At 52.6% G+C, this 50,024-nt stretch carries 35 protein-coding genes; 9 read left to right on the top strand and 26 right to left on the bottom strand.

Annotated elements, in window-relative coordinates; translation table 11 throughout:
- Positions 1-82: 82 nt before the first annotated feature.
- The 9 genes from ACFSUS_RS21255 to ACFSUS_RS21215 all read right to left on the bottom strand — a co-directional run bounded on the left by ACFSUS_RS21255 (position 83) and on the right by ACFSUS_RS21215 (position 11,683).
- On the bottom strand, positions 83-409 hold the full coding sequence (locus ACFSUS_RS21255; RefSeq protein WP_381525762.1) for a GNAT family N-acetyltransferase: 327 nt from the start codon (positions 407-409) through the stop codon (positions 83-85).
- Positions 410-462: 53 nt separating this feature from the next.
- The gene (locus ACFSUS_RS21250; protein WP_381525761.1) at positions 463-1,224 is read right to left on the bottom strand and encodes a LytR/AlgR family response regulator transcription factor; all 762 of its coding nucleotides are present in this window, start codon (positions 1,222-1,224) and stop codon (positions 463-465) included.
- On the bottom strand, positions 1,221-2,363 hold the full coding sequence (locus ACFSUS_RS21245) for a sensor histidine kinase (RefSeq protein WP_381525760.1): 1,143 nt from the start codon (positions 2,361-2,363) through the stop codon (positions 1,221-1,223). Before ACFSUS_RS21245 ends, ACFSUS_RS21250 begins: the two co-directional genes overlap by 4 nt.
- Complete coding sequence (locus tag ACFSUS_RS21240; protein WP_381525759.1) at positions 2,329-2,991, bottom strand: DUF5367 family protein; 663 nt, start codon at positions 2,989-2,991, stop codon at positions 2,329-2,331. The genes ACFSUS_RS21245 and ACFSUS_RS21240 overlap by 35 nt, the downstream gene beginning before the upstream one ends.
- 1 nt (position 2,992) lies before the next feature.
- Positions 2,993-3,724 (bottom strand): porin family protein, encoded by a 732-nt coding sequence (locus tag ACFSUS_RS21235; RefSeq protein WP_381525758.1) that lies wholly within the window; start codon positions 3,722-3,724, stop codon positions 2,993-2,995.
- Between the two features lie 10 nt (positions 3,725-3,734).
- Positions 3,735-8,297, bottom strand: coding sequence for an efflux RND transporter permease subunit (locus tag ACFSUS_RS21230; RefSeq protein ID WP_381525757.1), 4,563 nt, complete (start codon positions 8,295-8,297; stop codon positions 3,735-3,737).
- A gap of 78 nt (positions 8,298-8,375) precedes the next feature.
- On the bottom strand, positions 8,376-9,506 hold the full coding sequence (locus ACFSUS_RS21225; protein ID WP_381525756.1) for an efflux RND transporter periplasmic adaptor subunit: 1,131 nt from the start codon (positions 9,504-9,506) through the stop codon (positions 8,376-8,378).
- Positions 9,507-9,685: 179 nt separating this feature from the next.
- Positions 9,686-11,326 carry a chaperonin GroEL gene (gene groL, locus ACFSUS_RS21220; protein WP_381525755.1) on the bottom strand — a complete coding sequence of 547 codons (1,641 nt, stop codon included), beginning with the start codon at positions 11,324-11,326 and terminating at the stop codon, positions 9,686-9,688.
- A gap of 60 nt (positions 11,327-11,386) precedes the next feature.
- A complete protein-coding gene (locus ACFSUS_RS21215; protein ID WP_012925587.1) occupies positions 11,387-11,683 on the bottom strand; it encodes a co-chaperone GroES in 297 nt (98 codons plus the stop codon).
- 249 nt (positions 11,684-11,932) lie between these two features.
- Between ACFSUS_RS21215 and ACFSUS_RS21210 the strand changes: the two genes are divergently transcribed.
- Positions 11,933-12,640, top strand: coding sequence for a hypothetical protein (locus ACFSUS_RS21210; RefSeq protein WP_381525754.1), 708 nt, complete (start codon positions 11,933-11,935; stop codon positions 12,638-12,640).
- 72 nt (positions 12,641-12,712) lie between these two features.
- Here ACFSUS_RS21210 and secG read toward each other — a convergent pair whose 3' ends face one another.
- The 6 genes from secG to tamL all read right to left on the bottom strand — a co-directional run bounded on the left by secG (position 12,713) and on the right by tamL (position 20,481).
- On the bottom strand, positions 12,713-13,132 hold the full coding sequence (gene secG, locus ACFSUS_RS21205) for a preprotein translocase subunit SecG (RefSeq protein WP_381525753.1): 420 nt from the start codon (positions 13,130-13,132) through the stop codon (positions 12,713-12,715).
- A 56-nt stretch (positions 13,133-13,188) separates the two neighbouring features.
- Complete coding sequence (locus tag ACFSUS_RS21200) at positions 13,189-14,019, bottom strand: hypothetical protein (protein WP_381525752.1); 831 nt, start codon at positions 14,017-14,019, stop codon at positions 13,189-13,191.
- A 119-nt stretch (positions 14,020-14,138) separates the two neighbouring features.
- Positions 14,139-14,633, bottom strand: a complete 495-nt coding sequence (gene lptE, locus ACFSUS_RS21195) for an LPS assembly lipoprotein LptE (RefSeq protein ID WP_381525765.1) — start codon at positions 14,631-14,633, stop codon at positions 14,139-14,141.
- A gap of 79 nt (positions 14,634-14,712) precedes the next feature.
- Positions 14,713-16,074, bottom strand: coding sequence for a sigma 54-interacting transcriptional regulator (locus tag ACFSUS_RS21190; RefSeq protein ID WP_381525751.1), 1,362 nt, complete (start codon positions 16,072-16,074; stop codon positions 14,713-14,715).
- Between the two features lie 79 nt (positions 16,075-16,153).
- A complete protein-coding gene (locus ACFSUS_RS21185; protein ID WP_381525750.1) occupies positions 16,154-17,638 on the bottom strand; it encodes a MiaB/RimO family radical SAM methylthiotransferase in 1,485 nt (494 codons plus the stop codon).
- A 191-nt stretch (positions 17,639-17,829) separates the two neighbouring features.
- A complete protein-coding gene (gene tamL / locus ACFSUS_RS21180; protein WP_381525749.1) occupies positions 17,830-20,481 on the bottom strand; it encodes a translocation and assembly module lipoprotein TamL in 2,652 nt (883 codons plus the stop codon).
- On the opposite strand from tamL, the gene ACFSUS_RS21175 reads away from it, so the two are divergent.
- Positions 20,480-21,229 carry a TrmH family RNA methyltransferase gene (locus ACFSUS_RS21175; RefSeq protein ID WP_381525748.1) on the top strand — a complete coding sequence of 250 codons (750 nt, stop codon included), beginning with the start codon at positions 20,480-20,482 and terminating at the stop codon, positions 21,227-21,229. The genes tamL and ACFSUS_RS21175 overlap by 2 nt on opposite strands.
- Here ACFSUS_RS21175 and ACFSUS_RS21170 read toward each other — a convergent pair.
- Positions 21,222-22,013: a queuosine precursor transporter gene (locus ACFSUS_RS21170; RefSeq protein ID WP_381525747.1), complete on the bottom strand. Its 792-nt coding sequence runs from the start codon at positions 22,011-22,013 to the stop codon at positions 21,222-21,224. The genes ACFSUS_RS21175 and ACFSUS_RS21170 overlap by 8 nt on opposite strands.
- Before the next feature lie 45 nt (positions 22,014-22,058).
- Positions 22,059-23,483, bottom strand: a complete 1,425-nt coding sequence (locus ACFSUS_RS21165) for a hypothetical protein (protein ID WP_381525746.1) — start codon at positions 23,481-23,483, stop codon at positions 22,059-22,061.
- Positions 23,484-23,765: 282 nt separating this feature from the next.
- On the opposite strand from ACFSUS_RS21165, the gene rbfA reads away from it, so the two are divergent.
- Both rbfA and ACFSUS_RS21155 read left to right on the top strand, forming a co-directional pair.
- On the top strand, positions 23,766-24,146 hold the full coding sequence (gene rbfA / locus ACFSUS_RS21160) for a 30S ribosome-binding factor RbfA (RefSeq protein WP_381525745.1): 381 nt from the start codon (positions 23,766-23,768) through the stop codon (positions 24,144-24,146).
- 111 nt (positions 24,147-24,257) lie between these two features.
- On the top strand, positions 24,258-25,475 hold the full coding sequence (locus tag ACFSUS_RS21155) for an ABC transporter permease (protein WP_381525744.1): 1,218 nt from the start codon (positions 24,258-24,260) through the stop codon (positions 25,473-25,475).
- A gap of 32 nt (positions 25,476-25,507) precedes the next feature.
- Here ACFSUS_RS21155 and ACFSUS_RS21150 read toward each other — a convergent pair whose 3' ends face one another.
- The 8 genes from ACFSUS_RS21150 to ACFSUS_RS21115 all read right to left on the bottom strand — a co-directional run bounded on the left by ACFSUS_RS21150 (position 25,508) and on the right by ACFSUS_RS21115 (position 37,461).
- Entirely contained in the window at positions 25,508-26,575 is a 1,068-nt protein-coding gene (locus tag ACFSUS_RS21150; protein ID WP_381525743.1) for a mevalonate kinase family protein, read from the bottom strand.
- Positions 26,576-26,587: 12 nt separating this feature from the next.
- Positions 26,588-27,811 (bottom strand): sugar MFS transporter, encoded by a 1,224-nt coding sequence (locus ACFSUS_RS21145; RefSeq protein ID WP_381525742.1) that lies wholly within the window; start codon positions 27,809-27,811, stop codon positions 26,588-26,590.
- 100 nt (positions 27,812-27,911) lie between these two features.
- A complete protein-coding gene (locus tag ACFSUS_RS21140; RefSeq protein WP_381525741.1) occupies positions 27,912-29,288 on the bottom strand; it encodes a Gfo/Idh/MocA family protein in 1,377 nt (458 codons plus the stop codon).
- 113 nt (positions 29,289-29,401) lie between these two features.
- On the bottom strand, positions 29,402-30,151 hold the full coding sequence (locus ACFSUS_RS21135) for a head GIN domain-containing protein (RefSeq protein WP_381525740.1): 750 nt from the start codon (positions 30,149-30,151) through the stop codon (positions 29,402-29,404).
- Between the two features lie 40 nt (positions 30,152-30,191).
- Entirely contained in the window at positions 30,192-31,622 is a 1,431-nt protein-coding gene (locus tag ACFSUS_RS21130) for a S41 family peptidase (RefSeq protein WP_381525739.1), read from the bottom strand.
- Positions 31,623-31,673: 51 nt separating this feature from the next.
- Positions 31,674-34,109 (bottom strand): outer membrane beta-barrel protein, encoded by a 2,436-nt coding sequence (locus ACFSUS_RS21125; protein ID WP_381525738.1) that lies wholly within the window; start codon positions 34,107-34,109, stop codon positions 31,674-31,676.
- A gap of 287 nt (positions 34,110-34,396) precedes the next feature.
- Positions 34,397-36,793, bottom strand: a complete 2,397-nt coding sequence (locus ACFSUS_RS21120; protein ID WP_381525737.1) for an ABC transporter permease — start codon at positions 36,791-36,793, stop codon at positions 34,397-34,399.
- Between the two features lie 8 nt (positions 36,794-36,801).
- Positions 36,802-37,461, bottom strand: a complete 660-nt coding sequence (locus tag ACFSUS_RS21115; RefSeq protein ID WP_381525736.1) for an ABC transporter ATP-binding protein — start codon at positions 37,459-37,461, stop codon at positions 36,802-36,804.
- A gap of 204 nt (positions 37,462-37,665) precedes the next feature.
- Here ACFSUS_RS21115 and ACFSUS_RS21110 point away from each other — a divergent pair, with 204 nt between their 5' ends.
- Both ACFSUS_RS21110 and ACFSUS_RS21105 read left to right on the top strand, forming a co-directional pair.
- On the top strand, positions 37,666-39,030 hold the full coding sequence (locus ACFSUS_RS21110) for a sigma-54-dependent transcriptional regulator (RefSeq protein ID WP_381525735.1): 1,365 nt from the start codon (positions 37,666-37,668) through the stop codon (positions 39,028-39,030).
- 3 nt (positions 39,031-39,033) lie between these two features.
- On the top strand, positions 39,034-40,341 hold the full coding sequence (locus tag ACFSUS_RS21105; RefSeq protein ID WP_381525734.1) for a sensor histidine kinase: 1,308 nt from the start codon (positions 39,034-39,036) through the stop codon (positions 40,339-40,341).
- A gap of 19 nt (positions 40,342-40,360) precedes the next feature.
- On the opposite strand, the gene ACFSUS_RS21100 is transcribed toward ACFSUS_RS21105, so the two are convergent.
- Positions 40,361-43,510, bottom strand: a complete 3,150-nt coding sequence (locus tag ACFSUS_RS21100; RefSeq protein ID WP_381525733.1) for an ATP-binding protein — start codon at positions 43,508-43,510, stop codon at positions 40,361-40,363.
- Positions 43,511-43,926: 416 nt separating this feature from the next.
- Here ACFSUS_RS21100 and ACFSUS_RS21095 point away from each other — a divergent pair, with 416 nt between their 5' ends.
- The 3 genes from ACFSUS_RS21095 to ACFSUS_RS21085 all read left to right on the top strand — a co-directional run.
- Positions 43,927-47,283 carry an immunoglobulin domain-containing protein gene (locus tag ACFSUS_RS21095; protein WP_381525732.1) on the top strand — a complete coding sequence of 1,119 codons (3,357 nt, stop codon included), beginning with the start codon at positions 43,927-43,929 and terminating at the stop codon, positions 47,281-47,283.
- 227 nt (positions 47,284-47,510) lie between these two features.
- Positions 47,511-48,083 (top strand): type VI secretion system tube protein Hcp, encoded by a 573-nt coding sequence (locus tag ACFSUS_RS21090; protein ID WP_381525731.1) that lies wholly within the window; start codon positions 47,511-47,513, stop codon positions 48,081-48,083.
- Positions 48,084-48,118: 35 nt separating this feature from the next.
- Positions 48,119-50,024, top strand: a 1,906-nt coding sequence (locus ACFSUS_RS21085; protein WP_381525730.1) for a putative Ig domain-containing protein, incomplete at its 3' end; no start/stop codon positions are given.

Below are 50,024 nucleotides of genomic sequence, written 5' to 3'. Positions count from 1 at the left end.
CGTTTTTTCGTCAAGGCATCACCTGTTTGCGTGGGCACGTTCAGTCTTTAACTATGTTCGTCCGTTACTTGGAATCCATTGCTCAAACACTTTTGACACCCCAATGGATGTATGTCCAGTAATCTGCAATTTCGCCCAGAGCCGCCCGCCCGTATCCATTGCCCTTCGCTTGAACGACGATGCGCTTGAGCAGGATTGAGTCGTCGGGGTTTTGTAGGTCGTAGAGAATACAGTGCCCAACGGGTTTCTCATTGACTATTAGGACAAAACATTGGTAATTAGAATCTGTTAGGGCGGTACGGTATTGGTCCGGCGTCCATTGCCCAACGAAGCGCCGGTTATCGGGATGTTGTTCTAACTGAATAGCAAATTCAATGTGAGCTTCGGTAAGTGGTTGCAGGGTTAACATAATGATGGTAGGCGAGTTTCAAAACTACAAAAACCGCCCGAATTGGCAGGCTTTTACTGATTTAACCACGCTTTAAGTTCCTCAGCTCGCTCGCGGCTGACAAACACCTCTTCCGGCGCGGCCGGCGTCAATTCGAGCTTCAGGCGACCGTTGAAATGTTTATGAATGGCCATAATGCTGTCCACACTGATGATGCATTGGCGGTTGGCCCGGAAGAACAGGCGCGGGTCGAGCTGATCAGTCAATTCTTCGAGTGTTTCCGGTATGGGAAACCATTTGGTATCCGGGCAGACCAGCCGGGTAATCTTGCTCTCGGAATAAAAGTACGCCACTTCGCGAGTCGAAATAGCTCGATAGGTATCGCGGTAGCTAATCAAGAACCGCTGTCGATACGTCCGCTGCGACTGGTTCAGCGCCTGTACCAACTGGCCAAAATCCAGCGCCGACGGTGCAGGCGGAGCGGTCGTTCGCTTAAATTTCATCAGGGCGGCTTCTAACTCACGCGAAACAATAGGTTTGAGTAGATAATCCAGCGAATTGAGCTTGAAGGCCTGTACCGCGTACTCGTCGTAAGCGGTAGTGAAGATGATCGGGCAGCGCGGCTCAACTTGCCGAAACACCTCAAAGCTGAGCCCGTCGGAAAGTTGAATATCGCTGAACAGCAGGTCCGGGTGGGAATTGGTGCGTAAGTACGTAACGGAATCGGACACACTTTCGAGCACGGGGCCAATCTGAATCGTCGGATCAGAATCGGACAGCAGGCGGGCCAGTCGCCGGGCGGCCGGTTGCTCGTCTTCGATGATTAGTGCGGTCATGGCATCAATAAAGCTAGTTGGACGGTGAAGTACTGATCTGTCTCGGTGACAAGGGGCGGTTGTTGACCCAGTAGACGGTAGCGATTTTGAATGTTGCGCAAACCGACACCGGAAGGACTACTTGGGGGCGCAGTAGTATGACTGTCATCGGCCGGTGGCAGGTTGATGTCAGCATGGACGGCCGTCTGCATCGCTAATCGCTTCTGTCTGTTATTAACCACAATCAATTCGCCGGGATCGTTTACCGTTAACCGGATATGCAACGGGCGGCTACTGTTGACAATGTTGTGCTTGACGGCGTTTTCGAGCAGTAGCTGGAGCGTCATGGGCGGTAGTCGCCAGGACCGGTACTTGGCCGGAATCGTTATCTCGGCTCGGATGTTGTCACCAAATCGCTTCTCGAGCAGGTACAGATAGGCGTTCGCCAGATCAAGCTCTTCGTCGAGCGTTACGAGTGTCTGATTTCGTTTTTGCAAGATGTAGCGGTAGACCAGCGATAAGTTTTCGATGAAGTCGACCGCCTGCCGTGGACTTTCTTCGACGATGGCCGTGAGTGTATTGAGGTTATTGAACAAAAAATGCGGGTCTAACTGACTCTTCAACGCTTCGTACCGGGCTTCGACGGATTCACGTTTGAGACGTTCGGCTTCGAGCATCGAGGCCTGCCACCGCCCGAAAAAGTAAGCACCTGTATGAATGGCGTTTAGAAACAGGGCCATCAAACTACCAAACACGACGGTTTGACGAATGCTTAGCCAATCAGTTTCCGTAAACTGATAGTTTGGGTCTTCCAGTAGAATTAGCAACCAGATTAGTACGCCTATCGTCAGGACGCTATCAAAGACGAGGGCAAAGAACTGCGTAATAAACCGCAGCATCGGTTTCTTCTCCCAGGGCATCAACCAATCCAGCCCGCGAGTCGTCCACAAGCTACTCTCCGACAGCAGATAAGCACCGAATAGCGCCGTGCAAATGTCAATGCAGTAGGTCTGCCAGGCATTAGGACCGTGGTAGCTGGGTTCATTGAATGATTGAGGATCAATGTAATAAATGATTAAGTAAAGCAGTAAGCCGAACAAGGGCGTACCGACCAACCGGAACCATCTATTGAAGGACGTTATGACGTTGGTTTGGCTCATTGGGTCCTTTAGGAGTGATCACTCCAGTTAACAATACAATACTATACCCCCAGAATAGCCAGGCCGCAAACAGCGAACTGGCTTGGGCTGGCATATTCGGAAATACATTGGTAAAAAAGAAGACAGTCCCGGCATCGAGCAACATGCCCGGCACCGCAAACAATACGGCGGCCTCCAGTCGCTGGGAACCCCATACGCCTTTGATGCGGTAAAGAACGGTCATTAATCCAGCCATCAAAACGGCGACACCAACAAAGGCCCCGATGGTCAGATATGGGCTGTTTGGAACGAATAGGTACTGACCAGCCAGTCGTATCAGTAGTGTTGCGATCAGCCAGACGACAAGCCCCATAATCGCAAAGAAACCGGCAAAGGGAGCCGTTGGTAGCGACACGAACGACTTGATTTTGGCCATAAACTCGGACCCTAACAAGCCTAAGGAAGCCGCAAACGCTACTTCGCCCGACACGGCTAACACCGTGATAAGGCCCGCTTTCATGGGGCCGGAGATGGGCAGCGACACAAACGGCAGCGTAATGGCCAGAAGGGGTGCAACGCACCCGATAACGAACAGAACTATGCCCGTTCGTCTGGCTGCTTTTGGAGGTAATCGCTTCAGGATCTGCATATCAGAAAACAAATCTAGTTAGAAAACCGGCGGTTGCGATGGTCTTGTTGCGTGGAGTACGTACCGACGAGTCGATGCCAAGGAAGCCGCCAAACAGCAGGGCTCCCAGCAGATTATTGGCTTTCGTCAATCGCCCGCTAAATACCTGACCATTGGCTCCAGCTGCCAGTTCGAGTAAAACAACTGGTTGTCTCACCGATGAAATCAGATTGTCCCGGCGGGTCAGTCCGTTTGTGCGGTAGCGAGAAGTGACGGCGACCGGAAAATTGAAGCTGGCTCCTACGTCAACAAACAGGCGTTTGGTCGCGTTGCGGGCGAAATAATACCGAACCATTACCGGAATACTGATCATTTCGAAGCGCAACAAGGAATACTTAATACTATCGGGGGCAGGTTGAGCCGTAATCCGTTTATGGATTCCATTGGCCGATACGGTGGGCACGAAGCGAGCATCGGCGACCAGGCTTTGCAACCGATATTCGCCCCCTACAAGTAGTGAAACACGCCGTCGCCAGTAATATTCTTGCGTTACGCCCACCTGTAGATTGATACCCGCCTGTCGAAAAATAGTGTTCGGTAATCCCAGCGGTACAAGCAGGCCAGTTCCTCCGCCGAGCCGCCAAACAGACCGTTTGTCCGGCAATGAATCAACGGCGGGCGTGGACTGTGCCTGCAAGGCCACGGCAACCACTAGAATCAAGACACCAATCAGAATGCTTACGCGTATAATCATAAGGTAGGGGTTAATCGTTACCAAGTGCTTTATCCAGCTCCACATTCGCTACCAACACATCGTATACGGCCTGAACCCGGTTGGTTAGGGCTTGTCGTAGGGCCAGCTCGGCATCGGCGACTTCGCTCCACTTGGCGAGACCTTGCCGGTACCGGCTCCGAACGAGGGTGTAACTACGCTCGGCGGCTGCGATGGTCCGGCTCTGAGCCGCCAGTCGGTCGCGGGCTTCGTCAACGGCATATTGTCCGTACGTCACTTCGTTGGTAATCAAGGCGCGGTTATAAGCCAGCTGCCCCTGGGCCTGGAAATAAGCCAGACGCGCCTGCCGCAGTTTCGGGCTGACGGTCGGGTTCCAGATCGGGACTGTCAGTTGTAGGCCGAGGTAAGCCGTGGTAGGCCACTGCGACCCCTTAAAGTCGAAATTGTTGAGCTGCGCCTGTGTGCTGAATTGACCAAACAAACTCAGCGTCGGCTGGCGACGGATTCGTTCGAGGTCGGTTTGACGTTGGGTTTGTTCTAAGCTCAGAGACAGTAGCCGAAGCTCAGGACGACGGGTCATTGCCTGCGCAATCTGGTCGGTCTCGGTTGGACCGGTCCGCCGGTGCAGTTCGGTAGGAGCGGAGTTCGGCAACGTCAGCGAGTCCGTTAGCACGAGTGGTGTAGTGGCAGGAAGGTCAAGCAAAGTAGCCAGCGAACTGGTCAGCCGCCGAACGGTTCGCTCCAGTTTTGATAATTCGGGGCGTTGGTTTTCGCGCTCGACAAACGCCCGCAGCGTGTCGGCGTCGGTCGCTAACTGCACCCGGAGCAGGTTGCGGGTTTCGCGCAGGGCCTCGTCGGCGCGGGCCATGCTCTGCCGGACCAACTGCTGCTGAGTCTGAGCGAGCAACGCGGCCAAATACAGCTTTTTGACCTCGGCTACCTGCCGATTGGCAACGACCCGTACGTTCTCGCGGGCCTGCTGCTGCCCATTAGCGGCTAACTGGCGATTAACACGCAGATCGGGTTGAATTAGTGGCATGCCCAGGTTAACGGCCCCGCTATAGGCGTTCGGCAACGCAGCCGCAACGGGTGTCAGGCGGTTGTTGTCGAACGAAAATGACCCTGTCGCCGGATCAATGTTAAAGGCCGGAAAGAAGAATACGGGTGGTTTGATATTGTACTGATATTGTCCGGCTGCGTTGAGTGTCGGCCAGGCCGCCCGCTGAACTTCCTCGCGCCGGGCGTCGGCTTTATCAACGTCTAACTGAGCAACCACCACTTCCCCATTGGCCTGCCGAACTCGATCCACTGCATCGCGCAGGGAGAGGGCGTAGGGTTGGGAGTTGAAGGATTGGGGCGAAGGGCTTTGGGCGGGGAACTGAGCGTGAGCAGCCTGAATGGTGAATGTCAGCGCCAGCATGGCGGCTACTTCAACAGCGCTTTTGCCCTTTGCTCCACCCCCTTTGCCCCACGCTCGTTGCCCCAGGCCCTTCGCCCAGTCGCTCAGCCGTGTTACGTCAAAGTAAACGGTGGGTACGAATACCAGCGTCAAAAACATCGAACTCGACAAACCACCGATCAAGGTCCAGGCCAGGCCGGTTTTCAGTTCGGCACCGGGGCCAGAAGCGAGGGCAATGGGTAGCATACCGATGACCATGGCCAGCGTCGTCATCAGAATAGGCCGCAGTCGGGTTTGACCCGCGTCGAGCAGGGAATCGGTCAGGTTCATACCTGCATCCCGGTTTTCGTTAGCCCGCTCGACCAGCAAAATGGCGTTTTTGGCCACCAGGCCGAGCATCATGATCATGCCCAGCAGGCTAAACACATTGAGCGAATTCATCGTCAGCGCCAGGGCAAGCAGAGCACCCACCACGGCCACCGGGATTGAAAACAGCACTACAAACGGATACAGCCAGGAGTTGTAGAGTGCGACCATAATCAGGTACATGAACAGAATGGCCGCGCCGAAAACCAGGCCTAACTTGCCGAACGAATCATCCTGTAGTTCGAGGTCTCCGCCGTAGGTGATGCGCACAGCGGGCGGTACGTTCAGGCGGGTAACGGCTTGTTTGACGTCTTCGCCGATGGCGCCGACTGGTCGGCCAATAGCCTGCGAATAGATGGTTACGGCATTGCTACGGTCTTTCCGTTCCAATACGGCGGGCATAAACGATTCCCGGACGTCGGCTACCTGATGTAGCGCAACGGGCTGACCCAATGGGTTGATAAGCGTTAGTCGGCGCAGTTCGGCGGTGCGGTTGCGGTCTTTCTCCAGCAGACGTACCCGAACCGTCACCGAAACGTCGTTCTGTTGAATCTTCAGGTCGTCGTATCCGGCCAGCGCGGTCCGAACAGCTCCGCCCACGTCTTCGGTGGTCAAACCGTAGCGGGATAGTTTTTCGCGGTCAACCGAAAGCTGCACTTCGGGCTTCAGGCTCTCGCCCGATAGCCGGATATCGGCCGTACCGGGAATCGCTCGCATCGATTCGGCAATTCGGCGGGCCTGCTGTTGCACCTGCGACCGGTCGGCTCCGTTGACGATCACGATGATGGGTTGGGAGGCATCCGAGCCGAGTAACCCAATCGGCGAAACGCGCATCCGCACGCCCGGTTCCTGGGCAATGATTTCTTTGACCTGCCTCGACAGTTGGGCTAAACTGCGGTCGCGTTCTTCACGAGGTTTGAAGGTCAGGTTCAGCTCAACGGTATTGGTTGTGGGTACGCCTGCGAAGCCGTCCGGATTGGCACCAACGTTCGTGAACACCTTAGTCACCTCGGGCCGGGCCGCGCTTGGCATCTGGCGCAGGGCGGTTTCGAGCCGTTTCGCCAGGGCGTCGGTCTGCTCCAGTTTTGAGCCGTCGGGCAACTGTGCAATGACCTGCACCTCGCCTTTGTCGGCCGGGGCGGTAAACTCGGTGCCGACGAAGCCCAAGATGGGCAGCGACATGGCTCCGGCAAACAAGGCTACGATGATTACGGCGACGGTTTTGCGGTGCTCTAACGCCCAGGCCAGTACATCACGATACCAGTTGCTAAGGCCATCGTATCGCTTCTCGAACCACAGCCCAAATCGACCCATCAGGGTGTCGCGGGTCAGGTGTTCGAGCCGCCCAAAGCGTGACGCAATCATGGGCGTGAGCGTAAATGACACCAGCAAACTGAATAGGGTTGAAATAACAACGACCAGCGCAAACTCACGCATCAGATCGCCGATCAGACCCGGTGCCAGCGATAACGGAACGAACACAACTACGTCGACAAGCGTAATGGCGACGGCCGCAAAACCAATCTCGTTCCGGCCGTCCAGTGCGGCCTGACGTTTGTCTTTGCCGTGTTCCAACTGCTTGTAGATATTTTCTAGCACGACAATCGAGTCATCGACCAGAATACCGACTACCAGCGAGAGAGCCAGTAACGTCAACAAATTGAGCGAGAAGCCCAGCAGGTTCATGAACACGAACGTGGAGAGCAGTGAGGCCGGAATGGCAACCATTACGATCAGCGACGACCGTAGGCTGTGCAGGAACACGAACATCACCAGCGCCACCAGGCCAATCGCCAGAAACAGGTCGTGGTTAACGGCTTCGGCCGCGGCTAAGGTAAATTCAGAGCCATCCTGCGCAACGTCAAACCGAAGACCTTGTGCTGAAAACTCGGCCTGGAGTTTCTGCATCTCGGCCCTGACTCGCTCGCTAACCTCAACATTGTTTGCACCCGATTGCTTAGTTACCAACAGGCCAACCGACGACCGGCCGTTGTAACGGTTTATATTCTCGGGGTCTTTAGCACCGGTCCGAATCGTGGCAATTTCACCTAGTCGAATCGTTTGGCCAGGTCGAGTCTGGCCGTTTGATCCAGTCGACACAATAATATCACGCAGGCGGCTCAAATCGTCGGTTTTGCCTATAACACGTACCGAGTACAACGCGTCGCGGTCTTTGACGCTACCGGCTGGTACGTTGAGATTAGCCTGTCGGATCGCATTCGTTACCTGAAGCACCGACAACCGACGTTCCTCCAGCCGACGGGCGTCCAGTTCGATAGCCACTTCAGTCTCCGCCAGGCCGACAAAGTTGACCTGCCCAACGCCCGGTACCTGCGCCAGTCGGGGTTTAATCTGATTTTTGAGCAGCATCCCCAGTTCGAGCGGTGGAATCTGGCTCGTGATGGCCACGCGCAGGACGGGTAGGTCGGCCAGCGAATATTTGCTGACTTGTGGCGTTTTACTACCTGCAGGCAGCGTCGCCAAGATGTCATTTACCCGGCGTTGGCTTTCCTGCAGGGCTTTGTCAGCGTCGGCCCCCTGCCGAAACTCGATGGTTACAATCGAAATATTTTCCAGCGATTGCGCTGTAATACGTTTGACCTTGTCGGCGGTTGAAACGGCTTCTTCGATGGGGCGCGTGATGGACGTTTCCAGCTCGCTTGGCGAGGCCCCCGGCCAAACCGTGGAGACGGTCACGTAGGGTGTGGCGATGTTGGGCAGCAGTTCGTAGCGCAGTTGCGTGTACGAGAACAGGCCCAGAATGCCCAGCACCAAAAACAGGACAATGATCAGAATGGGCCGGGATATGGAGAGTTGGGTGAGGTTCATCATTAAAGAGCGAAAGAGTGAATAAGCGAAAGAATGAAAGAGCGAGAGAATGAAGGAGCGAATACCGTCCGTGGTTTATCACTCTTTCATTCTTTCGCTCATTCGCTCTTTAACATGTAGTCCATCCCGAAGTCCGTTTCCTCCGCTGACAACGACCCGTTCACCGGCTTGCAAACCTTGTTGTACAATGAGATCCGTACCTATCTGACCGCTCGTCTGAATGGGACGTAGTCGAACCTGTTGCCCTTGCAGGACATAGACGGCAGTTGTACCATCGTTCTGAATGAGGGCCGTCCGAGGAATGGTTAGTGCAGATGCCGCCGACCTACTTTTGCGGCTAACGTGGGCCGTCATACCCAACCGCAATGGATATTGCCGCAACGGAGCATCGGCGCGGCTGTTAGCCACCCGAATTTCGACCGGAAAACGGCCAGGAGTCGATGTTCCCGGAGCGGAAGTTCCGGCTGTAGAGTTAGCGTCTCCGCCTTTCAGCCCGATGTGATGCACCGTTCCCCGAAACGATACGCTCGGATACGCTTCAAACTCGACCGGTACTGTGCGGCCAATTGACCAATCAGTAAGCTCCGTTTCGGGAACACTGATGGTTACTTTAACCGCCGATACGTCGGTGATTGTGGCTAAGGGTGTACCCGGTGCAATATACATACCCCGCTCGATGGGCTTTTCGGTGATGGCACCCCCGATCGGCGCTTTGATGAGCGCATCGCTAACCTGCTTACGAATAGACGTCAGCTGAAACTCTGCATTGCGAACCTGTAAACGGGCATTTTCGACCTCGTTGCCTGCAATGTTGTTTTCACGTTGCAGCGTTTCGTAGCGGGCTAAATCCTGCCGCACTTTAGCGAGTGTCGCTTCGGCGACCGCTAGTGAGGCTTCGTTTACGTCGGAGTCTACCTTTAACAAAGGCTGTCCTGCTCGTACCGTTCCGTTAAGTCGGACGTACAGTTCCCGGACGATGCCCTGCGTTGTGGCCGTCATCGGCACCTCGCGCCAGAACGTGCTTTGGCCGATGTACTCGGTTTCGGTCGTCAACGATTGCCGACGAACTGGTTCAACGGCCACCGTCACGGGGAACGGACGGGCTGCAGCCTGAACCTGCGCCTGCTGCGTTTGCTGATTGTGGGCGAGCCAGAACCCGATGCCAAGCAGCACGGCCAAAATGCCCAATGCCCCAACTGTCTTTTTCATGCTGTTTGTCTGCTGTGTTTAGCGAGACAAACTTATTGGGCGTGTGCAGGGGAGAAGGGAGAAACTCAACCGAATCGTCTAAATTAAGGCCTGAAAAGTAAATGGATGTAACTAAACAAAAAGGCCCTCAATCTTTCGACTGAGGGCCTTTTTGTTTTTGGTATTAACAAGGCGATGAATTACATCATGCCACCCATACCGCCACCGCCGTGCATACCTGCACCAGCGCCAGCCGGAGTTTCTTCTGGCTCGTCGGCAATTACACACTCAGTTGTGAGCAGTAAGCCAGCGATTGAAGCTGCGTTTTCCAACGCCAGACGAGTTACTTTTTTCGGGTCGATGATACCGGCTGCGAACAGATCTTCGAACGTGTCGTTCTTCGCGTTGTAGCCGAAACCACCCTGACCGTCTTTCACCTTGTTGACAACAACCGAACCTTCGCCACCGGCGTTAGCTACGATCGTGCGCAATGGTGATTCTAAAGCCTGGCGGATGATGTTGATACCGGTTTTCTCGTCTTCGTTGATCGAGTTGACAGCGTCCAGCGCTGGGATAGCGCGAATCAGCGCAATACCACCACCGGTTACGATACCTTCTTCAACGGCAGCGCGAGTCGCGTGCAGCGCATCGTCAACGCGGTCTTTTTTCTCTTTCATCTCTACTTCAGTGGCAGCACCGATGTAAAGAATAGCCACACCACCCGAAAGTTTGGCCAAACGCTCCTGCAATTTCTCGCGGTCGTAATCTGACGTTGTGTTCTCGATCTGGGCTTTGATTTGATTCACACGACCGGTGATGTCTTCTTTCTGACCAACACCGTTTACAATCGTCGTGTTATCTTTATCGATGAGGATTTTTTCACACTGACCGAGGTAATCAATCGAAGCGTTTTCGAGTTTGAAGCCACGCTCTTCGCTGATGACCTGGCCACCCGTTAGAATAGCGATGTCTTCCAGCATAGCTTTCCGTCGATCGCCAAAGCCCGGAGCCTTCACGGCGGCAACTTTCAGCGCACCCCGAATTTTGTTTACTACCAGTGTAGCCAGCGCTTCACCATCAACATCTTCGGCGATGATCAACAGCGGACGGCCGGTTTGAGCAACCTGCTCCAGAACGGGCAGCAGCTCTTTCATTGAAGATACTTTCTTCTCCGAAATCAGGATGAACGGACGGTCGAGTTCGGCCTCCATTTTCTCTGTGTTCGTTACGAAGTAGGGTGACAGGTAACCGCGGTCAAACTGCATACCTTCAACGGTTTTAACTTCCGTTTCGGTACCGCGAGCTTCTTCAACCGTGATAACACCTTCTTTGCCTACTTTTTTCATGGCTTCGGCAATCATGGTACCGATTTCTTCGTCGTGGTTAGCCGAGATAGTAGCTACCTGCGCGATTTTGCCGAAATCGTCACCAACCGTTTGTGCCTGCTCCGACAAATTAGCCGTTACAGCCAGAACCGCTTTATCGATACCCCGCTTGAGGTCCATTGGGTTAGCACCAGCCGCTACGTTCTTTGCGCCGATCGAGTAGATCGCCTGCGCCAGAACCGTTGCTGTTGTGGTACCGTCACCAGCTGAATCAGCCGTTTTTGAAGCCACTTCTTTTACTAACTGAGCGCCCATGTTCTCCATGGCGTCTTTCAGTTCAATTTCTTTAGCAACCGTTACACCGTCTTTGGTGATGGCAGGTGAGCCGAACTTCTTGTCCAGAATTACGTTTCGGCCTTTAGGACCTAGGGTTACTTTTACAGCGTCGGCCAGGGTATCTACACCCTTTTTGATACGCTCACGGGCTTCGGTATCGAAGAAAATTTTCTTAGCCATTTTGTTTTAATCGTTTTGGATTACAAAAAACGTCCGCTTTGTCCAAGCAAAGCCTGAGAATTAAAGAATCGCGAAAATGTCGGATTCGCGCATGATGAGGTACTCTTTCCCATCAACAGTGATTTCCGTACCAGCATATTTGCCGTACAACACTGTATCGCCCACCTGTACCGTCAGCGGCTCATCTTTCTTGCCCGCACCAACGGCTACGACTGTACCGCGCTGGGGTTTCTCCTTTGCCGTGTCAGGGATGATAATCCCGAACGAGGTTTTTTCTTCAGCAGGAGCTGCTTCTACCAGCACCCGATCAGCCAGCGGTTTCACGTTCACTTTAACGCTTTCCGTTTCTGCTACCATGATAATGAGTTGATTAAGGTTATTAACTAGTTGTGTAATGCATCACACGACGCTGTCAGCCCCGCCAATTTCTGTGCCAATGCGCTAAACTGTCAAAATTTCAGGATTTTTTCTGACAGTCTGCCAGTCAGGACTTCAGTTATTGTTCATACGTTTGTTGCCTAATTCCGACAAACAGAATTTGGCAAATTGCCGTTTATTCGTTATCTTGACTTATTAATACGCTGGCAAAGCGACTTACCTGCGTCTATGAAAAAATTGCAGTCTGACTGGTTCACCCAAAACTGGCTTGATGCCGAATACCAAAAGTATGTCGTCTTGGCATATCTACAGGCCGTTCGACAGAATTTCGACGAGAACAAACTTTGTCCTGATTTACCGGACTTACGGAGTCATTACGACGCCGGTGTCCGGTTTTCGAGGGGCAAAGGTACGTTAAATGCCGCTTTCCCCAAGCGAGTTAGTGGGATTACGGGGCCGCCACCTCGAATTGAATACAAATCTGAGGTAACGGACGATGAGTTTATGGCTGAGGTGGATGAAATCATGAATTTTGCTTTGCCTCGCTTTCAGGCTATGTTGACAGAAGGGCAACAGCGTTGGGCTGATATTGCTACATCGCTTATGCTGACGCCGATTGGCTTAATGCCTTTGCGGCCGGAGGAAGGCTATCTGTTCCTGCATGCGACCAATCAGTCCGAAACGCAGGTATACTATTTCTGCCTGACGTTATATTCGGAGCAGGAGCCGGGCGGGCGCTTGGTGCAGTTGCAGTTCGTGGAAGCTATCCGGAAAGGTCTGGCTACCACCTTCGAGAACCTCAAGCTCGATTTAATCCGGCGCCATCGGCATTTGCCTAATCCGGCAACGTTTATGCTCGAAAGCCGACGAACCTATCCCGTGCAGGAAACCTTGTTGCCCATTGCCCGGCAATTACTGGCACAGGCTGTGGCGTAGGGAGTTAAATTGATTTTATAAAAAAAGCTCCGACGTGATCGCCGGAGCTTTTTCAATCATGTTCCTTTTAGTTTATTTCTGTGGTGTCAGCGCGGAAGTCGAAGCACCCGGTGTCGGCGCCGAAGCATCGGACCGTCCCGGAGCGGCCTGACTTGGTGCTGCGCCGTTAGCTGCATTTGGGGCAGGAGTTGGAGCCGCTGCGCCCGGCAGGGTTTGAGTCTGTGCCCGGTCTACGTTAACGCTGTTTACACCAGTAGCCGCATTGCGGTCAACCATGATGTAAGAGGCCAGCGAAAGCACCATAACACCTACGCCTAGGCCCCAGGTGATCTGTTCGAGAAGATCCGTTGTTTTCTTAACGCCCATCAATTGGTTTGAGCCCAGTCCGCCAAACTCGCCAGCGAGTCCTCCACCTTTTGAGTTTTGAATGAGCACAATCAGAATCAACAAGACGGTGAGAATGCAAATGATGACAATAGTTGCCGTTACCATGTAAAAAGTTTCTAAATGTTCGGTTAATGCGTTTTAGACCTAAAGAAGAAGTGAAACTATTCGTTTGCTGGGTTCGGACTTCTCTCTAATTCAGCCATTTTTGCCGCAAAGTACGCTTTTTTCTCGGGATTTTTCACTATTAGCTTCTCATAGATTTCGCGGGCTTTGTCAATTTTCCCCTGTTTTTCCAGAATTTTCGCGAAACTCTCGGTCACAAAGCCTCCGCCCACAGGCTTACTGCGCTTCGTAAGGTCTTCCTGATCGAGCGGTTCGCTAAGTTTGGCACGTATCGGCGAGATACGTGGCTCTTTCTTAATGAAGTTATCAATCAGGTCCAGCTGGCGTTGGCGCTCAATATCGGCCGGAGAGAGATTAGGTTCTACGGGAGCCGCTTCGGCAATCAGAGCAAGATCGTTCTGTAAATTGGTTTCCGCCAGTGTTGGATCTTCGGGTGTTGGGATAGTTGCTTTGGGCTCGGGTTCTGCCTGGCCGGGCAAGCGTAGTAGCGGTAGCCGGGGAAAGCCGTTGCTGAGCCCCGCTTTTGATTTGAAGAGCGCGTAGCTTTCCTGCTGATAGTCGTCGGGAATCGGAACGTGGGTGGCCGACAACTGATTCAGCTTCGTAAGTAAGTTTTCGGACCACTGGAACTCGTTGTCAATGAGTTTACGCAAGGCGTTGCGGCTTAACGCGTATGCGGCTGCCTGACGAATGTACGTAACGGTCTGGCTCCGCTGGTGAACCGAAGCCGCCTTCGCCGTTAACGTGTACAAAGCCTGACAGTACGGATAGGCTTGCAGACTTTCCTGCAACTGAGTGAAATCAGTGGCAGTGAGGTCGTCAGGATGCGTGACCCAATAGGAAAACGTTTCTTTGTCAAGTGCCAGCACGGAAAGAGGAATAATTTACGAGTTACGAATTAGGATTTGTGAAGTGGGTGATTCTGCACAGCAGCCATGCGAAAGTACTTCTTTACGGCGAAAATCGCACTTCGCATCTCGTAAATCTTTTACCAGTCGGCGGCTGTTTTATTAAAGATATCCAGGACGATCTGATCTAGGATTCTGGGTACCAGTCGACTTTCATTTTGGCTGAGGGTTTGATTCTGCGGAAAGTCCTGGTAAAAAGAAAACGACTGCTCAAAGTTTTTGCTCTCGTCTTTATTATTGTAGAAACGAGCCAGCACTGTAATCTGCAAGCGGTTAACACCCGCCTGGTCCTGGGCGGTAGGGGCCACCGCTAATAAGTCATAACCCGTTATGTTGCCTTCCAGCACCATGTCGCCGTTGTTAGGCACAACTTTCAGGTTGGTGTAACGCTGATAGTATTCCTTCAGGCGCTCGTTGAACGTTAAGGGTAAGTTGGCGGGGCCTCCGGCCGTAGCCAAGGTGAAATTATTTACAGTTACCGTTTTAATATCCGGCGATAGGGTCGTACCCGTGAACGAATAAACGCCACAGCTAACGGTCAGCAGTGAACAGCCGACAGTCATGAGCAAACCCATCCATAATCTTATGAGTAACAGGAATCGCCATTGCCAATAAGCCGTTGCTGGCTGCTGGCTGTTAAATGAAACCTGAGATTTATTCTTCGTCAATTTCATATTGTTTAATCTTTCGGTATAACGTTCGCTCGGAGATACCGAGTGCCTGGGCAGCATACTTTCGTTTGTTATTATTACGACGTAGCGCTTTCAAAATCATTTCTTTCTCCTGGCGTTCGAGCGAGAGCGATTCGTCGTCTTCGGTTTCGTGGGTGACATCTTCTACCGTTACATCGTTAATGTCACTGTCGACATCATCAAAAATCTGGACAGGGGGATGACTGCCATAGGTTTCCGAAGGTGGGGGTGGGGTTTCAGAGCGGGCTGAGCCGTTTATAGCGGGTAAGAAACGGGTAACGTTAGCATCACCTCCTGACCGATTATCACTATCGGGCGCAATAGAGTCAAACAGATCTTTGTGATTGTTGAGAATCTGCCGATTGTCCTGGTCGCTCCCCAGTACGTCGCGGACCAGTTTCTTGAGATCGTTGACGTCCCGGCGCATATCGAAGAGTACTTTGTACAGTATCTCGCGCTCCGAGAAGTTATCGGAATTGGTACTTCCGTTAGCTTGCGGAAACAAGGCGAGCGCTCGGTTAGGCTGCTGCGACTGAGGTAAATATTTTAGTAGGGTATCAGCCTCAATCGGTTTGTTCTGCTCCGATTCGAGGATGGAAATCTGCTCCGCTATGTTTTTCAGTTGACGAATATTACCCGGAAACGGAAAGTTCATCAACACCTGCTTGGCTCCCTCCGTTAATTGCAGCGGCTTAATGCGGTAACGCTCGGCGAAGTCGGTCGTGAATTTGCGGAATAGTAGTTCGATGTCAGTGCCGCGTTCGCGCAGGGGTGGTACGTAAATGGGTACTGTATTAAGCCGGTAATACAAGTCTTCCCGAAACTTGCCCTTCTCAACGGCATCCATCAGGTTGACGTTCGTAGCGGCAACCACCCGTACATCTGTCTTTTGTGTCTTTGAAGAACCAACCCGGATAAACTCGCCGTTTTCGAGGACACGTAATAGTCGGGCTTGCGTACCCAATGGCATTTCGCCGATTTCATCCAGAAAGATGGTGCCGCCGTTGGTTGTCTCAAAATAGCCCTTCCGGGAGTCGACCGCTCCTGTGAACGAGCCTTTTTCATGACCGAACAATTCCGAATCAATCGTACCTTCAGGAATGGCCCCGCAGTTGATCGCAATAAATTGACCGTGCTTACGGGCACTTAGGCTATGAATGATTTTAGAAAACGATTCTTTACCACTACCGCTCTCACCCGTGATGAGTACGGTTAGGTCAGTAGCGGCCACCTGCATCGCTACGTTAATGGCGTAGTTCAGTGCCGGTGCATTACCAATTATGCCGAAGCGTTGTTTAACGCTTTGAATTTCTTGAGTATTCATAAGTCAGTGAGCAGTCAACAGCCAGCAGCGAACAGTCTGTGTATTGACTCATCACTGTTAGCTGCTCACTGGTTAGCTGTTAACTGTTAATCACTTCTCCCAACAACGTTGCCGAAGTGCATTCGGTCACCCGAACGTTGACATATTGGCCTTTCTGATGGTCGCCTTTGGGAAAAACAACCATTTTATTCTGGTCATTTCGACCGCAGAGGAAGTCGTCGGAGCGTTTAGACGGCCCTTCGATCAGTACGCGTTGAACTTGCCCAATGTGCCGCTGATTCCGCGCTGCTGAATGTTCTAATTGACGGGCGATGATTTCGTTCAGCCGCCGTTTTTTGACGTCCTCCGGAATATCATCTGCGTATTTTTTTGCCGCCAGCGTACCGGGCCGTTCCGAATAGGCGAACATGTACGCGTAGTCATACCGAACGTAATCCATTAGCGATAATGACTCCTGATGCTCTTCTTCGGTTTCGGTACAGAAACCCGAAATCATGTCCGTCGAAATACCGCAATCGTCGCCCAGGATTCGGCGGATGCTGTTGATTTTTTCAATGTACCAGGGCCGGTCATACGTCCGGTTCATCAGCTTCAACACCCGGCTGTTGCCACTTTGGGCGGGCAGGTGGATGTATTTGCAGATGTTGTCATAGCGGGCCATTGTGTGCAATACGTCATCCGTAATATCTTTTGGGTGCGATGTGGAGAACCGAACCCGTAAATCCGGATGAATTTGAGCGACACGTTCCAGCAGCTGGGCAAAGTTAACCGACCCTGCCCCCCCCACGAGGGGGGGATTCCCCGCGTCAGCAACTCCCCCCCTCGTAGGGGGGGCAGGGGGGGTATCTTCCCACTTATAACTATCCACATTCTGACCCAGAAGCGTCACTTCGCGATAGCCCCGGTCGAAGAGATCCTGTGCCTCACGAACGATGCTGTGCGGGTCACGGCTACGCTCCCGGCCGCGCGTGAAAGGTACAACGCAGAAACTGCACATATTGTCGCACCCCCGCATGATGGAAACGAAGGCCGTTACGCCGTTTGAATTCAGGCGAATTGGTGAAATATCAGCGTAGGTTTCCTCCCGCGACAAAAATACGTTCACCGCTTTCTGGCCTGATTCAGCCTCTTCAACCAGCTTGGGAATGTCGCGGTAGGCATCAGGACCGGCTACAATATCGACTACCTTTTCTTCTTCGAGTAGCTTGGTCTTCAGCCGCTCAGCCATACAGCCAAGCATGCCAACGAGTAACTCCGGCTTCTGGCGTTTGAGACCGGTCAGGTGCTTCAGTCGGTTACGTACCTTCTGCTCGGCGTTATCGCGAATTGCGCAGGTGTTCAGAAAGATCAGGTCAGCATCTTCGGCGGATGAAGTGGTAGCAAATCCAGCGTTCCGCATGACGGCCGCGACGATCTCGCTATCGGCGAAGTTCATCTGGCAGCCGTAGCTTTCAATGTAAAGCCGTTTTTTACCCACTGCCAATTCCTCTTCCGACGTACGCGGCAGGTCAATTTGCTCCTTGTCAGCGGGTTGTAATATGGTTAACTCGGGAATGAGCGTCATAGTAATGAATCAGTTAATCAGCTGGCTAGGTATTGGACGTAACTAAGTGTTATCTAGCAACGGCTGATTGAACTGAGTAACTGGCCAACTGATTCGCAAATTTACGAAGAAAGGCTAAACATGCTGTCATTTTGGCAGGAAACGCTCGTTAAAATCTCTTAAGATTTGCTATTGAATGGCTGACTGTAGGGCTAAAAAGGATAGCCAATACCGAAGTTAATAACCAATGGATTAGGGCCTTTCGACAACTTGCCCAGCGAGAACTTAGGTAACAAGAATCGTTCGTCAATGATCTGATTATCAACTCCTGGGTACCGTCGTGCCGGGTCCCAAACTTTAATACCGCCGTCGAAACGAATAATAAAGAACGAGAAATCAAACCGGAGCCCAACTCCAGTACCGACGGCAATTTGTGGAACGAACGTATTGAGCCGAAACACATCGCCTGCCCGAATTGGATTATCACGTAGTGTCCAAACGTTACCCGCATCAACAAATATGGCCCCGTTTACGTCACCAAATAAGTGAAATAACCTGCCTCGTAACTCGGCTGAGCCCTCCAGCAAGATATTACCCGGCTGTTCAAACCGGTAGTCGAACTGTTCTTGCCGCGGAGGATCTTTAAACGACGGAATGTTTGGGTTATCGATATACGGGAAGGCAGAACCAGGACCTAACCGGCGTGGGAGCCAAGCCCGAATGCTGTTGCTTCCACCGGCAAAGAATAGCTTTTCGTAAGGTACAGCACCGTTCGGGGCGTATCCAACTGCTAAGCCTGTGTTAATCCGAAAAGCTAAGGTTGTTCGGGGACGCAGGGGCATGTAATAGCGGTAGTCGATGTTACCTCGCAGGTATTTGTAGAAAAGAGGCCCGTCGTTGTCGAAAAGCTCCCGAGCAAACGCAGCATTTAACAGATTAAGCGTTGTTCCCCCAGATTCAACCGTGACTCTGAAAAAATTAGCGCGATGGTTTTTGCCAGATACATTGGTATTGTAGGTGTAGGTACCGCTTATGCCAGATACGAACGCATTGCGGTAGGCTAGATAGATGGTACTGCCTTGTTCCTGCTGCTGCTGTACAAACTGCTCAAATGAGCGTCCAATAATAGTATTCGGATAAAAAGTGCGTAGGTAGCTGATGTCAGCGAGTAATACGTTAAATTGTTTTGTCGAAGATAATTGCCAGGAGTAAGCCAACGTAGTCCGGAGGTTTGTCCGCTGAAAGTCCGGTCGGAACGTATTTGTAAAACCTAAACTGACTTGAGTACGGGGAGCGTAGGGATTAAATCGGAATCGAAAACGGCCCGGCAGTAACAGCTGTGGAAAGGTAAGCGAGCTGGATATGCCTAACTCATAAGCTCTATATACTTCATTATCAACAAAACCGGTCTGGGCCTCTATACCATATCGCAATGATGTTTCGAACGTTTCCAGACCACCAAACAGATTACGTGCCCTAAAAATTAAGTTGCCAAAGCCGCCCGGATAGCCCTGGTTCTGATACAATACCGTGATGCCGCCTTCCGCCGTGGCTTCATATTTGTCCAGTGGAGTCGCCGTAATCAGCGTCCGCAGCCGTCGGGCTGTCGTGTCGATAAAGTTGAGATTAACAAACTTGAACTGATTCAGCAGAAACAGTTGGCGTTGCGTGTCCCGGTATTTTGTCTGGCTATAAAGCTGACCCGGTCGTAACAGAATTTTTGCGTCCAGCAGCCGGGATGAGATGTTTCGTCCGCCCAGAAGGTATGTGATGCCATTTCGCCTAACCGTGTCTAACCCAGCCGTTGCTGCGGATGGCTGGGTTTCGTCAGGGCTGATCCGCACTTCAACATCACCAATGCGGTAAACCGGGTGAGCCAATTGACCCGGTGGGTTTACAATCTGGATAAAAACGTTAAGATTACGGCGTACCGAATCAAGCTCTGAAAGTCGTTCGTTCTGATACCGAGTCGTATCTATGTCGCCCACTCGGATGTACTGCCGGGAGAATGCGTAGTACCCTTGGTCGCGCAGGAGCGACTCAATACGTACTTTTTCAGCAGACAGTTTATCAAAATCAAACCGGTCACTCGACTTTATGAGCGAACTGTTGAGCGACTGCCGAACAATGGAGTCTACGCGGGGATCGGCTATTTCGTAGACGACGTTACGTACGTAAAACTCAATCTTCTCACTAATTAGATAGGTAACCCGGATCTGGCGCCTGCGTAGGGTGTCTAGTTTGTAAGCGGTGGTGGCGTTGAAAAAACCCTTATCAGCTAAATACTTTTGCATTTTACCCGCATTTGAGCGGGCGTCATTTTCAGAAAAATAGGAAGGAGGTTCGCCCAGATTACGCATTACCCAGTTGCCTTCTTCAGCTCTCTGGCGAAGCCGGTTTAACCGTCGGCGATATTGGCGATTTAGTTTCTTAAGTGCCCGAGGTTGATTAGCCAGTTGCTGACTTTGCTGCTCGAATTCGTTAGTTTTGGCTTCCAGATCGCGTAAGGCGGCCTCCCGGTTGTACCGACGCTGGCCAAGCTGGTAAAACCAAAGTGGGGGCGTGATGGGTAGCCCTAAGATTCGGCGGTTGGGTTTTTGGGGAATCAGGCTTTCCAACTCTTCATTAGTGATGGCACGGTTCCCCCGGATCGTCTGAGAGGTTAAGATATACTCGTTGTTGCGTAACTGTTTAGAACTTAAACACCCTGACAAGGACAGAACAAGAAACACGAACGGTCCAACGTAGCGGTACATGGCGCGAATTACGAATAAACCAGAACCCGTTATAATACGTCGTTGTCTGGTTAGATCGTTACTCGCACCGTTACGGCGTCCAGTTCGCAAATCGTACATCCACTTCATGCTTTCCAAAAATCAAATCAAATACATTCAGTCATTGCACCAGAAAAAATACCGGCAACAGCACGGTGCATTTCTAGTGGAAGGAGCCAAGAGCGTTCAGGAGGTGCTGCAATCTAATTTTGAGATTGAACTGGTCGTAGCGACCGAAGTATTTTACAAAGAAAACGTTCGCTTAACAGACCACCAACGAACGCCGGTCGAAATTGCCTCACCGGCCGACCTGGAACGAATCGGTACGCTCGAGAGTAATAACGCGGCTCTGGCCGTGGTAAGAACGAAACAGAACCGCCCGTTAGTGGCCGACCCGGAAGAAATCGTTTTAATTCTGGATGACATTCGAGATCCGGGTAACCTCGGTACAATTCTGCGGATTGCCGACTGGTATGGCATTCGTAAAATTTTGTGCTCCGAAACCACAGCGGATGTCTATAACCCTAAAGTTATATCAGCCAGTAAGGGCTCTTTTACACGGGTGTCGTGGTGGTACGGAGACATCGTTCAGTTTCTGGCCCAACAACCTAATCTCCCTGTGTACGGCGCTTTTCTTGATGGCGAAGACGTACACACATTATCGTTTGGCTCGGGCGGTTACCTCGTGATGGGCAACGAATCGAACGGCATTCGGCCGGAGGTAGAAGCCTTTGTTACGCAAAAAGTAACCATTCCCCGCTACGGTGAAGCAGAATCATTGAATGTAGGAATCGCCACGGCGGTGCTGCTCGATAACTGGCGGAGAGAACTTACATAAAACTGCTCATCGCCGATTCATTGGCCAATTCTTCGGCGTGTTCTTTGCCTAAATAACGGTCAATAAAGAAGTGCGCTACGTATAGCAGGGGTGTTAGAATGACAGCAGTCGTGGCTTTGTAGAGGTAATTGATGATACCCACGGCCAGCACCTGGGTCAGTGACCAATTGCCGAACACGTAAAACGCAATGCCCAATACGACAAAAGAGTCGATGAGCTGCGAAACCAGCGTTGATCCCGTTGCCCGGAGCCAGATTTTGCGGCTTCCGGTAATCTTGCGCAGATACTGAAACACCGACGCATCCAGAATCTGCCCAATCAAAAAGGCCGTCAATGAGCCAATAATGATGCCCAAGCCCTGACGGAAAATCATCTGGAAGGCATTGTTAATATTAATTGGGTTTCCGGCGGCATCTTTGGCATTGACATCCAGCCAAAACTGAGCGGGCGGCAGTGTCGTGACGGCGTAAATAATCAAAAAACTGTAGGCCACAAAGCCAGCTGTCAGGAACGAAATGCGTCGAACCCCGGCTTTGCCAAAATATTCATTAATGATATCTGACGTAATGAACACAAACGGCCAGATCACAGCCCCGGCGGTGAGGTTGAAATCGAGCACAAAATCGCCGAACAGATGAATTTGTGCTGGTTTCGTGCCGAGTAAGGTTTCGGCCGAAAAAATCTTTACCCCGATAATTTCGGCGACCAGGGCGTTGGTCAGGAAAACCGCACTCAGAAAAATGTAGAGGTTGGTTCTTTTGTTGGTAAATGAGTAGGTGGGCATGATAGTTAGTAAATGGAATCGTTTAATAGTCGTGAATATATCCGTTCACAACTTAGCACTCATTTTTCGTTTGTACACGCCTGAGGTAGCCGTTTTTTCGTACTGGCTAGCCAGCGCTGGCGCCCGTTGAAATAACTTTTCCACTACGTTTTCCCGATCAACGATATAATCGGGCGGGTCCTGCCGAAAATGGTCGAATACGTTGATAACCGCTTCGTAGTTGTCGAGGTTCTTCAGGTCGTATTTAGCCAAATCCCAATTGAGGTAAGGGGTGGCAGGCCGGTTTTGGCGGTAGGCGCTCAGGTCTTCGCCAATGATCAGCACATGTTGATCTCGAATGTCAGCTGGTAGGGGAGAGTCCTTTACTTGCAGGCTACTCAACCGACCCAACTCGGCCCCCGGAATCAAGCCTAAAGCGCCCTGGTAAAATAACAGAAGCATTAAGCCAAACGCTACCGAAAAACCGAGCTCCGCCATCCAGGGTTTACGAACGTTCTCGAAATAATAAAACGCAAAATAAGCCATGGGCGGCACAAAGCTTAAGAACAACATCGGGGCCAGAAACGGCATCAGAGCGATGGTTATAAAGGCTGTCACAAACCAGATCATCATAATTTGCTGCACACGTTGCTGAAAATTAACGTAGCGGCTTGTGGTGTTAAATAGGCTCAAAAAGCCCAGCACGCCCAGACCTAATGGAATCAATAATGATGCAAACAAAGACTGGAAATCAGACAGCGAATATTGCCTGACCCGAAAGACAGAGGCCAGCAGATTCCGATTGAAATCGTCGAGACCGTCCCAGAGGTAGTACAACAGAAGGGTGGCCGCAATCGGAAAAATGAAGCCGAACAACGTTAATGAGTGCTGACGAAAGGTAGTGCCGGTGAAGAAAAGTAACGACAGCGATGCCCAGAGTATAAACAAGGCCGACGGAAGATAAAACAGGGCCGCAATACCGATGTAAAAGCCTACTTCAAACACTTCGTCGGTCGCTCCGCGCCGATCCATCTGTTTAATGAGTGTCCCGAAGGCCAACAACAGAAAGCTCGTCGACATCAAGACCGGCGAAAGGGTGAGGCAATCAAACGACAAGTGCAAAAAGAGCATGTAAATCAGCCCCGGCCAAAACGATCGGTCGGGATACACGTCACGGTTGTTGGTGACGTAATTGAAATACACAATCTGGAAAACCGACACGGCGGTTGCGGCCCCGTGCAGGGCTAATGGCGACCGGCCAAAGACCGTGTCCAAACCCCAATATGCCAGCGCCGACAGCGGACTGATGCTGTCCCAAATGTCGCGGTAGAGCAGATGGCCCTGACTCATCTGCTCGCCAACTAGCATCCAGTTTAACTCCGGAATCAGAAGCGGAAATGGATGCAGCAGCAAGGGCAGCCTAACGAGTAAGAGTAATCCTAACAGGCTGACGTATTGATAAGGATAATACGAACGAAAGAAACGTAACAAAGCAGTAATTAGTCAATTAGTCAGGTCGTGCCCAGACCAGTCAATAAGTTGGCCACTTAAGATATCTCTTCAACTGGCTCACTCGTTCGCTCATCAACTGGCTTGACTACTTTGCGAAATTACAGTCAATTTCGGCAGAACGGAAAAACCTACGGATATTTGCGGAGAGGTAATTGGTGTAAGGAGTCAACGGAATGGTTTGCAACCAATCGTTGGACCGTTCGAAGGAACATAAACTATTCGACCATTCTACCGTTCAACTTATTACCTACGTACACCCTTATGGAATCGAAACGACAGCAGAAAGTAGCCCGGCAGTTGCAGAAAGATCTGAGTGAAATTTTTCAGCGTGACGTGCCTCATTTGTTCAATGGCGCCTTCATCACCGTCACCAGTGTGCGCGTCTCCCCCGATCTGAGCGTGGCCCGTGTTTACCTTAGTTTTCTGGCTACCAAAAACAAAGAAGTACTATTGGATAGCATTCGGGAGAAGGGTAAAACCATCCGGCAGCACCTCGGCGACCGGGTGCGCCATCAACTCCGGATCGTGCCCGAGCTAAGCTTTTTCATGGACGACACGGCCGAATACGCCGACAAAATGGATAAACTGTTCGCCGGTCTGGAGATTCCCCCCGCACCGGAGGAAGACGAAGACGAGGGGTGAAGAAATGAAATCGGACGGCACGGGCCGCCCCGCGCCGAAGCGGAGTGAATGAGCGAAAGAATTAATGACGCTGATCACTCTTTCGCTCATTCACTCTTTCACTCTTTAGAAATGAATCTCCCGAATTGGATTGCCCGCCGGTATTTTTTCTCGAAAAAGAAGCGCAGTTTCATTAGCTGGTTGTCCATCTTGTCTATGCTGGGCGTCGGTGTTGGCACCATGGCGCTGGTTGTTGTGCTGTCAGTTTTCAACGGCATGGAGGAGTTGAACCGGCAAATATTTAAGACGTTTGAAGCCGATATGACGGTCTTTCCCAAGCAAGGGAAGCGGTTTTTGGCTTCGCCCGAATTGCTTACTCGCCTGCGCCAGACGTCAGACGTGAGCTTAGTAACGGCCGTGGCGCAGGATAATGCGCTGGCGCTCTACGACAACGCCCAAACGGTGGTTCGACTAAAGGGGGTAGACGATAGCTATCTTCAGCGCCAGCAGCTCGATTCGGCCCTGCTGGAGGGTAAGTTGTTACTACGTCGTAACAATGTCAATTATGCCGTGGTGGCAGAAGGCGTTCGAAATGACCTGAGTATTTCGCTGATTGACATTTTAACCCCTTTGGAGATTTTGTATCCGCAAAGTGGGCAGTCATTCAACATCCTCAATCCAGACGCTTTCAACCGGGAGCGAATGACGGTAGCAGGCGTCTTTTTTATCGAATCCAAATACGACAATTTTGTGCTGGCCCCGCTGGCTACGGCTCGAACCCTGTTTGGCTATGCACCCAATGAAGTGACGAGTCTGGAAATACAGTTGCGACCGGGAACGAACGAGAACCAGGCTAAAGCAGCCTTGCAGCAGGTGGTGGGCGATAAGCTGACTGTGCAGAGCCGCGACGACCTCAATACGGACCTGTATCGAACCATCCGCATCGAGAAATTACTGGTAGCTGTCACGCTTGGATTCATCATCCTGGTAGCCTCGATCAATATTTTCTTCTCGCTGTCGATGCTGGTGGTTGAGAAAAAGGAAGACATTAAAATCATGTTTGCGCTGGGCGCTACATCGGGTTTAGTACGTCGCATCTACCTCACCGAAGGGGCAATTATTGCGTTGACAGGTGCTGTCACAGGCTTAATCCTGGGCGTGCTCATCTGTCTGGCGCAGGAACAGTACGGATTCATTCGACTCGGCACCGAAAGCTCGATCATTGATGCTTATCCCGTTCGCCTTGACACCAGCGATATCGTGCTCACGGTTGTACTGGTCGTCTTGATCACCATATTAACCTCCTGGTTCCCGGCGCAGCGAGCGGCTAAAATTGGGACAACGAGGTAAATACGTTATATAGCCAAGAGGGCAATCTGATCTTACTGCGTACTGACTGTACCTTTGTCTACCGAGATTACGTATGCTTTTCCGCCAACTCGTTCGATGGCTTCGGCTACAGCTTCTGGTTTATCAGGGGCATAAACGAACATGCAACCACCTCCACCCGAGCCGTTAATTTTGCCGCCCAACGCTCCGGCGTTCAAAGCAGCATCGAGCATTCGGTCAATTTTAGGGGTGCTTATTCGTTGGGCGTCGCGTAGGTTAGCCTGGTGATCGGTGAGGAGCTGCCCAAACTGAGTATGATCGAGGACCGGGGCCTGCAGCACAGCCATCGCCTGAGCAAGAATGTCGCGATTGGCCAGATTCCCTTTGAGGAGGATGTACTCGTCTTTGGTAAGAATATCTTTAAACTCCGTGGCCTCCGTAATTGAAGAATGATGCAACGAGAACATAGGATTGATGTCCTGAAGCCGCGCCAGAATGTCGAGCATACCAAATTTCACCCGCTTCAAAATACCAAGCGTGTCCTTTGGTTCGAGCGAGTCGCCCAGTACAAACGAACCTAATTGAGGAGTCAGCTCAAGCAATTGTATCGTCGGGGTTGAAGCGAGGTAAATTACGTGGCCGACGGCGGTAGCGTAATGATCCATCATGCCGCCAGGTTCGCCAAACTCCAGCACCTCGGCCATGTAGGCTAGTTCAGCCAACCGTTCGGGAGTCAGCTGACGAGGCTCATCGGCCAGTTGCGTTAGTACGTTGAGCCACGTGACAAGGAGCGCCGACGAACTCGACGTGCCCGAGTTGATCGGAATGTTGCCGTGCACTTCGCCTTGAATGCCCTTTGAAAATGTATAGCCTTCCCGCAGCAAGACGTTTACCGCCGACCGAAAGTAGTCGCGGTCCTGCGGGTAAGGTAGCGGTCGACCATCAAATGGAATGTCGATGAAACTGTGAATGTCGGGCAAATTTAAACGAAACCCGGGGCTGGCGACCTGTCGGGCGTTCAGGTCGATTCGTCGGGAAATGGCCGCGGCTATAACCGGCAAACCCAGATAATCCTGATGCTCGCCGAAAAGGCAGATACGACCGGGGGTAGACGCAGTCATTGTTTATAAAGACTACCAACTCGTCTTCTTGTAGCCGACTGTGGCGTAATACAGGATAAACCCAAATAGCGGCAGCAACAGTGCATAGGCCGTTTTAGGGCTTAAGTGGTCAAATAGGTAGCCGTGTAATGGAGGAAGTAAGGCTCCTCCCGCAATGGCCATGATGAGCAGCGCGGAGCCGATCTTGGTAAACTTCCCGAGCCGGTTGAGGGCCAGAGGCCAGATCGCAGGCCAGGCGGGAGCAATGGCAAACCCAAGTAACGCAATGCACAATACGGAGGTGAATCCATCGGTAAGTAGCGCACCCGTTGTTAAAATCAGGGCTAGAATCATACCAAAGCGGAGGGCGTTCTGTTGCGAAATCCAGCGCGGGATGGCCACAATGCCGAGTAAATAGCCCGCCAGCAGGCCGTAAAGCGTATATTCGGTAAAGTACTTGGCTTCGTCATTGCCAAAGCCAATGGCCTTACCGTAGTTAATGATCGTATCGCCCGAGATTACCTCCGCACCGACGTAGCAGAACAAAGCCAGTACGCCCAACACCAAATTCGGAAATTGCCAGACGCTGGTATGTGAAGTCGCGTCGGCGGGTGCATCGTCCTGTTCTTCGGAAACTTCAGGTAAGTTCGACAGCCGAATTAAACCGGCCAGTACAATTAGTACGGCAGTCAAAACCAGGTACGGACTCACTACTTTTTCCAGGCTTTCAGCACCTATAGCCACGCTGGTGCCAGTCAATAACAGACCCCCAAATACCCGCTGACTAATAATACCAGCCAACTTGTTGGCAATGCCCATGAAGCTGATTCGCTGGGCGGCACTCTCGCGCGGACCGAGGATGGTGGCGTATGGATTTGAAGCCGTCTGCAAAACCGTAAGGCCAACCCCAATCAAAAAAAGACCTACCAGGAACAGCGGGTACGAAAACGCACGGGCGGCTGGCACAAAAACCAGCGTGCCTACGGCCATGGTGAGTAACCCCAGTGACATGCCATTTTTGAACCCGGTACGTTTCAGTAGCGCCGACGAAGGGATGGCCATGAGCGTGTAGGAGATAAAAAAAGCGGAAGCTACTAAACTAGAAGCGACTGTACTTAGGTTGAACGCTTGTTTGAAGAAGGCCATCAACACACTGTTCGTCCAGGTAACGAAGCCAAAAACAAAGAAAAGGGCGCCAATAATAAGCAGCGGGCCAGTATAATTTTTCGGTGGCGTTTGGGTCGCGGTTGGAGTCATTCAGTGTAGTTAGTTAACAAAAGCAAAACAGCTTACCGGGTATATTTTAAATTTTTTTACAAATAAAAAATAAAACTTGGTTTATCATCGAAACTACGGTCTAAAAATTGTCGGTTAAGCCAAAAATCGGTTTGTTCGTCTTCCACTTTCCTCGGGTGAAATCAGGGATTTCAACAGGCTTGCTGCCTTTGGCAATGCTCTCTTCTGAGAGTGGACTAATGGCGCTCCAAACGGCCGCATCATAGACGTCAATCGGCGGGGGCGTCTTGGTTTTGACCGATTCGATAAAGGCACGTAGCACAAAGAAGTCAATGCCGCCGTGTCCGGCATTTTCGGCAGTTTGCGCGTGACGTTGCCATAGTGGGTGGTCATATCTCTCCTGGTACTGGGCAAAGGGCTCCCAGGAATGGGGGCTGGGGCTTACACCCTCCAGGTAAATCATGTCGTTATCGTCCATCCAGATCCCGTTGGTACCCTGCGCCCGGAAACCAAGCGAGTAGGGGCGGGGTGAGTTGGTATCGTGAATGATAACGATATTTTCGCCGTTGGCGCACTGGATAACGGTCGTCACGACGTCGCCGAGCTTGAAGTTAACCTGCGCATTAGGATGGTTTGGGCCACCTTTGTCGACTACGTATTTGTGCAGCCCCCGACTTTTGGTGGCGGTGCTGGTCAGGTGCGTAAATCGATTGCCCCGGTTGATGTCGAACCAGTGGGCTACAGGACCCAGGCCGTGCGTTGGGTACAAGTCGCCATTGCGATCGACCGAGTGCTGGGTGCGCCAGTGGGCTTCGGAGTAGCCTTTAGCGCCAAATTCGGCACCGACCCCCGCAATCGATTTGCCGTCGTTGAATTTAATGCCTCGCAGGTCGTGCTGATAGCCGCAGTGCGCGTAGGTCATTTCGCCGAACATGCCTTTCCGAATCATATTCAGCACGGCCAGCACATCGCGACGGTAGCAGACGTTCTCCAGAATCATGCAGGGCGAACCGGTTTTCTCGAAGGCGTCGACCAGATCCCACGACTCTTTGAGCGTAACGGTAGCCGATACCTCAACGCCCGCGTACTTACCCGCCTGCATAGTGGCTACGGCCATGGGTACGTGCCACTCCCAGGGTGTGGCAATCACGACGCCGTCGATGTCGTCGCGCTTGAGCATTTCGCGGAAAGCCTCGTCACCGTTGCCGTAAGATACCGGCGCTTTTCGCCCGGCCTTTTCAATCAGGGTATTAGTGCGGCTGACGGCTTCCGCCGACGGATCGCAAATGGCCGTGATCTCGACGTCGTCGCGGTAGAGGGCTTGCTGGACGTGGCTTCGGCCCCGCGCTCCGACGCCAATGAAGGCCAACCGCACCTTCGGATCGGCCGATTTGGCCAGGCTTTGGTTGGCTTCGGTCAGGATGGTCGGAAAAACAGAAGCTGCCGTACCCGTGAGGGCGGCCGAGCGAATAAACTGGCGTCGAGTAGTCGTCTGCATGGCGATACGTGGCTTTTGAAAGTCGTTGGCTTCTCAAAGTACGACGTTTCCTTTCAAAAATCATATGCGATACCTCCGACATTCGCGATTGTGCAAGCCTGTACCCGTCTGGCTTAATCCGCCCGCCGAATCTTTGATAGGCCTGTCGTTACCTCCGACTCAACCTTAGGATTTCCTGAGTACGTAAGTGTGCTGACACCATCGGCCGAAGCCGATAACGTTTCTGTTACGTGAACCGTGGCATTGCTAGACCCTTGTAGCTTGATATTGGCACTGCCAATAGTCAATTTGTCGGCGTTGAGTCGGCTGGCTTGTTGGCAAACGATGGTTGCTTTTTGAGCGGTGCCTTCCAGATTTAGTTTCGAGGCTTCATCGGCATTGATCGTCAATGTTTGCACGGCTATGGGCGCTGTCAGGCTAGAGGCTCTTTTAAGGGTTATCGCTAACTGGTCAGATTTAATAGGTAGGCTCGATTCAATCGTGCAGGCTACTGCTGCTTTAATCTGGCTGAGCCTGGCAACATGAATCGTTACCATCACAGGCTTTGAATTGCGATTGGTGCCGCCTTTCCGGGATTTAGTCTCGTTGTACAGCATTCTGTCTTCCGGAATCTCAACGGTGAGCTCGCCATTCTTGACGCCAACCTGCACCCGGTCTTGCATTTCAGGCTCGGCTTCAACTTCCACCGCGTCCGCATCGCCTTCGGTGATACGTATCTGCAAGGCAAAGCGAACATTTAGTTTATCATACGTACCAACCTGGTGGGGTCGTTTTACTAATTGTGCCGTGCCAGATTGGGCCATTGTTAACTGGCTTAATAAGGTAATACAAAAGGCGACGATGAGAGATTTAAACGTTTTCATGGATTAGTAATTGACGTAATATGAACGGGGAATGGTTAACTTATTTCTTAGACTTAGCTATGGACTTAGGTTGCAGGTAAGCTACGGCTTTTTCCAAAACAATATCTTTGCCACTAATTAAATCGGCTACGGTCGGCTTTATTTCTACATCGGGCAGGACGCCGATACCCACAAAATCGCGCCCGTCGGCGTACGTATCGCGCTTGGTGCAGATGCGGGCCGTACCACCGCCGGGTAAGTCGAACGGTAGCGGCTGCCCAGTGGTACCCATGGATGGTTCGCCAAGAATCGGTATCTGACGACTCTTTAACTGGCGAATCATGATCAGCAAATCTTCCGCAGCAGAAGCTGTGTAGTTACCCGCCAGCACGACGACTGGCATAAGCAATTTTGGCTCGGTGATGTCATTAGCGAACGTCATGGTATCGCCCGTGTACCAGAAATCACCCTTGAAAGTCTGGTAGCTACGTCGGTACCAATCGTCTTTTTTTGCCTTTACCGAATCATACGGTTCTTTGGCCTGCCAGCTTCCCCAAGCCTTAAATGCCGCCCGATGTTCGCGGGTGCGCCAACGTGAGCCGACCAGGCGTTTTTCCTCGGTAAAATACTTCAGGATTTCAGCGCCAGTGCCCGAATTGCCACCCCCGTTTTGCCGAATATCGAGAATGACGCCCTTCGCGGTCCGTAGTTGTGGTACCATCGCTTTGAATTCGTCAATGATTTTATCGTTACCAAAACTGGTGAGTTCAACATGGGCTATGTCGCCGGGTAGTATGGTCAGAGTTGATAGCTTGACGGCGGGTGGCACTGAACCATTCCCTTGCAGCCATTGCGACCCATCGCGTTCCCGTTGCGAGAACAACCTCGATTTGTACGTAATGACCTGACCATTGGGGGCGCGAAAGGTCATCGGGATAATGGCTGTTGTGTCTCGATTGGCACTCCAGAAGCCAAACATGGCGTTGTTCCATTTCTGGTGTTCGGTCGACGCTGAGATATACGGAAATACCTGGCTTTCGAGGTATTCCCGGACCGGCTGACCGTTAACGGTTATTAACTCGGAGCCAACCGGCACCGCGTCCGAAAGGCCTTTCAGCACCCGGCTTACGTAGGGCTTTTTGTCAATAATCGTCCACCGAAATGGTACGTAAGTAGAGTATTTCAACAACGACCAGGGCGCGTTGACATTCGTGTGTCCATCTTTTAATAAGGCGCAAAACCGTTCGAGCGTCCGGTAATAATCGTAATCGTTTTTGGTAGTGAGCACCTGCGGAACATAGGCTTGATAAGCGCTATCCCAATTGATTCTGGCCTTGTCGAAATACGCAAAGTTGTAACTGGCCTCCGACCAGAACTTCGATAAACCGGCAATTTTCTGGGCATCCGTCAGGGTAGATGGGTAGTTCGTCTGCGCCCAAAGGGTGCCGGTGGTCAGTAACAGGAAAAGGGTAATAGTTTGTCGATTGCTCATGGCGTAAAACAGGGTTGTCGATCTGGTAATTAGCTTGGTGGAAGTTGATTGTTAACGCGCCCGGCTTTCTTCTTCGGCGCTGCCCGACGCCTGGCTTTTGCGGTTAAAAGTCGATTTGCCGAATGTATAAGTAAAGCGGAGGGTTGCCTGACGACTGTTCCGTTTTTGTAAGGTCGAGACATCTAAATTTTCATATTGACTGACAAAATATTCACGATACGTATTGAATATATCGTTCAAATTCAGTTGCAGATTACCCTTTCCGGCCAGTACCGATTTTTGTAGACCAACCGATACCGCTCCATTAGACTTGAGCGTATAAATATAATCTTGGGTAGGGCCGGAATAATAATAGCTCAGTTCCAGGTTATAACCTCCCGGCAACGAGAAGTTATGAGTGCCATTGACGTAATAATTCCAGGCCTGTGTATTGATTGTTGCCCCTGGGGAGTAAGCCGATACAGTTTGCTTGCGACCAACCGACGCGTAATGCTGCATTTTCCACCACTTCGTTGGCGACTGTGTGGCTGAAATGTCGAGCCATACCGATTGCTGCTTATCGAGATTGACGCGGGTGTAGCGAATCACTTTGGTTTGGTCGTTCTGAAACGGAAGCTGTACGAACACATCTTTATTGAGAATGTAGTTCAGGCTGACCGTGATGGTGCGGTGCTGATAGGTGAGGTCGGTTGTGTTCAGGGTTACCGGCAGCAGAAACGGGTTGCCTTCGGTATAAGCGTAGGGATCGAGGTAGAGCGTGAACGGATTAAGATCGTAAAAGCTCGGTCGTTGCATCTTCCGCGAAAAGCTGGCCGAAAGCACGTCACGTTCGCCCAGCTTCTGCTGAACTTTTAAACTTGGCAACCAGCGGACGTACTGGCGGTTCACTACGTTGTTTAGCGTGACCGAATTGCCTTGTGAGTTCGTGTTTTCCAGCCGCAATCCAGCTTCTACCTGCGTCTTATTAAACTCCCGACTCATCTGTGCGTAGCCTGCCAGTATCTTTTCGTCGTACAGAAAGCGGTTACTACGCGAAGGATCATAAACGTAACCCCGGCCGGTTGTCGAGTTGGCAAATTGCAACGTATCATAACGCAGCTCATTGTTGGTACCCGTCCAGCTCAGCTTGACCCCCATTTCGAGCTTACCAACTTTACCGAACGGGTGGACATAATCAGCCCGGAACGAGCGAATAGTCGTGGCCGAGGGAAACTGGCCGAGCATGACCATCGGTACCCGGATAGCCTGCCCTTCCCGATCCAGAAAATCATTGCGAAAGTTCTGCGTTTTGGCGGTATTGTAATAGGCGTAATCGAGGAAAGCCGACAGCTGATCGCCACGCTGATTCAATGTGCCCTTGTAACTAAGATCCAGGGCGATGTTGCTGGTTCTGGCGTTGTCAATGCTCTTCGTGTTGAGTTGCGTATGGGTCAGTTCAGCGCCAGTTGTGTTGTAATCGATGCGATCAGCATTGTTGATGAGGATGTCTTCCCGATGAGCCGTACTGCCTTTTACAAACAGGCTGATCTGCTGATTTTTGTTCGGCGTAAAGTCCGTCGAAAGCTGGTAAGACAGTGGTTTGGAATTCCATGATAAAAGTTCATCACCCATGAACATCGTCTGCAACTCGTTTGACGAAACAACGCGCCGGGTTAGGCCCGTTAAAAAACTAGTGTTCTGCACGTAGCCCAGGCGGCCATAATAACTCCACTTCTTCGCTTTGTAGGTCGCGCTACCACCCACTTCTCCGCCATTATAGCGTTGGTTCTGCACGTAGCTACCGTAGACGCTGCCTTTCCAGCCTAAGGCCTTGTCTCGCCTAAGTTTGATGTTAATGACGGCCCGCGTTTCGCCATCAAACTGGGCTGATGCATTGCTAATCACTTCGACCTGCTCAATGTCCGATGCCTGAAGGCCATTCAGTTCATCACTGCTGATCGGTTGCTGTTTTCCATCGATGTACACAACCGGCGCATAGTGGCCTTTGATGGAGATGGCTCCGTCCTGACTAACAATTAGTCCGGGGGCTCGTTTCAGAACGTCCAGGGCGTTGGTCGCCGTTTTAAAGAACGGGTTTGTTACGTTCAGAGTCATCTTTCCCATGCTGCGCTCAACTACCGGTCGTTCTCCTTTCACGATTACTTCGGTTAGCGTCTTCGCCATAGAAATCAGTGGAATGTTGCCTGCGTTGATAACTGGTTGAGCATCGGTAAGGGTCAGCGGCTGGCTGGTGTATTGAGCAAACCCCATAGCTGTTACACGAATGAGATACGTACCCGCCGACAAGCCGTTGACAGTGAACGAGCCGGTTGTGTCGGTTAAACCACCCTTTACCATCGCTGAATCCTTCGCGGCCAAAACCAATACGGTAGCATATTCCACCGGGCGCTGGTTTGCTTCTCGTACGTTGCCCGTTATGGCGTTGGTTTGGGCGAATCCGTTGCCTATCGCGAAACTGAGCAGGATGAAGATGTATAGTGTTTTCACAGCGGTTGATTTTAAACTGTGGCTGCTTAGTATAAAATCAATTGCTATGCCAGTGGAATAAGCTGCTGAAGATCAAAGTGTTATTTCGGAGTGATTTTTGGGAAGTGTTCAATTTCGAACACTTTTTGTTCGGTAATGAGCAGCGAGTTCAGTTGGGCGAATGTTGTCTTACTGTATTCAATTTATATAACGGCATAGACTGCTCCGGCAGACCGGTCATAGACCGGATAACGCCTGCACATAGTCTGGAGACTATGCGCAACGGCCGTACCATAAACTACCCCGGATCAGTCGGCTCGTAAGCTGTGGGCTGGGTTAGTCAGAGCCGCTCGAATGGCTTGGTAGCTAATCGTAAGCAAGGTTATTGTTGTTACAACAAATAGGCCGGTTAAAAAGGCGCCAGGGGCAAGGCTAATGTGGCTTTCGTAGCGGCTGAGCCATACTTGCATCAGCCAGCCCGATAATGGAGCTGCTAAGCCGAACGCCAGGAGGAGTAATACCAGAAATTCGCGCACGAATAACCAGACAATCTGATCGACGCGGGCACCCAAGGATTTGCGAACGGCGATTTCTCGGGCACGGCGGCTGGTCATGAAGGCTATGAGACCATACAAGCCTACGCAGCCAATCAGAATAGCCACGATAGCCGCTAGTCGAAGCGGGCGCACTTCCCGCAACTCACCTTCGTAAAACTGAGCCAGGCGTTCGGTGAGGGCGTCAGCCAGGAATAAGTCGTTCGGAAATTGTTGATTCCAGACTTCTTGTACAGCCGCTAGCGCCGTCTCACGTTTGTCGGGATCTACACGAATGCCGCAGCTGCCGTAGGATTTACGCTGGTTGAAAAGCACAATCGGTTGCCTATTTTCTTTAGAGCTGCGGTGTTGCCAATCACGTAGTACGCCCACAATTGGCTTGGGCGTTTTAGAGATAAACTCCAATGTCAACGTCTTACCGACGACCGCTTGTGGCGACTTCACGCCCAACGCCCGAACAGCGGTTTCGTTGATCAGGTAACCATTGATGGTATCACTATCGACCAGATTACGCCCAGCTACGAGCGTAAGGCCAAACGTTGGAACAAATTGCGCGTCGCCCATTTTGCAAATTATATACCAGGGTTCAGGGGCTGGACGATTGTCAAAAAAGCACCTAAAAAGATTCGTTTCCTCTGAAGCGGGCGAGTCGGAACAAAAACTAACGCTTTCAACGCCGGGAATCTGTTGAAGTCGGGTGCGTAAGCTAGCCAGATCGGTTTCCTGCGGACGCGGAATGGGAATGAAAATCTGTCGATTAGCTTCAAACCCCACATCGGCCGTTAGCCAGGCCGTCAGTTGTCGTAACATGATCAAGACGGCTATGACAAAGGCCATGCTGATGGCGAGTTGCCCAACGACTAAGCCCCGGCGTAGCGATAAGCCACCTACGGTTTGGGTAGTAGGCTGGCCTTTGAGTACCCGAGCTGGTCGGAACCCGGTTAGTATTAAACCGGGATATGTACCGGCCAGCAGCGTCACGACCAAGATCAGGCCTAGCAGAAAGCCCCATCCGGTCAGGTCCAAGCCAACGGGTATAGGGGTGTTTGTCCACTCGCGCAGGAAAGGAAGCACTGTATAAGCCAGAATGAGACCAAGCCAGCCGGATAAGATAGTTAATACGGCCGTTTCGGTGATGAATTGCCAGAATATCCGTTTTCGGGTGGCACCAATGACTCGCCGTACACCGATCTCCTTCCCGCGCCGGAAGGCTTGTGTTGTGGCTATGTTGATGAAATTGACGCAAGCCGTCAGAATGAGCAGCGCACCAATCCACGTAAGTACCCGCAAATTGCGTTCGGCAATCTGCCCGTAGTATTTTTCAGACGTGTGAAGCTGCCAAACGGGTATTGCGTGAAAAGCATAATCATCGAAGTCTGGGCCATAGTGTCGTATTCGTAAGGGGGCGAGTGCCTTGTTTAGTTGCTTAGGATTGCCGCCCGGTGGCAGAAGTACCCAGGCGTGCGTTCGCCAGTTGACTCCTTCCCATCGTTTAAGTGGGGTGCCATTATGAACGAAATAATCCAGGGTCGCGTAAGAAATAAACAGTTCGTAAGGTTGGTCAGTATTATCGGGAATATCATCTACCAGCCCAGTTACGGTCAGCTCTAACGCATTATTCATGGACAAACAACGGCCAATGGGATTCCGACTCCCAAAGTATTTACGCGCCAACCGGCGAGTGAGCACAGCTGTGAAAGGCTGTCTTAGAGCTTGGTGGGCTGTGCTGTGTAACCATCGGTAATCCAGAATATCAAAATACATGGGCTCCACAAAGGCGACGGCCTGCGCTTCGCGGTGCTTGGCGAGCGTTTTACCGGCCGGGTCCAGTACCCGGATGATTCGGTTCTGCTGGCCGATGCTCATCGCGGCCGTTTCAATGAAGGGAAGTTCCGCCCGCAGTGCCGGACCCATGGGCGTGGGGGCACCCGGTGAATGATCAAACGCTTGTGTGGGACCGAAGTCCGTGACAACGCGGTAGGTTCGATCTACCTTTTTGTGATACGTATCGAAACTCCAATGGAAACGAATGAGCCAAAACAGCAATAGCGAACAGGCTAACGCCAGCGATAATCCCACAATGTTCAGAACGGCATAGGAGGGATGTTGGCGGAGTGTATAGACAGCGTAGCGAAGGTTGTTTAGCAGCATGGTAATGCTTACAAAATGTGTCCATCAATCATCCGTACCACCCGATGAGCATAAAGCGCGTCGTAGTCTGAATGGGTTACCATGATAATCGTTGCCCCGCCTTCGTTAAGATCCGTCAGCAAACGCATGACGGTGTCGCCGTTGGTCGAATCGAGGTTGCCGGTGGGTTCATCGGCCAGAATCAGGCTCGGCTTTGTTACCACCGCCCGCGCAATGGCAGCCCGTTGCTGTTGTCCACCCGAGAGCTGTGTTGGACGGTAGTGTCGGCGGTGCATCAGGCTGAGCTGCTCCAGCAATCCTTCGGTACGGGTTCGGCGCTCGGCGCTGCCAACGCCTGCATAGACTAACGGTAGCTCCACGTTTTCGTAAATGCTCAATTCATCAATCAGATTGAATCCCTGAAACACGAAGCCAATATGCGTCTGCCGAAAGGCGTCCTTGCGTGATTCAGACAAGTGCATTAGTTCGTTTTGATTAAACCAATACTGACCCGAATCAACATCGTCCAACAGGCCCAGCACATTCAAAAGCGTCGACTTGCCACAGCCCGACGGCCCCATGACGGCCACAAAATCGCCCGCGTCGACGGTGAGCGATACGTCGGTCAGCGCGGGTGTCTGACCGTTGTTGCCGTAGTATGATTTATAAATGTTTTTTAACTCAATCACCTTAGCTATTTGCAGGACAAGCTTATTTTTAGCGACAGGATGAAGGTTGCCTTTGACAGGATAAACAGGATTATTTGCCTCAACGAGATCACGCTCATCCAGTAAACCCTGTCAAAGAAAAAGCTTGCCCTACGCTCCATGCAATCACACCAAATATAGGTAAATGCCCTATATTTAGCTTTCTCAATCCGGAGATGTCGGTTCATGTCTGCTCAACCCCATTTGAAAAAAGCCGCTATTCTGCTCGTAGATGACGACCCCGACGTGTTGCTATCCATGGCGTTGCTGCTACGGCCGCTGGTGGCAACCGTTCGTACCGAGAAAAACCCCGAACGATTGCCAAACCTGCTGAAACAGGAGCGTTTTGATCTTATTCTGCTTGATATGAACTATCAGAGCATGGTCAACACCGGCAATGAGGGGCTCTACTGGATAAGTCAGGTTCGTAAACTGGCCCCACAGGCCGCTGTCGTGATGCTTACGGCTTATGCCGACATTGATCTGGCGGTACGGGCCTTGAAAGACGGGGCATCAGATTTTGTGGTGAAGCCCTGGCGTAACGAGAAATTACTCGATTCCCTGGAGGAAGTACTGGGGCGTCGACAAGCTAGAGATGGTACGTCGCTGCCCAGACATGCACGACCTTCCGTGTCGGTATCGCCCTTGATCGGTGAATCAGAAGCCATGCAATCGTTGCGGTATACGATCGAGAAAATCGCTCCCACCGATGCCAACATTCTGATTCTGGGTGAGAACGGAACCGGTAAGGACGTAGTGGCCCGGCTCATTCACCAGCAGTCGAACCGGACCCACGAGCCATTTGTCGCCGTCGATCTGGGGGCGTTACCCGAAACGTTATTTGAATCGGAGCTTTTTGGCTACCAGAAAGGAGCCTTTACGGATGCTCGCCAGGACCGGCCGGGGCGTTTCGAAACGGCTCATACCGGAACGCTATTTCTGGATGAAGTCGGCAATGTGCCTCTCCCGCAGCAGGCTAAACTCCTGTCTGTTTTGCAAAATCGGCAGGTCGTTCGACTCGGGAGTACTATTCCAGTTGCAGTCGATGTACGGGTTGTGTCGGCGACGAATATGCCGATCTATCAGATGGCTACCGAAAATCGATTTCGTAAAGATTTGATTTATCGCCTGAACACCCTCGAGCTAACCTTGCCACCCCTGCGCGAACGCGGTGACGACGTTTTGCTACTGGCCAGGCACTTTCTGACTCTATACGCCGAAAAATACAGCAAGCCAGTACCTCAACTGGAAGGGCGCGCCCTGACACGGTTGAAAAATTACGGATTCCCCGGTAATGTTCGGGAGTTGCAGCACGCCATGGAGCGCGCCGTGATTATGGCCGAGGCTGACGTACTGCGCCCGGAAGATTTATTTTTCTCGCCGGTAGAAACGGTGCCGCCCGCTGAGCAAACGACTCGTCTGGCCGAATTGGAAAAAAGCACCATCAACAAGGTTATTGAAAAGCACCACGGCAATATCACCAAAGCGGCTAAAGAGCTCGGCATCACGCGGATGGCGCTGTATCGTCGGCTTGATAAATACGATAGCTGACAGATGACGTATTCCCTTGCACTGCCGCTCCGGGCTGGGTTGCTGCTACTCACTCTTGTGGGTACGGCCGCTGCCTTGCTGACTCGTCAACCCATTTATTGGTTGCCGGGGCTGGCGTTAATTATTGGTCAGATTGCAGAGTTAGTACGCTACCTGAACCGCCAGAACCGTGAACTGACGGATTTCCTGGATTCGCTACGTTACCACGATTTCTCGACCAATCTCAATGCTGCCAATGCCCCTGCGTCGGTACGGCAGGCGCGGCAGTTGTTAAACGATATTAACCGGACGTTTGCGCGGTTGACGCAGGAAAAAGAAGCTCAGCATTTATACCTGCAAAACGTACTGGCATTGGTCAATACGGGCATTTTGTCGTACGAAGAGACCAGTCAAGACGTGCGCTGGATGAACGAGTCGCTAAAGCGGCTGCTTCAGATTCCGTACGTTAAAACGCTCGACGGCCTCAAAAAACGGAATGAGCCGCTCTATCAGGCGTTAACTACCCTCCGGCCGGGAGAAAACCGCGTGGTTCGGATCAACGGACGGGCCGTGTTGTTGTCTGCCACCGCCTTTACTGAAGCTGAGAGTCGGTCGCGATTAGTGGCTTTTCAGCCGGTTGAAGAGGCATTGGACGAAAATGAAGCGCAGGCGTACCAGAAGATTCTGCGCGTTCTGACGCACGAGATCATGAACTCTGTAGCGCCGATTGTTTCACTGGCCGATACGCTTCAACAACGTTTACAAGCCAAAAATGCGTCCATCGACGACGTAGAAGCGGGCATTGGCGTCATGAAAAAACGGAGCGAAGGTCTGTTGCAATTTGCGCAGACGTACCGTAACCTGAGTAAACTATCGGCTGCATCGTTTCAACCGGTTGGCGTACTGAACCTCTTCGAGGGCGTGCTGACTCTGCTAGACCCAACATTTGCCCAACGAGGCATTGAACCCGACGTGATTCTGCCCGACATTGACCTGACCATCCAGGCCGACCCCGTGCTCATCGAACAAGTGCTGATCAATCTGCTCACTAACGCCCTCGACGCGCTGCGCAACGTCGACCAGCCCGAACTTCGGTTGTCTGGTTTTCGCCAGGACGACGGTCGGGCGGTGATGCAAGTGGCCGACAATGGTCAGGGCATTCCGGAAGCAATGCTCGAGGATATTTTCGTTCCCTTCTTCACGACCAAAAAACACGGCAGCGGCATTGGCCTTAGCTTATCCCGGCAAATTATGCATCTGCACCGGGGGCACATTCAGGTAGAGTCGACCAAGGGGCGAGGGAGTCTGTTTACGCTTACGTTCCCTGGGTAAGCAAGGGCTGTAAGAAACATTACAGAGGGTCCTTCAATTTGGACGGAGCGTACCCGAAATGGTCCTGAAACACTTTGGCAAAGTGTGACGGTGAATTATAGCCAATCTGATAGGCCACTTCAGTGACGTTCATCTCCCCCGTTTGCAACAGCTCGGCGGCCCGCTCCAGGCGAACTCGTTGAATAAAGCGATTCGGGCTTAGGCTCGTCAGAGCCGACAGTTTACGGTTGAGCTGGGTTCGACTCATGTTGGCCTGAGTCGCTAACCAATCTACATCTATTGATTCAACGTCCAGCTGCGCCAGAACCGACTGGCGCAGCCGGTTCAAGAAGGCTTCTTCCCGGTCAGCCACTCGTTCCAGTGGCAACGTGGTGGGGGGAGGTTGGTTCAGGAACCGTTTTTGCCAGTTCTGGCGGGTGCGCAGCCCGTTGCCAACCCGCAGGACCAGCTCCGCTAAGCTAAACGGTTTAACCAGGTAATCGTCTGCCCCATTTTGCAGGCCCTGCATCCGGCTCTCGCGGGCCGAGCGGGCCGTGAGTAGAATCACCGGAATGTGGCTGGTGCGCTCGTCGTTTTTCAGCCGCTCCAGCAGCTCGTAGCCGTCCAGCTCGGGCATCATTACGTCGCTCACAATCAGCTCGGGCACCTGAGCTAGGGCTTGTTCCCAACCCAGCCGGCCGTTCTCAGCGGATAGTACCTGGTAGGTACCCGACAGGTAATCAACTACCTGCGCCCGCAGGTCCTCGTTATCTTCGACGACCAGCACCAGCGGTTTAGGTGTTGCCCCTGTATCCACAGCTGTGCCGTTGTATTTTCGCTTATTAATCAGTTTGGGTGCGGGCTGATTCATCGACGTAGCTGAGGCAGTGTCTAGGCGGGCCGCATCCACGAGGGTCGTACCAGTGGGTAACGCGGAGTGGTTTTTATCCGGTACCGTCAGCGGTAACTCGACCGTGAACGTACTACCCTGGTCGATCCGGCTTTCCACCGCTACACGACCGCTCAGCCAGGTGGTCAGTTCCCGGACCAGTGCCAGGCCAATGCCCGTACCCGAGTAGGTACGCGTTGAGCGGGCGTCCACCTGATGAAAGCGCTCAAAAATGCGGTCTACCTGGTCCTCGGGGATACCGATACCTGTGTCGGTAACTCCTAACACAAAATGATTATCCGCTGTGATGTGCCCCGTGACCTGCACGCGCCCTCCGGAGGGCGTAAACTTCAGGGCGTTGGACAGCAGGTTGTAGGCAATCTTTTCCCACTTGTCGCCATCGAAACCAAACAAGCCCTCGTCGGGTGATGTACCTTGCAGCGGATCGCCAGCAGCCGGAAACGGGTGGGTATTGTAGGTGAGATCGATGCCCCGTTGGGTAGCCAAGCCAGCAAACTGAGCCACCACCTGACCAATAAACCACACTGGATTACCCAGTTGGGAGTAGGTTTCCAGCTTACCCGCATCCAGCCGGGCCATGTCGAGCGTTTCGGTGATGAGCCGCAGCAACTGATGGGCATGGCGTTGAATGGTGGCTACTTCGGGTAGTTCGTTCGGGTCGGGGGCTTTGGCCGTCAACTGCTCGGTGGCGTTCAGGATGATGGTTAAGGGCGTGCGAAACTCGTGGGTAACGTTACTGAAAAACCGGGTTTTTAGTTCGTCGAGCTGGCGCAGGCTGGCCGCTTCCTGTTGCTCACGGACTAGTTGCCAGGCCAGTTGCCGTCGCCGACGGTAAGTTCGGATCAGGTGGTAACCCAGCCCACCTACAACCAGCCCCATCAGGGCCAGAAAGCCGGGCGTTTTCCAGAAGGGGGCCACCACCACAATCGTCAGCGTCGACGTGTTCGGCTCCCAGCCCCTAATTCTTGATCCCCGGTTGACGATAAACGTATACGTGCCGGCGGGCAACTGATAGGCGGCCTCGCCCTGAATATCCTGCGATGAAGTCCACTCTTGGTTGTACCCATTAAGCCGCCAGCGCAGTGTCTGGGGGCCTAACTTAGCCGACAGCGTAAATTGCATGGCAAAGGGATCGTTTTCGCGCACCGTCAGCGTCGGATGCCCCTGGTCGTCATACACCAGATTCTGGGTCGCACTCGTGTTATCGCGCAGTTCGGTACCATTGATGGTTAGCTTCAGAAACAGCAGCGAGGGGACTATACGGACCTGATTCAGGTCATATTCATAGAGCTTGTCGAGCGAGCTGATCCACAGTCGGTTCGTGGGAGTTATGTGCAGACTGCTGATCGAGTGGGTGGGCGAACGGGTACCAACCTGCTGAAGGACCCCCTGCGCCGTGTACCGGTAGATGATTCTTCCCCGGCTAAAGTAGGCATTGCCTTGTGCATCAAGTTTAAATTCCCTGCTGTATGATTGGTCTTGGGAATCAGGGGTTCGTGGGGCGTTGAGGCCCAGGTTCCGAAACTGGCCAGTGGCGGGCCGAAAGAGATTGACACCGTTGTCGAGTCCCAACAGAATACTGCCGTCGGGCCGGGCCTGCACCCCAAAGGTAGCGTTGCTGCTCAGGGACGTGGTATCTTTATCAATGTGCCGGTAGTTGGTCAGCTCTCGCGTCTGCGGATTATAGGCAAAAAAACCTTGGTTCCCCGTTGTAAAATACACCGTCCCCCGGCGGTCCTGGGTGATAAACCGGACATCTAACCCCCGGTCAACGATGTGCTCTACCGCCAGGTTTCGGGGGTTGACCTTCAGCAGGCCATGCTTTTGCAGACCGATCCAGAGGTTGGCCTGGGTGTCGACAAATAAGTAGTGTGATCCGTCTCTGGCTAAATAGTCACGTACCAGCCGGGTGGTATCCGGTATCCGCACAAGGCGGGGCTGGTGAGTATCGATGTAGGAAAGCGAATAGCCCCAGCCCCTCTTGAGCCAGATTCGGCCGTCGGGCGAGGGCGCCAGGTGATAATAATAATCGCCCTCTTTCAGTGCCGGATCGTGGAAGACGCGGAACTGTCGGCCGTCGAAGCAGACAATGCCGTTGGTCGAGGCCATCCATAACCGCCCCTGGGCATCCTGGACTATACCGAGCGTTGTCAGACTTAGCCCCGCTTTTTCGTCAAATTGCCGCAACAGTCGTGGCATGAGCAACTGGGCCCCGCCGGGCCCGGCTGCCAGGCAAAGTAGTAATAAACAACTGACCGCAATTCGATTAACGAAACGCATGAGTAAATAGGGTGACACCCCTCCAAATATACGCATGATCAGATGCTTAACAAAGTAAACCCGAGCTTCAGGAACGGTGATACCCTGTAGACGGTGATTACTCCGGCTTGCAACGGATGCGTTCGCTCAACGTGATTAATCTTATAGGGTCATTAATGACTATCTACTTAAAGCACTTGCCGCGGTGCAACCTCTGCCGAGTTCTTTTTCTGAAGGCTCAGTCTATTATAGCGGGAGACTAGAGCTAGCAGGTCATTACAGCAACCACTGCTTCCGGTATTTGGGCCAAAAATGGTTCGATAGCGGGCATAATGGTTCGATTTCGATAGACTTTGGCCTGCCCCTTAACCCACCTTTGTGCCCATCCAACGACCGCCGAAAACGGGTTTCGGCGGCTTACTAATCAAATAACCACTATGCTTTCTTCTCTACGTTTTTCCCCTGCCAAATCCGCCCCTCGCTCGCTGGCGTGGCTGGTACGCTTACTCATGGTCTTGCCTTGGCTGGCTCAGGCCCAATGTCCCAACAATTTAGCCACTCAGGCGCAGGTCGATGCCTTTCCGCCGGGCTGTGTCAACCTGCCGAGCCTACTGATCATCGAAGGAGCGAACATTACCAACCTGAATTCACTCTCAGTCATACAAACCGCTGGCGGCCTACAGATTACTAATAATCCTCTTTTAAGTTCGCTTGGGGGATTGGACAATCTTACGTCGGTAAGGAATGGTCTCGACATTCAAAGCAATGCCGCCTTAACCAGTCTCCAGGGATTGAATCAACTCGCATCAGCGGGAGGACTTGATTTGCGCAACAATCCCAGGCTGACAAGTCTGAATGGATTAGAGAATCTGAAGACTGTCGAAAACACAGTTTTAATCCAGAGCCATGCCGCCTTAACCAGTCTCCAGGGATTAAATCAGCTTACTTCAGCGAGAACACTTGATTTGCGCAACAATCCCAGGCTGACAAGTTTGAGTGGATTAGAAAATCTTAGAACTGTTACTGGCACTGTTTTAATCCAGAGCCATGCCGAATTGACCAGTCTCCAGGAATTAAATCAGCTTACTTCAATAAGATTCCTTGATTTACGCAGTAATCCCAAGCTGACGAGTCTAAGTGGATTAGAAAATCTTAGAACTGTTACTGGCGAAGTTTTAATCCACAGCCATGCCGCCTTAACCAGTCTACAGGGGTTGAATCAGCTTACTTCGGCGGGACGACTTGATTTACGCAGTAACCCCAAGCTGACCAGTTTGAGTGGGTTGGAGAATCTTGGAACTGTTACTGGCACAGTTTTAATCCAGAGCCATGCCGAACTAACCAGCTTAGAGCCATTACGCCTTAACCAGGCTAGCGGGCTTAGTTTTGAGAATAACCCGAAACTCAGTTATTGCGCCAATCCATCCATCTGCGCCTTACTGGCACAGGGTGTGTCTGCAACCATCCGAAACAACGCGCCGGGGTGTAACTCTGTGCAGGATATCCAGGCAGACTGTTCACCGCTGGTTATCACCACTCAGCCACCGACCCAGTCCGCCGTTTGTGTGGGTGGTACGGTCACCGCTGCCGTTACCACGTCGGACAACGCCCGGGCCTTCCAATGGTATAAAGGCAATGAGGCAATAACTGGGCAAACCACTAATATGCTGAGCCTGAGCAATGTGCAGCCTGCTGATGCGGGAATGTATCGGGTCGTGGTCAGTAATTCGGTCAGCAGCCTAACCTCCACGGCTTTCACCCTGACAGTCAATACCCAAAGCCCGGACTACCAGCCCCTGGTCGATCTTTACAACAGTACGGGCGGGGCCAACTGGACTCGCAAAGACAACTGGCTCACCGGCTGCACGCCCTGCGGCTGGTACGGGGTTACCTGCGATGATAACGGCCGGGTCACCCAACTCGATCTGACGAGAAATGGATTAGCTGGCCCTATTCCGGCCAGTTTGAGTCAGTTGACCAGTTTGCAAAGGTTACAGTTGGTACTCAACCAACTCAGTGGTCTAATACCGGTTAGTTTGAGTAACCTGACGAATCTGGACTTCCTGGGCTTAGGGCGTAACCAGTTGACCGGCACTATTCCGCCCGAACTAAGTAATCTGACCCGGTTGACGGTATTGGCCCTTGACAACAATAAACTGGAAGGCGCTATTCCGGCCAGCCTGTCTGCGCTTACCAATCTGCAAGCCATCTTCTTGTCTGCCAACCAGTTGAGCGGTTCGATGCCGGCCTATATAGGTAGTTTGTCCAATTTGAACTTGCTGTGGCTGGACAATAACCAATTGAGTGGTATTGTCCCGGCGAGTCTGGGTAACCTCGCCAAGCTGACTTCCCTTTTTCTCAATAACAACCAATTGAGCGGTTGTTTTCCCGCCAGCCTGTCTTCCCTTTGTGGGAGACCCGGATCCACGTTTAACTTCTCTAACAATACCAATCTACCCGGTGGGGGCAACTTTGGGGCTTTCTGTGCCAGCGGGGCGGGTAGCGATGCCTTCCGACCCCTGGCCACGGCCAGTCCCAACCCTGTTTGTGCGGGTACCCCGGTAAGTCTGAGCGTCTCGGCCGGTACGTTCTACCAATGGAGCGGACCGGCAGGCTTTACAGCCAATACCCAAAGTCCGGGCTTTACCCCTGCGTCAGCCGCCAGCAGCGGACTCTACTCGGTAACGGTGGGCAATGGTAGTCCTACCTGCACCGCTACGGCCAGCGTCAGCCTGACCGTCAATGCCCTGCCCACCGTCAGCGTCAGCCCGTCGGCCAGCACGGTCTGCGCCGGGCAAACCGTCACCCTGTCAGCTACGCCCGGCCTGAGCAGCTACCGCTGGAGCACGGGCCAGAACACGGCCAGCATCGCCGTAACCACTACCGGTACTTACTCGGTGACAGCCACCAACGCCAGCGGTTGCCCGGCCACGGCCTCGGCCAGCGTGACGGTCAGCCCGACGCCCCCTACCCCAACCCTGACCACCGCTACCGGCCAGCCCGGTCAGCTTTATGCCGGAGGGAGAACTTCGGTGACCGTACCCCAATACTCGGGCACCGTTACCCTCGCATCCAGCGGTTGCCCCGGCGGAACCATCCGCTGGAGTGGCCCCAACAACACCAGCGGAACGGGTAACATCGTTGTACCCACCACCAGCACCGGTACGCTGGTTTACCAGGCGGTCTGCCAGCTCAACAACTGCACCAGCAGTCCTACATCGGCTACCGTGACGGTCAGGAAAGATGAACTGCGGGTGGTGGCTCCGCTCTTCGACTGCGCCACCAACCAGCTCACCCTGCGCACCACGGGCGGCAACGGCAAGCCCATCGAGTATCATATTGCCTCCATCACCAACGGCTGGAGCGCGACCAACCCCGTCACTGTCAGTGCCAAAGACTTCCGCCGGAGCTTCGATATCGACGCCCGCCAGAAAGAGGGCGACAACACCGGCTACGACCAGGCCGAAGAGTTGGACGACTACGAACTGCCCGCTTGCGGATCGGGCCGGGAAGCCGCGAGCCAGGAGCAGGTAGTTCCTTTGAGCGTGGTGGTACTGGGTAACCCCGTTAGGGGGCAAGAGGTATCAGTCGAAGTACGGGGTGCTGAAGGCCAGCCGTTGGGCCTGCAACTGACCAACCTCCAGGGCCGGACCGTCGTTGGACGGACTATCCAAAAAGCCGGGTTGGTAGAGCGCCAAACGTTTGGCGTAGGAGATCAGCCAGCGGGTTTGCTGCTCTTGCGAGTGAGCACACCCAGCCAGAGCCAGACGGTGAAAGTGCTAAAAAGCGAGTGAAAGTTTAGGGCCGATCATGCCTGGTGGGGTCTGTCTGCGTGAAGACTCGATCGGGTATGATCAACCCCGGCTCATTTATAGTGTCTCCTAATATGTTGATAATCTGGTAGTTTAATTTTTGTCCACGATTTTGTCCACGCTTTATACTAGCCAGTTTATAATTAATCATGTTCTTTTAACCCTGTCAAATCAACTATTTCCATAATCAAACAAAACATTTCCAACTCATGAAAACAAGTATTACTCTTTTCGTCGCTCTATTGCTTCTTGCCAGCTTCACCTCCTCATTCGCTCAGGGAATAACCCTGGAATTGTTCAAAGGCAACGGCCCGTCTCAGGTACCTGAATACACTACGCCGATTCCGGTGACGAGCGCTCAATACAGTTTCTCTAACACCCTTAACATTGGTTCACAATCGGGGGGGGCTGGGGCCGGTAAAGCCAACTTCTCGCCAATGGTCATTACTAAGCAGGTGGATGCCTCCACGGCATCCTTCCAAAAGACACTCTTTGTTGGGGGATATTATCAATACGTCCGACTGAATTTCTACCGGGGCGATGGATCGCTGGCTTACCGGGTCGTACTGGGCCTGGTGGCCGTGTCTAATTATTCGGCGAGTGGGGCCGAGGGTTGTACCAACGGTTGCCCAGCTCTGTCCGAATCAATTACACTTGAATACGGGCAGGTAGCCACTTATAATCCAGAAGCGCCAGTTAATCTGCGCACCACTACCTGGAATCGGGTCACCAACACTACTGACGTTTCGAGCACAATTCCTCAATCAGCCATCACCCAGTAAGCTTCGGGCTTCTTCATCCGCTAAACATCAATACCATGAGACAGCTATTCCGAATAGCCTCGCTCGGGATTGTCGCGGTATGTGGGCTGGTTTTGTCGGTTCGGGCGCAGGTCAATCCGCCGAATGTGGTCGTGAGTAGCCGGGCACCGGCTACCAGGAGCCTTTCGACCGCTTCCCGAATCCAACGAACCGTCGACAGCCTGCAGCGATTAACCCAGCCAGAGTATTATAAAGCCCTGTTTACTGCTAAAAAATCACCCGCCCGTTCGCCCGGTGCCCGCCTTCAGGCGGATGTCTGCAATACGTACCTGTGTACGATCCCGGCAACGCCCTTGAGCGTAAGCCTGACCAGCAGCGGGCCGCTGACCTGCACCGTTACGTCAGCTACGCTTACCGCCACCAGCAACCCGGTTACGGGAGGCACCTATACCTTTGCTGGTCCCGACGGACCCGTTAGCAGCAGTGGAAATACGGCCTTAGTAACCCAAGCCGGTAATTATACTGTTACTTTCAGCAAACCGGGTAGCCAATCCGCTACAGCCACGGCTACGGTAACGGATAGTAGAGCCCTGACGGCGACCATCAGTGGTGCCCTAACTGTTTGCGCTGGCGGTACCACCAGCCTCACCGCCAGTGGGGGCAATACGTTTTTATGGAGCAACCAGGCGACCACCGCTACGGTTTCGGTGACGGCAGGGGTCTATTCGGTGACCGTAACCACGGGCAGCTGCCAGGCTGTGGCATCAGCCACCGTCAGCACCACCCAATGTGCGCCGACCAACACCGCGCCGGTGGCCACCGTCAACGCTAGTCAAACGGCGACTGTCGGCCGCGCCTTCTCCTACACGGTCAACGCTTTCACCGACGCCGAAACGCCCAACAGTCTGACGTATTCGGCTCTCCTCAACCCGGCCAACCTAGGGTTAAGTTTTGACCCCGCCACCCGGGTAATCTCGGGGACGCCGTCTCAGCCAGGTCCAGTCAGTGTGACGGTGACGGCTACTGACTCGGGTAGTCTGTCGGCCAGCACCAGCTTCAGCATTACGGTGAATCCCGCTCCGGTGGTCGTTACGCCATTGGCCCTAACGCTGACGGCCAGCCCCCAAACGCTGCTTACGACGGGTACCACTACGCTTTCAGCAACTGTGTCAGGAGGTACAAGTCCATACGGGTACAGCTTCACGGGGCCGGGCAGCCTGACGGCTAATGGCAATACGGCGCAGGTAGCCAGCCTGACGGCCGGGGTGCAAACCTTCACTGTTGTGGTCACTGATGCCAGTACACCGGTAAATCAGACAGCCACCGCTACGGTGAGTGTGAGTGTGACGAGCCCACCGCCGGTCAACACGGCTCCGGTGGCTACTACCAACGCCAGCCAGACGGCTATTGTTGGTCAGGCCTTTGCTTATACCGTCAATGCCTTCAGCGATGCCGAAACGCCCAACAGTCTGACCTACTCGGCCAGCATCAGCCCGGCCAACGGCTTGAGCTTTAATGCGGCCACGCGGACCATCTCCGGTACGCCGTCGTTGACGGGGGTGAGTACTGTGACGGTGACGGCTACTGACTCGGGTAGTCTGTCGGTGAGCACCAGCTTCAGCATTACGGTGAATCCCGCTCCGGTGGTCGTTACGCCATTGGCCCTGACCCTCTCGGCTAGTCCGACGATGGTGTTAACAACGGGTATAACGACCTTGTCGGCCACCGTGTCGGGTGGTACTTTCCCTTATCGCTATACCTTCAGTGGTCCGGGCACCATCACTCAAAACATAACCAGCAATACGGCCAGCGTATCGGCCCTGTCGGCTGGTGTGCAGACCTTCACTGTAGTGGTGAGTGATGCCAGTACCCCCGCCAGCCAGACCAGTACGGCTACGGTGAGTGTGACGGTAACGGAGGCCAACACCGCCCCAACGGTAGCCAATGCCGTACCACCTCCAG

The sequence above is a fragment of the Spirosoma soli genome (genome assembly GCF_042684525.1).
GTDB classification, from domain to species: domain Bacteria; phylum Bacteroidota; class Bacteroidia; order Cytophagales; family Spirosomataceae; genus Spirosoma; species Spirosoma soli.
Note: the sequence above shows the minus strand (reverse complement) of the source record. Positions and strands in the feature narration are given on the sequence as shown.

Excerpts from the sequence above, each read along its gene's own strand:
- ACFSUS_RS21110 (WP_381525735.1), top strand. The coding sequence starts at position 37,666 with ATGTCTGCTCAACCCCATTTGAAAAAAGCCGCTATTCTGCTCGTAGAT.
- ACFSUS_RS21190 (WP_381525751.1), bottom strand. The coding sequence starts at position 16,074 with ATGAATACTCAAGAAATTCAAAGCGTTAAACAACGCTTCGGCATAATT.
- ACFSUS_RS21185 (WP_381525750.1), bottom strand. The coding sequence starts at position 17,638 with ATGACGCTCATTCCCGAGTTAACCATATTACAACCCGCTGACAAGGAG.
- ACFSUS_RS21105 (WP_381525734.1), top strand. The coding sequence starts at position 39,034 with ATGACGTATTCCCTTGCACTGCCGCTCCGGGCTGGGTTGCTGCTACTC.
- ACFSUS_RS21240 (WP_381525759.1), bottom strand. The coding sequence starts at position 2,991 with ATGCAGATCCTGAAGCGATTACCTCCAAAAGCAGCCAGACGAACGGGC.
- ACFSUS_RS21135 (WP_381525740.1), bottom strand. The coding sequence starts at position 30,151 with ATGAAAACGTTTAAATCTCTCATCGTCGCCTTTTGTATTACCTTATTA.
- tamL (WP_381525749.1), bottom strand. The coding sequence starts at position 20,481 with ATGAAGTGGATGTACGATTTGCGAACTGGACGCCGTAACGGTGCGAGT.
- ACFSUS_RS21175 (WP_381525748.1), top strand. The coding sequence starts at position 20,480 with ATGCTTTCCAAAAATCAAATCAAATACATTCAGTCATTGCACCAGAAA.
- lptE (WP_381525765.1), bottom strand. The coding sequence starts at position 14,633 with ATGGGTTTGCTCATGACTGTCGGCTGTTCACTGCTGACCGTTAGCTGT.
- secG (WP_381525753.1), bottom strand. The coding sequence starts at position 13,132 with ATGGTAACGGCAACTATTGTCATCATTTGCATTCTCACCGTCTTGTTG.
- ACFSUS_RS21225 (WP_381525756.1), bottom strand. The coding sequence starts at position 9,506 with ATGAAAAAGACAGTTGGGGCATTGGGCATTTTGGCCGTGCTGCTTGGC.
- ACFSUS_RS21140 (WP_381525741.1), bottom strand. The coding sequence starts at position 29,288 with ATGCAGACGACTACTCGACGCCAGTTTATTCGCTCGGCCGCCCTCACG.
- rbfA (WP_381525745.1), top strand. The coding sequence starts at position 23,766 with ATGGAATCGAAACGACAGCAGAAAGTAGCCCGGCAGTTGCAGAAAGAT.
- ACFSUS_RS21130 (WP_381525739.1), bottom strand. The coding sequence starts at position 31,622 with ATGAGCAATCGACAAACTATTACCCTTTTCCTGTTACTGACCACCGGC.
- ACFSUS_RS21155 (WP_381525744.1), top strand. The coding sequence starts at position 24,258 with ATGAATCTCCCGAATTGGATTGCCCGCCGGTATTTTTTCTCGAAAAAG.
- ACFSUS_RS21145 (WP_381525742.1), bottom strand. The coding sequence starts at position 27,811 with ATGACTCCAACCGCGACCCAAACGCCACCGAAAAATTATACTGGCCCG.
- ACFSUS_RS21095 (WP_381525732.1), top strand. The coding sequence starts at position 43,927 with ATGCTTTCTTCTCTACGTTTTTCCCCTGCCAAATCCGCCCCTCGCTCG.
- groL (WP_381525755.1), bottom strand. The coding sequence starts at position 11,326 with ATGGCTAAGAAAATTTTCTTCGATACCGAAGCCCGTGAGCGTATCAAA.
- ACFSUS_RS21230 (WP_381525757.1), bottom strand. The coding sequence starts at position 8,297 with ATGAACCTCACCCAACTCTCCATATCCCGGCCCATTCTGATCATTGTC.
- ACFSUS_RS21245 (WP_381525760.1), bottom strand. The coding sequence starts at position 2,363 with ATGAGCCAAACCAACGTCATAACGTCCTTCAATAGATGGTTCCGGTTG.
- ACFSUS_RS21215 (WP_012925587.1), bottom strand. The coding sequence starts at position 11,683 with ATGGTAGCAGAAACGGAAAGCGTTAAAGTGAACGTGAAACCGCTGGCT.
- ACFSUS_RS21120 (WP_381525737.1), bottom strand. The coding sequence starts at position 36,793 with ATGCTGCTAAACAACCTTCGCTACGCTGTCTATACACTCCGCCAACAT.
- ACFSUS_RS21150 (WP_381525743.1), bottom strand. The coding sequence starts at position 26,575 with ATGACTGCGTCTACCCCCGGTCGTATCTGCCTTTTCGGCGAGCATCAG.
- ACFSUS_RS21210 (WP_381525754.1), top strand. The coding sequence starts at position 11,933 with ATGAAAAAATTGCAGTCTGACTGGTTCACCCAAAACTGGCTTGATGCC.
- ACFSUS_RS21100 (WP_381525733.1), bottom strand. The coding sequence starts at position 43,510 with ATGCGTTTCGTTAATCGAATTGCGGTCAGTTGTTTATTACTACTTTGC.
- ACFSUS_RS21255 (WP_381525762.1), bottom strand. The coding sequence starts at position 409 with ATGTTAACCCTGCAACCACTTACCGAAGCTCACATTGAATTTGCTATT.
- ACFSUS_RS21170 (WP_381525747.1), bottom strand. The coding sequence starts at position 22,013 with ATGCCCACCTACTCATTTACCAACAAAAGAACCAACCTCTACATTTTT.
- ACFSUS_RS21090 (WP_381525731.1), top strand. The coding sequence starts at position 47,511 with ATGAAAACAAGTATTACTCTTTTCGTCGCTCTATTGCTTCTTGCCAGC.
- ACFSUS_RS21250 (WP_381525761.1), bottom strand. The coding sequence starts at position 1,224 with ATGACCGCACTAATCATCGAAGACGAGCAACCGGCCGCCCGGCGACTG.
- ACFSUS_RS21235 (WP_381525758.1), bottom strand. The coding sequence starts at position 3,724 with ATGATTATACGCGTAAGCATTCTGATTGGTGTCTTGATTCTAGTGGTT.